Here is a 57,671-nt window from a genome sequence, read left to right on the forward strand (position 1 = left end):
AGCGGCAAAGCCAAGGGCTGTGTGGTGTATCGCACCGATGGCGGCAAGTCCGGCAAGCCGGGCCTGGCCGGGCAGCCGGGGGAAGCGGGTACGGCAGGTGCTGTGACTATCCAGCGGTTGTAACCTGTGCACGGCACGCAATATCCGCTGAGGCGCTAAGCGCAGATTGCGCAACACATTCACTCCAAACAGGCCGGCCGGTCGGCCGCCTCGAGGGCGCTGTGCTTTTGATCTGCCTGCCCTCCCGGGAGGGCGAGTGGAGGTTCTGTGGAGTGGGTCGACCGGCATGGATGCCGGGAGAGTCGCGATGGGCCAGGATGGCCCGTGGCGGCGTGCCCACGGAACAGGACCGGAGCGAGTGAACCTGAGCGCAGCGAAGGCCGTACGATGGGGCGCAAGCGCTTTGGTTACTTTGCCGCTTTTGCAAAGTGACTCGCTGTAAGAGCGAAACCAATATTTCAGTTAGACGCAAATGCCGGATATGTAACCGGTGGATCAGTTGATTTGCGGCACAGCTACGTATAAATAAACGACGTGCCTGTCGCCAATCAGGCGCGTGCTGCTTCAGTGCGTTACCAGCGTGTCCAGCAACTTGTCGACATAACCCTTGGCCAGCTTTGCAGCGATGGGCCGAGACTATTCCCCGATTTTAAGCGGCGCAAGCGAACGGGATTTTCTAGGAAGTTTCACGGAAACGAAAGCGAAACGTCGTACGAAACGCCTGATATTAAAGGCCAAATGCCTTGCTGTCGTCGTCGCAAACACTGCAAACACGAACCCTCTGATACCCCGTAATTAAATGGTTGTACGACTGCTGCGCAGCCGGACGCCGCCTCGTTCCTTCGGCAGCTACACCCATCCGGCTTTTAAAAAGTCGGCCGAGCCGCCGCAATTGCCACCAACACCAGCCCCACAATCAGATTGCACCCCACCAGCCGGCGAATTTTCCCCATTACCGCTGCCCCGTCAGCCCAAGCCTGGGCTTCGACGGCCTTGCGCAACTCAGGCAACTGCAGCGATTGAATGCGGATAAACAACGCCACCATCACGATGTACAAGCCCATCATGATCTGCACATAGCGCGGCGCCGTTTCAAAACCGTTGAAGCGCATTTGCAGAAGACCTACACCGCTTATCGGCAAAATCACCACTGCGATCCACACCCATACAAAAAAACGTTGGAACACTTCTACCCACAGCTTTAACCGTACCGGGCCTTCAAGGGCCGTGACAGCCGCCGGGCGCAGGATCATCCAGGCGAAAAACATGCCGCCCACCCAGATCAGGGCGGCCAGTACATGCAGGCTGTAGGCGAGGGCAAAGGCGGTCATTGGGGTACTCCGTTCGGCGCGGGATGAATTAGCGGGGTATGATAGCGGTCATTCGAACCACTGAAAATTTATCCAGCGTTTCTTGCGCCCGAAGAACCATGATTAGTACCGAACTCAAAACTCAGATCCAGGGCGCTTACTCGCGTTTTCTCGAATTCAAGAGCCTCAAGCCGCGTTACGGTCAGCGTCTGATGATCGCTGAAGTGGCCAAGGTGCTGGGCGATATCGACACCGACGAAGAAAACCACCGCAGTGGCGACCCGGCTGTGGTCGCCGTAGAAGCGGGCACCGGTACCGGCAAAACCGTGGCTTACTGCCTGGCTGCCATTCCTGTGGCCAAGGCCGCGGGCAAGCGCCTGGTGGTTGCCACGGCAACGGTCGCCCTGCAGGAGCAGATCGTCTACAAGGACCTCCCGGACCTGATGCGCAACAGCGGGCTGAACTTCAGCTTTGCCCTGGCCAAGGGCCGTGGCCGCTATATGTGCCTGTCCAAGCTCGACATGCTGCTGCAAGAGGGCCACGCGCAAACCGCGACGGCGCAGCTGTTCGAGGAAGAAGGCTTCAAGATCGAAGTCGATGAGGCCAGCCAGAAGCTGTTCACCAGCATGATCGAAAAGCTGGCCGGCAATAAGTGGGACGGCGACCGCGACAGCTGGCCCCAGGCCCTTGAAGACCAGGACTGGGCGCGCCTGACCACCGATCACAGCCAGTGCACCAATCGTCATTGCCCCAACTTCGGCCAGTGCGCTTTCTACAAGGCCCGGGAAGGCATGAGCAAGGTGGACGTGATCGTCACCAACCACGACATGGTGCTCGCCGACCTCGCGTTGGGGGGTGGCGCGGTATTGCCTGATCCCCGTGACACGGTCTATGTGTTTGACGAAGGCCATCACCTGCCGGACAAGGCCATTGGCCATTTTGCCCACTACACCCGTTTGCGCTCCACCGCCGACTGGCTGGAGCAAACCGCCAAGAACCTTACCAAACTGTTGGCCCAACACCCGTTGCCCGGCGACCTGGGGCGTTTGCTGGAGCAAGTGCCGGAGCTGGCCAAAGAAATCAAGGCCCAGCAACAGTTCATGTTCACTGCCTGCGAGCAGATCGCCGACTTTAAAGTCGGCGAAGAGCCCGAGGGTCGCGAGCGTCCGCGCCATCGCTTTATTGGCGGCCTGATTCCCGATCACATGCGTGAAATGGGCATCGAGTTGAAAAAAGGATTCTCGCGTCTGACCGACCTGTTCACTCGTCTGACCGAGATTCTCAAGGACGGTATGGATGGCGAGGTCAATATCGGCATCACCAGCAACCAGGCCGAGGAATGGTACCCGCTGTTTGGCAGCCTGCTGTCCCGGGCCCAGGGCAACTGGGAGCTGTGGACCGCCTTTACTGTCGAAGACCCTGAAGACAACCCGCCCATGGCGCGCTGGCTGACCCTGGCGGAAAGCGGTTCGCTGTTTGATATCGAGGTCAACGCCAGCCCCATCCTGGCCGCCGAGATGCTGCGTCGCAACCTGTGGAACGTGGCCTATGGGGTACTCGTGACCTCCGCCACCCTGACAGCACTGGGCACCTTCGACCGTTTCCGCATGCGTGCCGGTCTGCCCAAAACAGCCGTGACAGCGGTGGTGCCCAGCCCTTTCCATCATGCTGATGCCGGTGTGTTGCGAGTGCCTGACCTCAAGGCCGACCCCCGTGACGCTACGGCTCATACGGCGGCGATCATTCGTGACTTGCCCGCGCTGGTCGAAGGCTCGCGGGGCACGCTGGTGCTGTTTTCGTCGCGCAAGCAGATGCAGGACGTATTCGACGGCCTGGAGCGCGACTGGCGCAAGCAAGTGTTTATTCAGGGTAACCTGTCCAAACAGGAAACCCTCAACAAGCACAAGGCGCGGGTCGATGGCGGGGACTCCAGTGTGTTGTTTGGCCTGGCCAGTTTTGCCGAAGGCGTGGATTTGCCTGGTGCCTACTGCGAGCACGTGGTGATCGCCAAAATACCGTTTTCGGTACCCGATGATCCGGTCGAAGCGGCCCTGGCCGAGTGGATCGAGGCCCGGGGTGGCAACCCCTTCATGGAGATATCCGTGCCTGATGCCTCGCTCAAGCTGGTTCAGGCTTGCGGGCGTTTGCTGCGTACCGAACAGGATCGCGGCACCATCACCTTGCTGGACCGGCGCCTGGTCACCCAGCGCTATGGCAAGGCGATTCTGAATGCACTGCCGCCGTTCAGGCGCGAAATTTCTTAAGCGCGGGTCGGCGTTATCGTCGACTTTGCTGTCTATGCTTTGACTTTCACCACCTCACAGGCCGATTTTCGGCCGTTTGGGAGAACCAGATCCATATGATTCGCCGTTCGCTGTCTGCTGTTTTTGCGTTGCTGGTCACGACTCCGCTGTTGGCGGCGCCTGCTGGCCAACAAACCCTGTTCAATTTCGTTCGCCCTGCCGATGTGGTGCAAGTGGCGACTACGGATGCGATCTTGCCGCAATACAATGCGGAGCAAACAGCCGAAGGCGAAGTGCTGCGCCGCGTCACCTTCAACCCGGCCGTCGCGCCCAGCCTGCGTTTGACTCCGCAAACCGGGGTATGGGACTGGTCGCAGTCGGGGATGATGACCCTGCGCATCCAGAACGCCATGAACTGGGCACTTACGCTGGACGTGACCGTGCAAAGCAGCAACGGCAAAACCCTGACCAGCCGTGTCGACCTGCCTGCCGGCCCGGCGCAAACCCTGTTGTTGCCGCTAAAAGCCAATTCTCCCCACAGCCAGGGCATGCGCGCCGGCCCACCGATGCCGATGACGCTGGATGGCCAGCGCATTCTGCTGGCCAGCAGCCAGGGCGAAATCGATCTGAGCCAGGTGGTGTCGGTAAGTCTGTCGATTGCGCAACCGAGTGTCGCGCAGAGCATCCTGCTGGAGCGCTTCGGCGTGCAGGACGGCACAGGCGTAATCAAGGCCGTGTACGGCGCGATCGTCGACGGCTACGGCCAGTCGACCCGCGCCAAATGGCCGGAGCGTGTTGCCAATGACGAACAGCTCAAGGCCGCCGCCGCAAAAGAACAGCAGCAACTCAAAGGTTGGCTGGCCGGGCGTGCCGACCAGGACAAGTACGGTGGCTGGCTGAAGGGCGCGGGGTTTGAGGCGACCGGGTTTTTCCGCACAGAAAAGCGCAATGGCCGCTGGAACCTGATCACCCCTGAAGGTCACCCGTTTTACTCGCTGGGCCTCAATGCCGTAACGGCCAACGACAGCCAGACCTATGTTGCCGGCCGTGAGTGGATGTTTACCGATTTGCCCCATGATGGCACTCCTCTGGCCAGTTTTTACGGCAATGCGAACAACAACAGCGGCAACGCCTCGATCCAGGGGAGGGGCTTTGACGCCGGGCGCTGGTACAACTTTTATGCCGCCAACCTGCAGCGCATCTACGGTGAACCCTGCGTAACGGCTAAAACTGAACCGGATAGCGCACCGGTGAGCCCTTGTGCACCTCCAGCCTTTGATGCCAAGCGTTGGCAGGCCCGCACCCTGGATCGCCTGCAAGCCTGGGGCTTCAACACCATCGGCAACTGGAGCGACCCCGAACTGGGCCTCAACGATCGCGTGCCCTACACCCTGCCGCTGTCGATTGTGGGGGACTACACCAGCATCAGTACCGGCACCGACTGGTGGGGCGGCATGCCCGACCCGTTTGACCCGCGCTTTGCCATGGCCACCGAGCGCGCCGTGGCCATTGCCGCTCGCGATCATCGCGATGATCCTTGGTTGATCGGTTACTTTGCCGACAACGAACTGGCCTGGGCCGGTCCGGGTAATGACCCGAAATCCCGTTATGCATTGGCCCTGGGCACTTTGCGCATGACCACGGATGTACCCGCCAAGCGGGCCTTCCTCAAGCAGCTGCGTGACAAATACCGCAACCAGCAGGGTCTTTCCAAGGCCTGGGGTATTGAAATTCCGGCCTGGGAGCTGATGGAAGATCCGGGTTTTGAAGGGCCTTTGCCCAACACCGAGCACCCGCAAATCGAGGCGGATTATCAGTATTTCCAGAAAGTCTTTGCTGACACCTACTTCAAGACCATTTCCGACTCGCTCAAATGGCATGCTCCAAACCACTTGCTGCTCGGCGGACGGTTTGCCGTCAGTACGCCTGAGGCCGTGGCGTCCTGTGCAAAATACTGCGATGTACTGAGCTTCAACTTCTACACCCTGCAACCGCAAGACGGCTATGACTTCGGCAAACTGCGCGAACTGGACAAGCCAGTAATGATCACCGAGTTCAACTTCGGCTCCCGTGACCGTGGCCCGTTCTGGGGCGGCGTCACTGAAGTGGCCAACGAAGAAGCCCGTGGCCCGGCTTACAGCAAGTTCCTCAAACAGGCGGTGGCAGAACCGTCGATTGTTGGCGTGCACTGGTTCCAGTACCTGGACCAGCCGGTCACAGGCCGGTTGCTCGACGGCGAAAACGGCCACTTTGGCATGATCGGTATCACCGATTTGCCGTTTACCGGTTTTGTCGACAGCGTGCGCAAGGCCAACCTGCAGGCCCTTGGCCAGTTGGGCCAGGAGGCCGCCAAGGCCCAGGCCGAAGCCGAAAAAGCCGTCAAGGCGCCTGTGCATGCAACCGATGATGGCAGCGGCGGACGCTCTGGCGCGGGGCATGCAGGTGGGCACTCGGGCAAGGGGCACTGATTTTTCCTGCCCGATGGGCGGCGATGTATTTCGTCGCCCAGTAGGGGTTTCTTCCTTTTCAATTCCCACTTTAAAACTAAGGTCTTGCATTCCAACTGAATGGAGACTTCGAAATGGAAGCGAAAGGGAAGTGTGCAAGTGGGTTCGAAGCCGTTCAGGAAGCCTTTGAGGCGATCTTCGATGATCCTCAGGAGCGAGGAGCCGGTGTTTGTGTGCAGGTGGGCGGCGAAACCGTTGTCGACTTATGGGCGGGTGTGGCGGATCTGGAGGGCGACCAGCCCTGGAACCACGACACATTGGTCAACACCTATTGTTGTATCAAACCCTTCACCGCCATCGCGGCACTGATGCTGGTGGAAGAGGGCAAGCTCGAGCTGGATCAGACGGTTGCCCACTATTGGCCGGAGTTTTCCCAGGGCGGCAAGGAGCGCATCACCTTGCGCCAGGTGTTGTGCCATACCTCAGGTATCCCGGCGCTGCGTTTGCCCAGCCGCACGCCCATTATGTACGACTGGGATGCAATGGCCGAAGTCGTCGCGGCAGAACCCTTGTGGTGGGAACCGGGAACCAGTGTCGGTTATGGCGCCACCACCTATGGCTGGATCCTTGGCGAGCTGGTTCGACGGGCCGATGGTCGCGACCCCTGTACCTTTATCCACGAGCGAATCTGCGAGCCCAACGACCTTGAAGTCCATATGGGCGTTGATGCCGAGCACTTTCACCGCATTGCCTTTTTCGAGCGCGCTGAAGGGCGAACGGGTGATAACTACGCCCAGGACTTGCGTGCCGTGATGGTCAGTGAGCCTGAGCATGTCGCGACCCTTGCATTTACCAATCCCGCCATGGGATCACGGCAAACGGCTGACCCGCGCTGGTGGGCCTATCGCCATCCCGGCGTAAATGCCCACGGTACCGCCCATGGCCTGGCCGGGTTTTACAGTGCGCTGCTGGGCGGGCGCCTGGTGGGGCCTGAGCTGCTCGCAGAGTTCACTCGCGAGCACAGTAACGATATGGACCGCACGCTGCTGCGGCCCATGCGTTATGGCCTGGGTTGCATGATGGAGCAGCCGGCGGACCCGGGAGCCTCCCATCGGATGGGGCCAAAGGCATTCGGGCATGTGGGGCTGGGCGGGCAAATCTCCTTTGCCGACCCTGAGCGGGAGGTGAGCTTCGGCTTTGTCACCACCACCATGGGCAGCCATGTGCTGATGGACCCGCGGGTGCAGAAGCTTGCGCCTTTGGTCTACGCCGCGCTGTAGACACACCCTAAGTAGCAGCTGCCGAAGGAACGAGGCTGCGTTCGGCGGCAAAGCCGTCGCTAAATCAGACCCTGCGGTATGTCAGTTATACCCGCAAGTCAGGTTTTACGACGGCTGCGCAGCCGGACGCAGCCTCGCTCCGCGAGTCAGCTGCTACGAGATTTTTGCCATGGGTGTTTTGCCTTTTTTCACAAAAAACACACGCCCTTGCTGATACTTTGCCCGCCGACTCAACAGCGCACAAAAATTGTGTGCTCAGAGCGCTTTGCTCTGTTTCAAAATCTTACTGGTGCTGGAACAATGCACGCCTTGTAGAGCCATGCTTGATCCAGGAGGTCCGGGTGCAGATTCAGGGTTTTCACGACCTTAACTTCGAAGCAGTACGCGAGGCGTTTGCCGATCTTTTCAATGATCCGCAAGAGCGCGGCGCGGCGTTGTGCATCCAGATCGGTGGCGAAACCGTTCTCGACCTGTGGGCCGGTACCGCTGACAAGGACGGCGAGCAGCCGTGGCACACAGACACCATTGCCAATCTGTTTTCGTGCACTAAACCTTTTACCGCTGTCACGGCGTTGCAACTGGTCGAAGAGGGCAAGCTGGAGCTGGATGTGCCAGTGGCCCGCTATTGGCCCGAGTTCGCTGCTGCCGGCAAAGAGTCCATCACGTTGCGTCAGCTCCTGAGCCATCGCGCGGGTTTGCCGGCCTTGCGCGAATTGATGCCGGCCGAGGCGCTGTATGAATGGCAAACCATGGTCGATGCACTGGCCGCCGAAACCCCCTGGTGGACGCCGGGCGAAGGGCACGGCTATGCCGCGATCACCTATGGCTGGCTGGTGGGCGAGCTGATTCGCCGCGCCGATGGCCGCAGTGCGGGCCAGTCAATCATGGCGCGGACGGCCAGGCCGCTGGGGCTGGACTTCCATGTCGGGCTGGGTGACGAAGAGTTTTACCGGGTGGCTCATGTTGCCCGCAGCAAGGGCAATATGGGGGATGCGGCCGCGCAGCGCCTGTTGAAGGCCATGATGAATGAGCCTTCATCCATGAGTACGCGGGCATTCACCAATCCACCGTCTATTATGACAAGTACCAACAAACCCGAATGGCGCCGGATGGAGCAGCCAGCGGCCAATGGGCATGGTAATGCCCGTAGCCTGGCCGGTTTTTATAGCGGTTTGCTGGACGGCAGCCTGCTTGAAGCCGAAATGCTGGAGCAACTGACCCGCGAGCACAGCGTCGGCGAGGATAAAACCTTGCGCACGCAAACCCGTTTTGGGCTGGGGTGCATGCTGGATCAGCCAACCGTGCCCAACGCGACGTTTGGCCTTGGGCCAAAAGCTTTCGGTCATCCCGGGGCTGGGGGGTCGACCGGCTTTGCCGACCCGGATCGTGAGGTGGCCTTTGGATTTGTGACCAATACCCTTGGGCCCAATATATTGATGGATCCCAGGGCGCAAAAACTGGTTAGAGTACTGGCTGAGTGCCTGTAAGCAGGATTTGTAGGCCACAGGTCGGAACTCGGTAGCTTTTCTGTTTTCAATACGTTTTTTATAGTGGGCTTAGTGCCTCTTTAATTCTTAATTCATTGTGTGGATATTCAATGTCATCTAATAAGACCCTCGCTCTGGCTCTTTGCCTGGCTATTACCGGTTGCGCACAAACTCCACAGAATGACGCCGAAGGTGGCCACAAATGGTGGCAGTTGGGCTCGTCCGACCAGGCGTCGACTCCTGCGAATAAAACTGCCACTGTTGCGGCCAAGCCAACAGACAGCAAAACAACGCCACCGGTAACCAAAACTGCCACCGCCCCAGCGGTCGCAGCCAAAGACAGCGGTTCCAGCTGGTGGCCTTTTGGCTCTGACTCGGCGAAAAAAGACACCCCGGTTGAAAAGGACAAAAAAGTAGCCGTCACCGCCGCGCCTGCCTCTGCAGCAGCCTCTTCGAAAAACTGGTGGTGGCCGTTTGATAGCGATGCCAAAGACGCCAAAACTTCGCCGGTTGGCGTGATCCCGATGCCGGATCCGAAAATTACCCAGGCCTGGCTGGACGAATATGAGCCTCGTCTGCGTACTGCAATCAAGGACACCAACCTGCAACTGGAGCGTCGCGAGAATCTGCTGATTATCGTGGCTTCAGCTGACAGTTCGTTCAAGGCCACCCGCCCGGACTTGCTGATGCCGTCCATGCTTGGCCCGTTTACCCGAGTGGCCAAAGTGGTCGAAGGCGACCCAAAAACCGCCGTGCTGGTGCTGGGGCATGCCGACTCTTCGGGTGCAATGGCGGCCAATACCCGTCTGAGCCTGGACCGTGCCAAATCGGTGGCAGCGATCTTCCGTATGAGCGGTTTACAAGGTAACCGCCTGACCTTGCGTGGCATGGGTTCGGTGATGCCTCGCGCAGCCAACGACAGCAACGAAGGTCGTGCCCTGAACCGTCGGGTTGAAATCCTGATGACCCCGCAAGCCACCATGGTTGCCCTGGTCAGCAAATACAGCCAGCCAGCCCTCACCCCGGCCGAGCTGGTTGCGGTGCAGCCAGCTGTTGCTCCTTCTGTGGCCAAAAAGAATGCAGCACCGGCCAAGAAAGGCGTCATAGCCAAAAAGGCTGCACCGGCCAAAAAAGCGGCCAAGCCAGCGCCAGCAAAAAAGCCGGTTGTCGCTAAAGCCAAAGCTGTTGCGGACAAGAAAGTTGCCGCCAACGATCAGGCCAAGAACTGACTGATTCAAGGAAGGATGGGGGCATGACTCAAGCACTGGCGGATATGCGACGAGACTACACCCGTGACGGGCTGGCCGAGGCTCAGGCCCCGGCCGAGCCTTTCGCGCTGTTTCATCAGTGGTTCGGCGATGCGGTGAAAACCGAGCAGCCACCGGTCGAGGCCAATGCCATGACCCTGGCCACAGTGGACGCCCGCGGGCGGCCGCATTGTCGGGTGTTGTTGCTCAAGGGGCTGGATGAACAGGGTTTTACCTTTTTCACCAACTACACCAGTGCCAAGGGCCAGCAGTTGGCCGAGCGCCCGTTCGCGGCCATGACCTTTTTCTGGCCAACCCTCGAGCGTCAGGTACGCATCGAGGGTCAGGTGGTCAAGGTCACTGCGCAAGAGTCCGATGCCTACTATCAGGTTCGCCCCCTGGGCAGCCGGATCGGGGCCTGGGCCTCGCCGCAAAGCCAGGTGATTGCTGATCGCGATGAACTGGTCGAGCTGCTCAAAGCCACCGAGGCGCGCTTCAGTGACAGCCAGCCCCATTGCCCCGAGCACTGGGGCGGTTATCGCTTGCTGCCCGAGCGCATCGAGTTCTGGCAGGGGCGCCCGAGTCGCCTGCACGATCGCCTCAACTATCGGCGTGAGGGGGCAGACTGGGTGCGTGAGCGCCTGGCACCCTGAAGGCACTCTCTACAGCAAGGCGCGCAATGCAAACCGGCTATTTCGCGCTACTCTTTGCGAAGTCTTGTGTGGGCAAACAGCGCTATTGTTACTGTACAGACGCTGAATAAAGCCCTTTTATCCGCCCTGTGCCGTGACAGGTTACCGGCTGCGGAGTTTAATGAATCCCTGTTATTTTGGAGTTGATCCCATGCGTAAGTCCGTTCTGTTGGTTGCAGCATTCTCTACCATGACTGTTTTGTTGGGCGGCTGCACATCGAGCTTGACCGGCGACACCTACTCGCGCGACGAAGCCCGACGTGTACAGACCGTTCGTATGGGCACCATCGTTGCCCTGCGTCCTGTGCAAATTGAAGGCACCAAGACCCCGATCGGCGCTGCGACTGGCGCTATCGTGGGTGGTGTAGGCGGCAGCGCCATCGGTGGCGGTCGTGGCAGCATCGTCACCGCAGTGATCGGCGCCGTGGCCGGTGGTTTGCTGGGCTCGGCAGCCGAGTCGGGCCTGACCAAGACCCAGGGTGTGGAAATCACCGTGCGTGAAGACGACGGCAGCACCCGTGCTTACGTTCAGCAGGTTGAGCCTAACCAGGTATTCCGTACCGGTGAGCGCGTGCGCATCATGACCGTTGACGGTACCAGCCGCGTTACCCAGTAAAACAGGCGACAGCGTAAAAACAAAACCCCGGCCAGTGCGAACTGGCCGGGGTTTTTTATGGCTGTAAAGCAGCTCAGGACGAGTGCTTGAATGCCTGCTCGGCCCCAGACAGCGTTATGGCGATATGGTCCAGCAAGCGTTCTGCCGTGTACTTGGGCATACAGCTGAAGGCCATCACCACCGCCAGCCCCAGTGTCAGGGCAGGTCGAGGGACGTGACTGACGTTGTACTGCCTGAGGCTGAACACAAATACGCAGGCGGCGACAGAGCCTATCAGCGCTCCGGCGATGGCTTCCGGCAAAGGGTGGATGGTGAGGGCGACGTAATTGATGGCGAACCACCAGGTCGCCAGCAACCCGACCCCGAGTGCAGGCCAGCGCAAGCGCTGATCAAGCTGTTGGCACAGCAGGTTGAGCAACACGGTGAAGACCAGGCAAGCATTCATGGCGTGGCCGCTGAATACGGCAATGCCCAGGTCATGCAGGCCAACGCCCCAGCCCTTGAACAGGATCTTGCTGACGCCCACCACCAGGTAGGCAGTTACCAGCACGCCCAACCACAGCAAAGCGATTTTTCTGGATGCGCCCAGCCATAACCAGGCAGCAATCACCAGCGCTGCCGGGAACATCACGGTGATGCCGGCGTATTGCACAATCTGCATTTTATCGACCACGTTTCTCTCTTTTGGTTGTTCACTCAGGCGGGCTGTGTCTCTGTGAGAGCCCGCCTCAGTGAGCAACATCAGGGTTACGCCACCGGCTGTTTACGGCTAAAGAACAGCGTAACACCATAGCCGATCAGTGCTGCGAGGATCGAGCCGGTAAGGATGCCCATACGGTCCATGCCTACATAATCGCTACCTGCAACGAACGCCAGCGAGCCCACAAACAGACTCATGGTAAAGCCGATGCCGCACAGGATGGCCACGCCAAACACCTGGCCCCAGTTGGCGCCTGCCGGCAGCGCGGCCATGCCGGTCTTGATGGCGATCCAGGTCAGGCCGAACACGCCAAGGGTTTTGCCAATCAGCAAGCCTGCGGCAATGCCCATAGGCACATGGCTGACAAAACTGTGCAGGCTGACACCCGCCAGTGATACACCCGCATTGGCGAAGGCAAACAACGGCAGAATCGCGTAAGCCACCCAGGGATGCAGGGCATGCTCGATGCTCATCAGCGGTGAAGTTTCTGAGTTTTTGGTGCGCAGCGGAATACAGAATGCCAGCGTTACACCTGCCAATGTGGCATGCACACCGCTTTTGAGTACGCACACCCAGAGGATCAGGCCGACGATCATATAAGGTGCGACCTTGATCACTTCCATGCGGTTCATGGCAATCAGCGCGATCAGGCATGCCGCCGCCAGCAGCAGGGACACACCCGACAACTCGCTGGAGTAGAACACCGCAATCACGATGATTGCCCCCAGGTCATCGATGATCGCCAGGGTCATCAGGAACAGCTTCAGCGACACCGGTACACGCTTGCCGAGCAGGGCCAGCACGCCGAGGGCGAAGGCGATGTCGGTGGCCATGGGGATGGCCCAGCCGCCGAGAGCGTCCGGGTAATCCTTGTTGATGAACCAGTAGATCAGCGCCGGTACCACCATGCCGCCGATTGCCGCCGCGCCGGGCAGCACCACCTGTGAGGGTTTGGACAGCTGGCCTTCAAGCAGTTCGCGTTTGACCTCAAGGCCGATCAGCAGAAAAAACAAGGCCATCAGGCCATCGTTGATCCACAGCAGCGACGGTTTGGCAATTTGCAGGGCGCCGATTTGCACCGCTACCGGCACGTCCAGGAAGGCCGTGTAGTAATGGGAAAGCGGTGAGTTATTGACGATCAGAGCCAGAGCGGCCGCGGCAATCAACAGCAGACCGCTGGCAGCTTCCAACTGAAAGAACCGAGTGAAAGTGCTACGCAGAGGCAAGGTCGCTCTCCATCAATTAGGTAATAAGGTGCGACACCCTAACCTGTGGGGTTAGTGGTTAAAACAAAAACTATATTCTTTTTTGTTATAAGCAACGGCGTGCTCACACACCGCTCAAGAGCCTAGCAGTTGTGTGTCAAATTGAGTCTGATTTGTGCCTGTGAAGGCTGTAGGAAATAGACCAGCTTTGCTGGTTTTTCAGCAAGGATCCCGCCTGAAGAAGGAGAAGGCGGTGGCTGTGTGGGAGCGGGCTTGCTCGCGATGCAGGCGCTACGGTCTGCCTGGCAAACCGTGGTGAATGCATCGCGAGCAAGCCCGCTCCTACATGTCAGGGCTGCAGCCCCTACCGAGTCAAAACCTAGGCTTCGATACCCAGAATGTCGCGCGCTACAGCTTCGGCAATACGGATACCGTCGACACCTGCCGACAGAATCCCGCCAGCGTAGCCAGCGCCTTCGCCTGCCGGGAACAAGCCCTTGACGTTAAGGCTCTGCATCGACGCATCACGGGTCATGCGCAGCGGCGACGAGGTGCGGGTTTCGATGCCTGTGAGAATGGCGTCATGCATCGAGAAGCCCTTGATCTGCTTCTCGAACGCCGGCAGTGCTTCACGGATGGCTTCAATGGCGAAGTCCGGCAGGGCCAGGGCCAAGTCACCCAAAGACACACCCGGCTTATAGGATGGCTCGACGCTGCCCAGGGCCGTGGACGGTTTGCCCGCAATAAAGTCACCCACCAGTTGCGCCGGGGCTTCGTAGTTGCTGCCGCCCAGCACATAGGCGTGGGATTCGAGGCGTTCTTGCAGCTCGATGCCGGCCAACGGACCACCCGGGTAGTCTTCAGGCGTAATGCCGACCACGATGCCCGAGTTGGCATTGCGTTCGTTACGCGAATACTGGCTCATGCCGTTGGTCACAACACGGCCCGGTTCGCTGGTTGCCGCAACCACGGTGCCACCCGGGCACATGCAGAAGCTGTACACCGAGCGACCGTTTTTGGCGTGGTGCACCAGTTTGTAATCGGCAGCGCCCAGCTTCGGGTGGCCGGCATACTTGCCCAGGCGCGCACTGTCGATCAGCGACTGCGGGTGCTCGATACGGAAACCTACCGAGAACGGCTTGGCTTCCATATACACGCCACGATCGTGGAGCATGCGGAAGGTGTCCCGGGCGCTATGGCCCAGCGCCATGATCACGTGGCGAGCATTCAGTTGCTCGCCATCTGCCAGGATCACACCGGTCAGTTGACCGTTGTCGATCAGCACATCAGTCACGCGTTGTTGAAAACGAACTTCGCCGCCCAGCGCGATGATCTGCTGGCGCATATTTTCGACCACACCGGTCAGGCGGAACGTACCGATATGCGGCTTGCTGACATAGAGGATCTCGTCCGGCGCGCCGGCCTTGACGAACTCGTGCAGCACCTTGCGGCCGTGGTGTTTCGGGTCCTTGATCTGGCTGTAGAGCTTGCCGTCCGAGAACGTACCGGCACCGCCTTCGCCAAACTGCACATTGGACTCGGGGTTGAGTACGTTTTTACGCCACAGGCCCCAGGTGTCCTTGGTGCGCTGGCGCACTTCGGTACCACGTTCAAGAATGATCGGCTTGAAACCCATTTGTGCCAGCAGCAGCCCGGCGAAAATACCGCAGGGGCCGAAGCCGACCACAATCGGACGCTCGGTCAAATCCTGGGGTGCCTGGCCGACGACCTTGTAACTGACGTCCGGCGCTGGATTGACGTTACGATCGTCGGCGAACTTGAGCAGCAGCGGCGCTTCATCGCGCACACTCACATCGATGGTGTAGATGAAGCACAGTTCGGACGATTTTTTACGCGCATCGTAGCTGCGCTTGAACAAGGTGAAATCGACCAGGTCATCACTTTCGATGCCCAGGCGCTGCAGGATGGCAGGGCGCAGGTCTTCTTCGGGATGGTCGATCGGCAGCTTGAGTTCGGTGATTCGTAACATTGACAGTGTCCAGTATCGGGGGCCAGGTAAACCCTGGCAGAACCGCTAATTGTAAGCTGCTTCGGGGCAATATGCGGCAACAGTTATCGGTTAGTCGTTACGGGCGCCACCAAAATAGCCGCAGCCGCGCTGGACTTGACCGTTGATCCGTAGCTCGGCGCTCAGATGTTGCACGCTGCCATTGGCACTGTCGGTGCAGCGTTGTGGGGCCACCCACAGCTCGATGCGCTGATTGTTGGCCTCGGTGGACAGGGAGAAGCGGCCATCGCCGACCTGTTCTTCAACGTAGGGCAGCGCCAGGTCGGGCTGGCCTTCGCGCTTGAGCACCATGCCCTTGCCCCCGGCTTGCACTTCCCAGGCCGGGCCATTGCCGTTGGCGTGCACGGTCACCTGCTTGAAGTTGGGATCCTGGCAGGCGCTGTTGCTGCGCTCCAGGCGGTAGAGTTGCTGCAGCTCGACTTCACCGTCTGTACCGGCTGTTGTGCTGGCGCTAAAACGGCCGCGGATATCGGCGAACAACTTGCCCGGTTTATTGGGCATGTAGGTCGCGTCCTGCACCAGCGTGGTGTCGGCGCTGTCACGAACTACATAGCGCTGTTGGCCGACGCAGGGTTGAAACACCAATTGACCATTGGCCGATACCAGCTCGCCCTGCAGGCGGGTTTGACCTGCGGTGGTGTCGGCAGGTGTGCTGCTGAACATCTGGCAACCGGCAAACACGGGCAGCAAGGCGAACAAAGCTAAGGAACGGGCAAAACGCATCATGGGCACTCCTGAAGGGTGTCGCCACGTTACTCAGCCTAGCGATGCATCACAAGTGATTCAACCTACGGTGAATGTCTGCCCGGTTTGCAAGCCTTCCACGCTTTTGGCGTAAGCCAGGGCCACATCGGCGCCCGATACAGGCTTGAAGCCGCGAAAGTACGGGGCGTATTTGTCCATCGCTTCTTCCAGGACCGTAGGGCTCACCGAGTTGACCCGCAGGCCCCGTGGCAACTCAATGGCGGCTGCTTTTACAAAACCGTCAAGTGCCGCGTTGACCAGCGCCGCCGAACTGCCGGTACGGATCGGCTCGCGGTTGATAACGCCGCTGGTGAAGGTGAACGAGGCCCCATCGTTGGCAAACTCGCGGCCAATCAGCAGCAGATTGACCTGGCCCATCAACTTGTCCTGCAAACCGAGGGCGAAGTCGCTTTCGCTCATGTCAGCCAGTGCGGCGAACGTGACGTTACCGGCGGCACAGATCAGCGCATCGAAGCGCCCGGTTTGCGCGAAGAGTTGGCGGATTGATTCACTGTCGCTGATATCGACCTGATAATCCCCGCTTTTTCGACCAATTTCTACGATCTCATGGCGCGGTGACAACTCGCGGCGAATGGCTGAACCGATGGTGCCGTGAGCGCCGATCAAGAGGATTTTCATGTTGTGTGCCTTTGTGGATGACGTGAGTGCTCAGTCTAGTGGTGCTTTTTAAGTGGGATAAACGCACTAATAGGCAACCTTTGGTTTTCATATGGAAACAATCCATGAGTGAAATGGATGATCTGGCTGCGTTCGCGGTCTTGATCGACGCTGGCAGTTTTACCTTGGCCGCCCAGCAACTGGGCTGCAGCAAGGGGCAGCTGTCCAAGCGTATCAGCCAGCTTGAGGCGCAGTTTTCGGTGGTGTTGCTGCATCGCACCACCCGGCGCTTGAGCCTTACGGCGGCTGGCGCGGCGCTACTGCCACAAGCCCAGGCGCTGGTGGTGCAAGTGGAGCGGGCACGTCAGGCACTTGCCCGGCTAAAGGATGATGTTGCAGGCCCGGTACGCATGACCGTGCCCGTATCCCTGGGCGAGACCTTCTTTGATTCGCTGTTGCTGGAGTTTTCCCGCGAATACCCGCAGGTGCAGATCGAGCTGGAGCTCAACAACAGCTATCGCGATATGGTGCGGGAAGGGTTTGATCTGGCGATACGCTCGCAGGTTGCCAGCCATGAACGGCTGGTGGCCAAGCAGGTGCTTAATTGGCACGAGATCACCTGCGCCAGCCCTGCCTATCTTGAGCAATACGGCGAGCCGGTTACGCCGCAAGAACTGGTCGAGCACCGCTGTCTGCTTAACAGCCACTACAGCGGTCGCGAGGAGTGGCACTACCACCGCCAGCATGAACTGCAACGAGTGCGGGTCTCGGGGTCGTTTGCCAGCAATCACTACAGTCTGCTGAAAAAAGCGGCCGTGATCGGTGCCGGCATCGCCCGCTTGCCCTCGTACATGCTTGGCTGCGAGTTGGCTGATGGGCGCCTGCGCGGCTTGTTGCGTGACTATCAAACGCGCAGCAACCCCATGTATCTGGTTCACCCTTATCAAGGCGGTTTGCCCAGGCGCACTCAGGTATTGGCGGATTTCCTGGTGGGCTGGTTCCAGAGTAATGGTGAGGCCATTGACCTGCTTTAACGAAAACGCTGTGCAATCAGATGATCAATCGACAGCGCACCCGGGCCCTTGGCCATCAAGTACAACAAGACCGCGATCCAGGTGCCGTGAGTCGGGTAGGCATCAGGGTATACGAACAGCTGGATGGTCATGCTCATGGCCAGCAGTGCCAGCGCCGAGAACCGGGTGGCCAAGCCCAGCAGGATCAGCACCGGGAAAACATGCTCGCTGAAGGCGGCAGCGTGAGCAGCCACCTCGGGGGAGAGTAGCGGGACTTTGTATTCCGTACTGAACAAGTACAGCGCAGAGTCAGACAGATGCGGCATACCGAGTTGAAAGGTGCCTTCAACCAGATCGATTGCCAAACCTTCAACCTTGGTCTGGCCTGATTTCCAGAACACCGCCGCAATGGAAAAGCGTGCGACAAAGGCGATCAGTGTGTCGGGTATGCAGTGCAACAGCCCGATTGCGCCTCCGATCCAGCGCTGTAGCAGGCCGGGGCTTATTGTTTGAGTATTCATGGCGAGGCCTCGAGGGCGGGTTGTAAGCCGGTGATGGTGTTATTGCTAATCAACAGTGCCAGGGCCTGGCCCAGGTTAAAGTCTGGGTCGGCTTCCAGGGCATGGGCCGCGGCCAACCCCAGGGCATTCCCCGCTTTGAGCAAGTGCACAAATACTGCGCACCCTGAGCTGACCGTGAATACCTCCACGCGCAATTCATTGCGTATTACCAGGACGCTTTGTGGTTGGCGCGTGTCCAGTCCCTGTATCTGTCCCTGGCGTTGGTGCGCCGCCCACAAGGACGCGATGGCGTAGGGTGAATGCAGCGATGCGACACCGGGGTGCAGTTGCAGGTGTAAATGGGGCAGCCCCTCGGGGCTGTTGAGCGCCTGAGCCAGCAGCCCGGGGTTTACGGCGCACACGTCTGCGGCGTGAAAGGCCTGCACACACAAACGCTCAAGGCGAGCCACGTCCGCCAGGTAGGGCACGCTTCTGGCGGGTGCAAAGGCATTGATAAAACCGGCGAACTGGCTGCCATAGGCGCTCATGACCGGGCTGTCGGGTGGGTGTTTTTGAATAAATATCTGCGCCATGGCCTGAAAAAAGGCCTCGCCCACCAATTGCGCAACAACGGGATAGCTGGTGGCCAGCGCGTTGATCAGTCCGCTTTGCACATTGTTGCGATATACCGCGAAACGGCGGTCAATGTCGCCGTTGTAGCAGGCAATGCCTGTGGGGGCGGGCGTGTGTGGATTGAGCAATGCTGCACTGAATGTATCTTGTAGTTTCATGGCTGCACCTGTGCGCTGAACAGGTAGCGGTCAGCCAAGCGGGCTTCCTGAAGCAGTTCGGTGAGAGGGGGCAGATGATTGTCGCGTTCGATCAGGGTGGCCATCGGGCCAATTCGGTCCAGTACTTGCTGGTACAGCGCCCATACCGCTTGATCGACAGGTGCGCCGTGGTTATCGATCAGCAAGCGCTGACCCAGGCTGTCTGCTTCTTCAGCAAAACCCGCCAGATGAACCTCACCTACGGCCTGAAGGGGCAAGGCATCGAGATAGACAACAGGATCGCGGGCGTGGTTGATGCATGACACATACACATTGTTTACATCCAGCAAAAGGCCACAGCCGGTACGGCTTATGACTTCCTGAATAAAACCGGCTTCGTCGAATTGGGCCTCGTCGAACTCGATATAGGTAGCGGGGTTTTCCAGCAGTATCTGGCGCTTCAACACATCCTGTGCCTGGTCCATATGCGCGCATACCCGGTGCAGCGTGGCGGTGTCATAGCGCAAAGGCAGCAGATCATTGAGGAATAATGGTCCGTGGGAGGACCATGCCAGATGTTCGGAAAACATCTGCGGCTGGTAACGCTCGAGCAATAGGCTCAGGCGGCGCAAGTGTTCGGTATTGAGCGGGCTTTCGCCGCCAATCGACAGGCCAACGCCATGAATTGACAGCGGGTAATGTTCGCGGATCAAGCCCAGGTAATGGTGGAAAGGGCCGCCAGCTACCATGAAGTTCTCGGCATGCACTTCAAAGAACCCGATGTCTGGGCGGCTCGCAAGTACATCCACAAAGTGCTCGGCCTTGAGCCCAAGCCCCGCACGAGGCGGGAGCCGGGGCGCACGAGGCGCGATAAGCGAAGCAAGCGGGCTGTGCATTATCAACACTCGGCGGCGCGGATCAGGACTTGCCTTTGTAGGCAGCCAGTTGGCCAAAGCCGGTTGGTGAGGTGTTGCTGGCGGTTTTTTCGCAGGTCCCTTTTGGGACGAGTTTCCAGGCATTGGCCTGATGATCGGTTTTGGCGGAGCCAGCACAGGTAGTGCCAGCGCCGGCGGCGCAATCGTTATGCCCTTTCATGGCAACCCCGAAGCACTTCTCCATGTCGTCGGCAGCCTGAGCGGGCAGGGCGGCAATACTCAGAGCCGACCCCAGAGCAAGAGCCAGGGCTGCGGCAGACAAGGTGCGGGTGGTTTGGTTTTTCATGGTGACTCTCCAGAAATTCCGGTAGCGATTGCTGCCGGGTTACCCAACTAGAGAGGCAAGGGGGGGCGTTGTTACAACTGATCTGAATTATTTTTATGTAGCCGATCGCAGCCTTTGCTCCTCGTCAGCGGCTACAGGAAAAACGTAAACCTGTGGAAACGAGCCTGCTCGCGAACGACCTTCGCGAGCAGGCTCGCTCCCACAATAGGGCTAGATATACAACAGAGTTTCGACAGCTTATGCGTCGTTTAACAAGAAACGGCCCCGAAGGGCCGTTGTGTGTCGCAGGCAGGTTTAGCCGCCCAGGTAGGCGTCACGCACTTTCGGATCGTTGAGCAATTGCTCGCCAGTGCCTTGCATCACCACCCGGCCGTTTTCCAGCACATAGGCACGGTCAGCAATTTTCAGTGCCTGGTTGGCGTTCTGCTCCACCAGAAACACCGTTACACCCTCATTGCGCAGCTGTTCGATGATATCGAAAATCTGCTGAATGATGATCGGTGCCAACCCCAGTGATGGCTCATCAAGCAACAACAGCTTGGGTTTGCTCATCAACGCACGGCCAATGGCAAGCATTTGCTGTTCGCCACCGGACATGGTGCCACCGCGTTGGGTAAAGCGTTCCTTCAAGCGCGGGAACAGGTGCAGAACCTTGTCCATTTGCTCCTCGTATTCCCGTTTTTCGGTAAAGAACCCGCCCATGGCCAGGTTTTCTTCCACGGTCAAACGAGCAAATACCCGACGCCCTTCAGGTACAACGGCGATGCTTTTGCGCATGATCTGGGCCGAGCTCAACCCCACCAGTTCTTCACCCAGGTAGCGAATGCTGCCGCTATGAGCCTGAGGCGAGCCGCACAGGGTCATCATCAGGGTCGACTTGCCGGCACCGTTGGCGCCGATCAGGGTCACAATCTCACCCTGGCGCACCTCTACATTGACGCTGTGCAGGGCCTGGATCTTGCCGTAAAAGGTCGAAACGTTTTCGAATTGCAGCATTTTACGCTTCCCCCAAATAGGCTTTGATCACTTCAGGGTTGTCGCGGATCTGTTCCGGCGTCCCGTCAGCCAAAGGCGTGCCTTGGTTGATCACCACGATATGGTCGGAAATGCTCATGACCAGTTTCATGTCGTGCTCGATCAACAGCACGGTGGCGTTGTGCTCATTGCGCAATACGCTGATCAGCGCCTTGAGGTCTTCGGTTTCCTTGGGGTTCAGGCCTGCAGCCGGTTCGTCGAGCATCAGGATGCGCGGGCGCGTCATCATGCAACGGGCGATTTCCAGGCGTCGCTGCTGCCCGTAGGCCAGGGTGCCCGCCGGGCGGTTGGCGAACTCGGTCAGGTTGACCTTGTCGAGCCAGTACGCGGCGTAGTCCATGGCATCACGTTCGCTTTTGCGAAATGACGGGGTCTTGAACAGGCCCGACAGGAAGTTGGTGTTGAGGTGGCGATGCTGGGCAATCAGCAGGTTCTCAACCGCGGTCATGTCCTTGAACAGGCGCACGTTCTGGAAAGTGCGGACCACGCCTTTGCGCGCGATCTCATGACCCGGCAGGCCTTCGATCGACTCGCCATCGAGGACGATGCTGCCCGCAGACGGTTTGTAAAAACCGGTCAGGCAGTTGAATACGGTGGTCTTGCCGGCACCGTTAGGGCCGATCATCGACACCACCTGTTTTTCCTTGACGGTCAAGGCTACGCCGTTTACCGCCAACAGGCCGCCAAAGCGCATGCTCAGGCCGCTGACTTTCAGTAACTCGCGGCTCATTTTCGCAGCTCCAGGTGAGGACGTTGCATAGGCAGCAGACCTTGTGGACGCCAGATCATCATCAGCACCATCAGGGCTCCGAACAGCAACATGCGGTATTCGCTGAATTCACGCATCATTTCGGGCAGCAGGATCATGACCACGGCGGCCAGGATGACACCCAGTTGCGAGCCCATGCCGCCCAGTACCACGATGGCCAGGATGATCGCCGACTCAAGGAAGGTGAACGACTCAGGCGTTACCAGGCCCTGACGTGCGGCAAAGAAACTGCCAGCAAAACCCGCAAACGTAGCGCCCAGGGTGAAGGCCGACAGCTTGATCACGGTCGGATTCAGGCCCAGTGCACGGCAGGCGATTTCGTCTTCACGCAGTGCTTCCCAAGCGCGGCCGATCGGCATGCGCAGCAGGCGGTTAATGACGAACAACACCAGCAGTACCAGCACCAGCGCGATCAGGTAGAGGAAAATTACCTTGTTGATCGAGTTGTAGGCGATGCCGAAGTACTCGTGAAAGGTTTGCATGCCCTCGGCGGCGGTTCTGTCGAAGCTCAGGCCGAACAACGTTGGTTTCGGGATGTTGCTGATACCGTTTGGCCCGCCGGTGATGTCCGTCAGGTTACGCAGGAACAGGCGGATGATTTCACCGAAGCCCAGCGTCACGATGGCCAGATAGTCTCCGCGCAAGCGCAACACCGGGAAACCCAGCAGGAAGCCAAAGGTAGCCGCCATCAATCCGGCCAAAGGCAGGCAGATCCAGAAGCTCAGCCCGAAGTAATGCGCGAGCAGGGCATAGGTATAGGCGCCTACGGCATAAAAGCCGACATAACCGAGGTCAAGCAGGCCAGCCAGGCCTACCACGATGTTCAGGCCCAGGCCGAGCATCACATAGATCAGGATCAGTGTGGCGATATCCACTGCACCACGAGAACCGTAGAACGGCCAGATCAATGCCACAACGACCAGACCGAGAATGATCCAGCGTTGAGTGCTGGGCAGGGTCAGGAAGTTGGTGGCCTTGGTGGGCACTTTCGGCAGGCTGGGGGAGTTTCTCCAGGCTGTGGTCAGTTGCTGGTTGAACAACACGCGCACAAACATCAGCAAGGAGCAGATCGCGATCACGCTCAGGGTAAAGGTGCTGGTGTTGTGAACTTCGATGTTGATCCCGACGATAGTCAGTTTCAGGCCGAGTACCGGGTAGGCGACGGCCCAGACCAACAGGGCGCTGAAGAGCGCCGACTTAAGATTCCTAGTCATACTTTTTCAATCTCCGGACGCCCCAGAATGCCGGTCGGACGGAACAGCAGCACCAGTACCAGCAAGCCAAAAGCCACAACGTCTTTGTACTGGTCGCCGAAAATATCGGCACCGAAGGCTTCAGCCACACCCAGCACCAGGCCACCGAGCATCGCGCCAGGAATGCTGCCAATGCCACCCAGTACCGCTGCGGTAAAGGCTTTGAGACCTACCAGGAAACCCGCGTTGGGGTTGATCACGCCGTATTGCACGCTGATCAGCACCGCAGCAACAGCGGCCAGGGCAGCACCGATCACGAAGGTCAGCGCAATAACGTTGTTGGTGTTGATACCCAACAGGTTGGCCATCTTCATGTCTTCGGCGCAGGCGCGGCAGGCACGGCCCATGCGGGAGCGTGAGATAAACAGGGTCAGGCCAAGCATGGCGAGGAAGGTGACAACGAAAACCACGATCTGCATGTAGGAGACGATAACTTCGCTGGCACCTCCAGGGCCAAAGGTGAAGCCGCCGGGGATCAGGTTGGGGATCGATTTGTCTTTGGAGTCTTGTGCCAGTAGCACGGTGTTTTGCAGGAAGATCGACATGCCGATGGCCGAAATCAGCGGGATCAGGCGGTTACTGCCACGCAATGGACGGTAGGCAACCCGTTCAATGCTGTAGCCGTAGGCGCTGGTGACCACGATGCTGGCGATAAACGCGGCAGTCAGCAGTAGCGGTACGCTGTCCAGACCCATCATGGTCAGGCCGGCGATGGCGATAAACGCAATATAGGAACCAATCATGTACACCTCGCCATGGGCGAAGTTGATCATTCCAATAATGCCGTAAACCATCGTATAGCCGATGGCGATCAGGGCATAGGTGCTGCCAACGTTGAGGCCGTTAACCAGCATTTGGAAGAAGTGATAGATGTCAGGCATTACAAAGCTCCTAAAAACCTGAGACGCATTTCACTGGTGGAGTCATTTTCCGGCCCGGGCCGTATGGGTTTTCACCCACTTGGAGCACAGGTCTTCTGCCAGCGAACCGCTGGTGACGGTTTTAAAGATTTTCAGGTGGGCAGGCTTTCGGATCACGAAAGCGCGGCCCCATTTCCATGAACCGCGGGCCTGTAAAACAAAACCCACCGCTTGAGCAGTGGGCTTGGTTTTCAGGTCAGGAACCGACCCTTACTGAGGGCTTACTTCAGTTTTTGGCTTGCCGAAGTGCCATTCGTAGACCACGAACTTGAAGTCTTCCACGTCACCCTTGGCGTCAAACTTCAGGTTACCGGTAGGCGTTTTGAACGTACCTTTGTGGATGGCTTCAGCGACTTTGGCCGGGTCTTCGCTTTTCGCCTGCTCGATACCGCCGGCAATCACTTCAACTGCGGCGTAGGCCGGGAACACGAATGGGCCGGTTGGGTCCTGCTTCTTGGCAGCGAAAGCATCAACCAGTGCCTTGTTTTCCGGATCGGCGTCGAACGCTTTTGGCAGGGTGACCAGCAGGCCTTCGGAAGCACCCTGGGCGATTTGCGAGATGGACTCGTTGCCCACACCTTCAGGGCCCATGAACTTGGCGTTCAGGCCTTTTTCTTTGGCCTGGCGCAGGATCAGACCCAGCTCAGGGTGGTAGCCGCCGTAGTAGACGAAGTCGACGTTGGCTTGCTTGAGCTTGGCGATGACCGAGGAATAGTCTTTTTCACCGGCGTTGACGCCTTCAAAGACAGCAACCTTGATGCCTTTGTCTTCGAGGGTCTTTTTAACGGCGCTGGCGATGCCTTCACCGTATTGTTGTTTGTCGTGCAATACCGCAACGACCTTGGGCTTGACGTGATCCGCGATGTAGTTACCGGCGGCAGGGCCCTGGGCGCTGTCCAGACCGATGGTGCGGAAGATCATCTTGTAGCCACGAGCGGTGATTTCCGGGCCGGTGGCGGCCGGGGTAATCATGATGATGCCTTCGTCTTCGTAAATGTCCGAAGCAGGCTGGGTGGAGCTGGAGCACAGGTGACCGACTACGTACTTGATACCGTCATTGACCACTTTGTTGGCAACGGCAACCGCTTGTTTCGGGTCGCAGGCGTCATCGTAGTCGACCGCTTCTAGTTTTTTGCCATCAACGCCGCCCTTGGCGTTGATTTGTTCGATGGCCATTTTTGCGCCAGCAAACTGCATGTCGCCGTACTGAGTCAGAGGCCCGGTTTTAGGGCCGGCAATACCGATCTTGATGGTGTCTGCGGCAAATGAATGGCTGGCGAACCCGGCCAAAACCATAGCGGCAAACAGTTTAGTAATCTGCTTCGTAGCCATCTTTATTGGTGCTCCACTCTTCTGTTGTAATTTTTATAGTCCTGGAAGCCAAGGCAGCCGGACCGGGTCTTCTTGTAGCGAAATTCCCGGTCAATTCCCCTTGCAACTGTACCGGTACAGTGTAGAGCGCCGCTTCAGCGCTTGAATAGCGTGCTGGCGAGGGAAAAAACAGAGAATGTCGCTTAAACGTAAGAAAAAGACAAAATGGCGGCGGATTCATCGGTTGATAGTTATCTGAATGTTGCCATATCAACCGGTTTGACCTTGGCCCTCAGCTCTTGCCACGTTTTATTACCTGTAAAGCCGGGTTTTTCTACCGGGTATGCGGCGTTATCATGACGCCGATTTTTTTCCCCGGTGAAACCCATGAATCAAGAACCTAGCACCCTCTATGCCAAGCTGCTTGGCGAGACCTCAACAATTGAATGGAAAGCGTTGCAACCCTTCTTCGCCAAAGGGGATTTGCTGTGGGTCGAACCCGCTCTGGACTTGATCGAGGCGGCGCAGGCCGTGACTCAGGATGATGCAGAGAAAGTCGCGGCCTGGATGGCATCCGGGCTGCTTGGCAGGATGACTGAGGCGCAGGCGCTAGACGTTCTTGAGCGCGACCCTCAGCTATGGGCAGTGGTGGTTTCACCTTGGGTGATGGTCCAGGAAAGGGCGCAAAATTAAACCTGCGCACCAAGCCGGCGCATTTATTTGCACCGCTGTGAAGAGCCCGGAGTGTGTAGCTCAGTAACCCGTCTTCACGTAGTGGCAATATGCCGTAGAGAAACGCCACAGTCGCCACTGTGGCGTTTTTTTGTGCCTGGGATCTGGCTGTACCGCTATTGGTTGGTAAGTACGAAGGTGGCGTGATCGGGAGCGGGCACAGGGCGCTTGTCGAGTTGTTGAAGAATCTCTGGCAGCGCCTCAAAGGGCACAGGCCGGCTGAGCAGATAGCCCTGGATAAAGTCGCAGCCGAACTGGTTGAGAAATTCGAACTGTTGGATGGTTTCAACCCCCTCGGTGACTACTTGCAGGTGCAGGGTATGGGCCATGAGGATAATGGCCTGAACGATCTCCATGTCCTGGCTGGAGGCCGGGATGTCTTGAATAAAAGTGCGATCAATTTTCAGGGTGTTAAGCGGCAGACGCTTTAGGTAGGCCAGGGACGAATACCCGGTACCGAAATCGTCAATGGACAGGGATACACCCAGCGCACGGATCTGTCGTAACAGTTGCGAGGTGCTGCTCAGGTTGCACATCAGGGCGTTTTCTGTGACTTCCAGCTCCAGCCGGTGTGCAGTAACGCCTGATGTGCGCAGGGCGTTTTCGATTTCGTCGGCCAACTCAACCCGTACCAGATTCAGCGCCGAACAGTTAACGGCTATGCCCAGGTGCTGCCAGCCCAGGCGGGAGAGGGCGGCGAGGTCATGACAGGCTTTGCGCAACACCCAATGGTCGAGCCTGGCGATCAGCCCGTTGGCCTCGGCGATGCTGATAAAACGATCAGGGCCGAGCAGCCCGTGTTCGGGATGCTGCCAGCGTATCAGCGCCTCCAGTTTGGCGACCCGGCCACTCTTGAGGTCGAAGATGGGCTGGTAATGCAGGGACAGCCCCTTGTCCTCGTTAAGCGCGTTGCGCAGTTCCTCTTCGATTTGCAGCTCCAGCGAGGCTCGGGTTTTCAGGCTCGGGCTGAAAAAATTGAGGTTGTTACGCCCGCTGCCCTTGGACTGGTAGAGCGCCAGGTCGGCATGCTTGAGCAGTTCGGCACTGGTGGTGCCATCATCCGGGTACACACTGATGCCAATGCTGGTGGTCATGACCATTTGGCGACCTGACAGCTCAATGGGCTCTTTGAGCTTGAGCATGATGCGCTGGGCCATGCCTTGGGCTTCATCGCGCTGGCTCAGGCTGAACAGGACGCAGAACTCGTCTCCGCCAAAGCGTGCAACAACGTCATCGTGGCTGCGGGTAGCGAGCTTGATGCGGGTGGCGATTGTCTTGAGCAATTCGTCCCCGGCATCGTGACCCAGGCTGTCGTTGATGCGTTTGAAGTGGTCAATGTCGAGAAACATTACCGCAAGCCTGGTGTTCCTGGTGGCGCAGTCGATGAGTTTTTCAGCAAACAGCTGATTGAAGCCGCGACGGTTGATCAGATTGGTCAGCGGGTCGTAGTGGGCCACTTGCTGCAAGGATGCGCGCGCCTGGTCGAGCTGGCTGAGCAGGGCATTGACGCGGCGCAGGTCGTGCTCCTTGAGTTGTAGTTTCTTGTCGACAATCGTGGCGCTGATGCAACTGCCAATCAGCAACAGGGTGATCACGGCCAGCACAAGGGCCGGCTGCCAGTTATTGCTGCCTGCATCCGAATTGCCAGCCAGTGTATTGCCAATGAGCAAGTGAGTGCTGAGCAGGCCGCCAGCAGCAAGCATGCACAGGGCATATTTGAATAACTGATGGAGCAGGCGGCTGTTTGGGCGCCAGGCTGTAGTGTTGTCGAGGGTTTGCACAATAATCAGGGCAATCAGCAATGAGCCAAGCGCGATAACAACGCCGTAGCGAGCTTCGAGCGGGGAGTCAAAGGCCAGGATGCAGATGCTGTGCATCGCCCAGATGCCGATGGTCAGGCAAGCGACAGCTATCCATCGCCAAATGGTTCTTGCCGCAGTTTTTTCGGCATTGGCTGCGCGGTCGAGCAGATTCAGCGTGGCCACGCAGGCAGTACAGGCAACGAGCCAGGCGAGAAACAGCAGATAGGGGTTATAGCCGCCGATCAACAGCAGTTGCCCGTTTTCTGCGGATTCGGCCAAAAGTTGCAACCCCGGACTTTCCATTGCACGCCTCGGCGATCCAGATGCGCTAGTCGTTGGGTGCTAGCTTGAGATCGAGTATAGAAGCTGGATTGGCTGTGACAGGGGTGATGGCAAAATGATGGTTATCATTTTGTTATTAGGGCGGGGGTTTATAGTTAGTTAAGTTAGATCGGGACTGTCAGAAATGTGGGAGCGGGCTTGCTCGCGATAGGATTAACGCGGTGATTCAGTTTCACCTCATTGATCCTATCGCGAGCAAGCCCGCTCCCACAGCTCATGGGTTTTAACCCGCTACCAGAACCCGAATGGCTTCAAGGCGCAGGGCGGCTTTCTCAAGCATGGCCAGGCTTTGTTCGCGCTGCTTGCGCAGGGCAATCAGTTCGCTCTCGCGCACGCTCGGGTTGACAGCCTGCAGGGCAGTCAGGCGGGCCAGTTCTTCTTCCGTGTCGGCTGCCAGACGGCGCTGGGCTTCGGCCACGCGTTCCGCATGACGTGGCGCGATTTTGGCTTCGCCTGCGTTGATTTTAGGCGTCAGTTGGTCGCGCTGGGCCTGAACGAACTTGTTGGCGCTGGCGCGGGGAACGCTTTCCAGCTGTTCGTTCAAGGTGTCGAAGGCCACGCGCGACGACAAGTCGTTGCCATTGGCATCGAGCAGGCAGCGCAGGGCGGCCGGCGGCAGGTAGCGGCCCAGTTGCAGGGAGCGCGGAGCAACCACTTCACTGACGTAAATCAGCTCGAGCAGGACGGTACCGGGCTTGAGGGCCTTGTTCTTGATCAGGGCGACGGCGGTGTTGCCCATCGAACCCGACAGCACCAGGTCCATGCCGCCTTGCACCATCGGGTGCTCCCAGGTGATGAACTGCATGTCTTCGCGCGACAGGGCCTGCTCGCGATCGTAGGTGATGGTCACGCCTTCGTCGTCACCCAGGGGGAAGCTGGCGTCGAGCATTTTTTCGCTGGGCTTGAGGATCAGCGCGTTTTCCGAGTGGTCTTCGCTGTCGATGCCAAAGGCGTTGAACAGGGTTTCCATGTAGATCGGCAGGGTGAACTGATCGTCTTGCTCAAGGATCGCCTCAACCAGTGCTTCACCTTCACCCGAACCACCGGAGTTAAGCTCCAGCAAACGGTCGCGGCCGGTGTGCAGCTCTTGCTCCAGACGCTCACGTTCAACCCGGGCTTCGTCGATCAGTGCTTGCCACTCTTGGTCGTCCGCAGCTTCCAGCAATGGCAGCAAACGAGGACCGAACTGGTGTTGCAGGGCGTTACCGGTCGGGCAGGTGTTGAGGAAAGCGTTCAGCGCTTCGTGGTACCACTGGAACAGGCGCTGTTGCGGGCTGGTCTCAAGGTACGGTACGTGCAGTTCGATCACGTGCTTCTGGCCGATCCGGTCCAGACGGCCGATCCGCTGCTCCAGCAAATCCGGGTGGGCCGGCAGGTCGAACAGCACCAGGTGGTGGGCAAACTGGAAGTTACGGCCTTCACTGCCGATTTCGGAACAGATCAACACCTGAGCGCCGAACTCTTCGTCAGCGAAGTAGGCCGCAGCGCGGTCACGCTCAAGAATGTTCATGCCTTCGTGGAAGACCGTTGCAGGAATACCGGAACGCACGCGCAGGGCGTCTTCCAGATCCATCGCGGTTTCGGCGTGGGCGCAGATCACCAGCACCTTGGTGCGCTTGAGCATTTTCAGGGTGTCGATCAGCCATTCGACCCGCGGGTCGAAGTTCCACCAACGCTCTTCATCGCTGGCGTCCGGCTGGGCCTGGAAGCTGACTTCAGGGTACAGCTCGGCATGTTCGCCCAACGGCAGCTCAAGGTATTCGGCCGGGCACGGCAGCGGGTAGGCATGCAGTTTGCGCTCCGGGAAGCCCTGGATCGCGGCGCGGGTATTACGGAACAGCACGCGGCCGGTGCCGTGGCGGTCAAGCAGTTCGCGCACCAGGCGGGCGCTGGCCTCGGCATCGCCAGCATTGACGGCGGCCAGCAGGGTATCGCCTTCGGCGCCGAGGAAACCGTGGATGGTTTTATGGGCTTCAGGGGACAGGCTGCCTTTATCCAGCAGTTCCTGTACGGCCTGAGCCACCGGGCGGTAGTTTTCGCTTTCGGCGCGGAAGGCGGCCAGGTCGTGGAAGCGGTTCGGGTCCAGCAGGCGCAAGCGCGCAAAGTGGCTGTCCTGGCCCAGTTGTTCCGGGGTTGCAGTGAGCAGCAGCACGCCCGGGATCACGCCGGCGAGTTGTTCAACCAGGCCGTACTCGGGGCTGACGTTGTCTTCGTGCCACACCAGGTGGTGAGCTTCGTCGACTACCAGCAGGTCCCAGTCGGCATCAAACAGCGCTGCCTGGGCCTTGGGATCGTCCACCAGCCATTCCAGGGCAACCAGGGCCAGCTGGCAGTCTTCGAACGGGTTGCTGGCGTCGCTTTCGATAAAGCGCTCTTCGTCGAACAACGCCACTTCAAGATTGAAGCGTCGACGCATCTCGACCAGCCATTGGTGCTGCAGGTTTTCCGGGACTACGATCAATACACGGTTGGCGCGGCCACTGAGCAGCTGGCGGTGGATCACCAGACCGGCTTCGATGGTTTTGCCCAGACCCACTTCGTCGGCCAGCAAAACCCGAGGGGCGATGCGGTCAGCGACTTCGCGGGCGATATGCAGTTGGTGCGCAATAGGTTGCGCACGTACGCCACCCAGGCCCCACAGCGGCGATTGCAGCTGGCGGCTGGTGTGTTCGAGGGTGTGGTAGCGCAGGGAGAACCAGGACAGCGGGTCGATTTGCCCGGCAAACAGACGGTCACTGGCCAGACGGAACTGGATAAAGTTCGACAATTGGGTCTCTGGCAGGGTGACGGCTTCGTTTCGCTCGTTGAGGCCGTGGTAGACCATCAGGCCGTCAACGTCCTCAACTTCGCGCACGGTCATCTTCCAGCCTTCGAAGTGGATGATGGTGTCACCCGGCGAGAACCGTACGCGCGTGAGCGGTGCGTTGCGCAGCGAATATTGGCGGGTTTCGCCAGTGGCCGGATAGAGCACGGTCAGCAAGCGACCGTCCTGTGCCAGAACGGTGCCCAAACCTAGCTCTGCTTCGCTGTCACTAATCCAGCGTTGCCCCGGTTGATACTGCTGCGCCATGCTGCCTGACTCCCGCTTTGAAAAAGCCGAGTATATTAACGGATCAAGGGCCTCAGTCCAAAGGACTCTCAAAAAAAGCTGTCCGGTTTGCCAGGGTGTCAGCCCGGTTATCGACCAATGGTTCACGATTGCCGGTTCGCGCAAATAGCCAGAAGACAGGAGAACAATCACCATGCTGCCGTCCATTTTGCCCCTTGGCGCAGTACCGGTTACCTCCGGGCAGGATCCGGTTCGCCCGCGCCCGGACATTCCGCCTGTGGTGCCGGCCCAGGCCAGCTCCAGCGAAAGTGCCATTGACCTCAAGCACAGCGATGCCGACCAGGCCACTTTATTGTTGCGTGAGGAGCAACGGCGTCAGCAGGAACAGCGCCGCCGCGAATCCCGGGAGCAGGGGAGTACGCTCCCGCAGGTGGTTGACGAGGTGCCGGTTGAACCCTTGGCCGATGGCATGCAGCGCCAGGGTGTGTGGGTTGATATCAAGGTCTAGGTGGTTTTTTCTGGTCAGGGCCGAATGTGCATCGCATTATTGGCGTACTGAAACATACTGACAGTGGTCTGATTTGCTTATGAGCCAAGACACCAAGCTGGTTGACCTGGGCGCCGAGCGCGCCAAACGGGTACATGACCTCAATGAAAAGCGCCTGAACGAGGTGCGCAAGGCGTTCGAACAGGCAATGCCGTTGGCAAAAACGGCGAAAAAGCCGAAGAAAAAACCGAAAAAGCGCTGAACTGCCGCGTTTTCGATGATCTGCGTCAACTAACCCCCTCAACTGCCGGCTGGCCGTGGGTCACTATTGATCCCGGTCAAGTTGTGCGCCTGCGTGTCTGGTTAATCTAGCTTCAACAGACACACAAACAGAGCGCAGGAGGCCGTCATGTTTCTCGATAATGTGGTTATCGCCGGAGTACTTACTGTCGGCCTCATGGTTTTGTTTTTCGCCGGTCTGGGCATTTTTATCTGGAAAGACTCGCAGAAGCGCAAATAGCGCCGGGTCTTTCCATGGCATGAGCACGCAAGGCATTTTGGGCGACTTCGGTCGCCTATTTTTTTGCCTGTAATAAATGGGACTTGCCCGAATGCGGTGGGAGCGGGCTTGCTCGCGATGCAGGCAACGCGGTCTGTCAGGCAAACTGAGTCGATGCCATCGCGGGCAAGCCCGCTCCCACAGGGTCTGCATAATGACCGGGCATAAAAAAAGGTACGACCCGTGCGGGTCGTACCTTTTTTGTGCGGCGCGCTATCAGGCGAGGACTTTGGAAGCCAGCCAGAACAGCGTTGCAGACAGTGCAATGGTAGCCGGCAAGGTCAGCACCCAGGCCATCAGGATGGTTTTGATCGTACCGCCCTGCAGGCCGCTTTTGTTGGCGACCATGGTACCTGCCACGCCCGACGACAGAATGTGCGTCGTCGATACCGGGAGGGAGAAGATATTGGCCATGCCGATGGCGAAAGCCGTGGTGATTTGAGCGGCCATGCCCTGAGCATAGGTCATGCCCTGCTTGCCGATCTTCTCGCCGATGGTTTTAACCACACGCTTCCAGCCCACCATGGTGCCCAGGCCCAGGGCCAGGGCTACAGCCAGGATCACCCAGAACGGTGCGTATTCGGTGGTGGCGGTCAGGTCTTTGCGCAGTTTCTCGAGGTCCGCTTTTTCGCGGGAATCAAGCACTGGCAATTTGCTGACTTTCTTCGCGGTGTCATCCAGGCAAAGCAGGTAGCGGCGGATCTCGATACGCTTTTCAGCCGGGATCGAGTGGTAGTCCGCTACACCTTTGAGCGAGCTCAACAGGGCTGCGATGGTCGGTTCGGTCTGCTGCGGATTGCAGCTGAACTGATCCGGCAGGTCGCCCTTGACGCTTTTGCCCAGGGCCAGGAACTCGGTCAGCGAAGCGTTGTTGCGCTCGTAGAACTGGCTCAGGTGCAAGGTGGCGTCGCGGGTGCGTTCGATCTGATAGGTGGTGCTGTTCAGATCCAGAACGAAAGCGCTTGGCACGATGCCGATCAATACCAGCATGATCAGGCCGATGCCTTTCTGGCCATCGTTGGAGCCGTGCACGAAACTGACTGCCATGGCCGAAATCACCAGCACCAGTCGGTTCCAGAACGGCGGGTGCTTCTTGTCATCCAGCTTGCGGCGCTGCTCAGGGGTCTTGTGCATCTTGGACCCCGGACGCCACCACTTCAGGCCGACCAGTACCAGGCCCGCTACCACGAAACCGGCGATTGGCGAGAACACCAGCGAGGCACCAATATCGATAGCCTTCTGCCAGTTAACCCCGTCACTCACCGGGATGCCGCTGATCAGGGCGTTGGCCAGGCCGACACCGAGGATCGAACCGATCAGGGTGTGTGAGCTTGAGGCAGGAATGCCGAAATACCAGGTGCCAAGGTTCCAGGTGATGGCCGCAGCGAGCAACGAGAACACCATGGCCAGGCCATGTCCGGTGTTTACGTTGACCAGCAGCTCAACCGGCAGCAGGTGGACGATGGCATAGGCCACGCCAACCCCGCCCAGCAACACGCCGAGGAAATTGAACACACCGGAAAAGAACACCGCCAGGTGAGGCGGCATGGCTTTGGTGTAGATGACAGTCGCTACCGCGTTTGCGGTGTCATGAAAGCCGTTGATGAACTCAAACGCGAGAACAAAGGCTAGGGCGAAGAAGAGGCTGATAAGAACCCAGGCGTCCAATCCGCTTAATAGATCGATCATGAAGGTTTTCTGACACGGTCATAAAGGGGGGCGGATTATGCCAGAAAACCCCGCTAATCAATGCACTAGCTGCCCGTTGGTAACATCTATAAATGAAAAAACCTGTAAGAATCCATCGCGACCAGGCGTAGGCAATTCCCTTCAAGCCACTGATACCAAAGGCTATAGGGCTTTTCCAGGGGCATACGCACGCTGTGGCGCAGGTCTGATTTGGATAGATGAAATTTCTTAAATCAGAGGGGCCGACGCTGCTGGTTCAGGTTCTGATATAGCAAACAGCCATACCCGCTCATGCAAATGGCGAGCACGCAAGAGGCAGCAGGGGCTGTTCTGGTACGTTTTCAGGTGCGGGTCAGGGCTCTTCGGCCTTGAGCTCTTTTTCGATCTTCTGGATTTCTTGAGTGAACGCCTGGTCGAGCAGGCTGGCCCGTTTGCGCCAGGGTTTGCGTCCGGGCTCGGGTTTGGCCGCGTAGGTGGTCACTTCACCACCGTAAAGATCCTTGAATCGTTGTTCCTGTCGCTCAAGTTCTGCGCGCAGTTCGTCTTTTGTCACTGTCTTACCTAATTGAGTTGAGTTTGAACCTGGTGAATCACCGTGCAGGGAGGTTGATTCATATGACGAATGACAGGCAATAAGACAAAGGCCTATAAATAACGTCATGCTTACATACACCACGCTATGCACTCGGCCACGTCATTTACAGAAACATGAGCGTCGCCGTCTCAAGTGTTCACCCCCGGGTGAAACTACACACGATGCAATTGCCGGCAAGCTGCACGTAGCAATCGAACGCAACGCTCTGGTTGGATCCAATCGGCTGTACGGGCTTGACCTTGTACTCTCAATAACTTGCGCGTTCTCAATAGCTGAGAAGTGCCTCTACTATCGCTGAATAACTTCCTGCGCGTCAACTTCCTGTCGTGACATGTGTTATGAATATTTGTGAATTAGCCTGCGCTTTGCACGCGTGACTCTATTTGATTCGCTGCCGGGTAGTTGGCCATCAAGTTGTTTAAGGCCAGAGCTGAACTTGACCTGAATACATATTAATCAGACGTTTTCTATCATTGAGCGGACGCGCCTGATTGTAATAAAGCCCAGGTTAAAAAAATGTCATCCAACTAAAATGATTCAAGATCGTACAAAATCATGTGTACATTACCTCGCTGCAGCACTGATTGCGATTATCGACTAGCGGTTCGATAATCGCCCGGCATGCCATAACTATAAATAGCTGAAGCTGGGGGTTGGGAATGAATGATCGACTGCACAATGCCGTTGCCAGTATCGCGCCACCGATTGTGGCGTCGCCGGCCAAGCGTATTCAGGCGTTTACCGGTGATCCTGACTTCATGTCGTCGTTGGCCCGTGGCCTGGCGGTGGTGCAGGCGTTTCAGGAACGCAAGCGGCATCTGACCATCGCGCAGATCAGCCACCGCACGGAAATTCCCCGGGCGGCGGTGCGCCGTTGTTTGTACACCCTGATCAAGCTGGGCTATGCGACCACTGACGGGCGTACCTACTCCCTGTTGCCCAAAGTGTTGACGCTGGGCCATGCCTATCTGTCGTCCACGCCGCTGGCCGTGTCGGCTCAGCCTTATCTGGACCGCATGAGCGAGCAATTGCACGAGGCGTGCAACATGGCGACGCTCGAAGGCGATGACATCCTCTACATCGCCCGTTCGGCTACTACGCAGCGGCTGATTTCGGTTGATCTGTCGGTTGGCGGCCGCCTGCCCGCCTACTGCACTTCGATGGGGCGCATTCTGTTGGCGGCGCTGGACGACGTGACCCTGCACGAATACCTGGCCCACGGTGAGTTCCAGGCCAAGACCAGCCGTACCCTGCACACCCGCGAAGCACTGCTGGAGTGTTTGCAACTGGTGCGTGAGCAGGGCTGGTGTGTGGTCGATCAGGAACTGGAGCAAGGCCTGCGTTCGATTGCCGTGCCGGTCTACGACGCTTCCGGGCAAGTGCTTGCCGCCCTGAATGTCAGCACCCACGCAGGAAGGGTCACACGCACGGAGCTGGAGCAGCGCTTTTTGCCGATCATGCTCAACGCCAGCCGCGAGCTGAGCACCCAGTTGTTTAGTTGATGGGTGAAAACTAAGCGTTCGATAAACGCACAGTTAAGCGTTTATCGAATTGCATGGCGGCAGTGGGCTGATTAATGTCGGCTCAGCACTGCCTTGCCGGGCAGGCTAAATAATAATGAGAAGAGGCCAAACGCCATGACACTCCCCCTTACGCTGCCACTGCGCAGTCGCCCGCTGCCCTTCTGATCCCCCGATAACTATTAATGTGAGCCGCTGGCCCCTGGCCGGTTTTCGTTCGCCCTGGTTTTTGACCGGTATAAAAATAATGAATTCACCCCAGTCTTCTGTCGGCAACTGCCTCGATGTGCAGTCCTTTATCAACGCCCAACCCCTGTCGCGCTACCAGTGGCGCGTGGTGATCCTGTGTTTTCTGATTGTCTTCCTGGATGGCCTGGACACAGCGGCCATGGGCTTTATTGCGCCTGCCCTGTCCCAGGACTGGGGGATTGACCGCGCCAGCCTTGGTCCCGTGATGAGCGCCGCGCTGATCGGTATGGTGTTTGGTGCCCTGGGCTCTGGACCCTTGGCGGACCGCTTTGGCCGCAAGGTGGTGCTGGTGTCGGCGGTGCTGGTGTTTGGTGGCTTCAGTCTGGCCTCGGCCTACGCCAGCAACGTTGACCAACTGCTGGTACTGCGCTTTTTAACCGGGCTTGGCCTGGGGGCCGGCATGCCTAATGCCACTACCTTGCTTTCGGAATACACCCCCGAACGCCACAAGTCTTTGCTGGTAACCAGCATGTTTTGCGGCTTTAACCTTGGCATGGCGGGCGGCGGGTTTGTCTCTGCCAAGTTGATCCCGATGTATGGCTGGCACAGCCTGTTGTTGATTGGCGGCGTGCTGCCGCTGATTCTTGCCGTGGTATTGCTGTTCTGGTTACCGGAGTCGGCGCGCTACCTGGTGGTGCGCAACCGCAGTGTTGAGCGTATTCGCAAGACCCTTGCCCCGATCGACCCTGCCCAGGTGGCCCAGGCGTCAAGCTTCAGCGTGCCGGAGCAGAATACCGTCAAGGCGCGCAACGTCTTTGCAGTGATCTTTTCCGGTACTTACAGCACCGGCACCCTGTTGCTGTGGCTCACCTACTTTATGGGGCTGGTGATCGTTTATCTGTTGACCAGTTGGCTGCCGACGCTGATGCGTGACAGCGGCGCAAGCATGGAACAGGCGGCATTTATTGGCGCTCTGTTCCAGTTCGGCGGAGTGTTGAGTGCAGTGGGGGTGGGTTGGGCGATGGACCGGTTCAACCCGCACAAAGTGATCGGCATTTTCTACCTGCTGGCCGGGGTGTTTGCCTACGCGGTTGGTCAGAGCCTGGGCAATATCACCGTGCTGGCAACTCTGGTGCTGGTGGCCGGTATGTGCGTCAACGGTGCGCAATCGGCGATGCCGTCGCTGGCCGCACGTTTTTATCCGACCCAGGGGCGGGCCACCGGTGTGTCATGGATGCTCGGCATCGGCCGCTTCGGCGCCATTCTGGGGGCGTGGATGGGCGCGACCCTGCTGGGTCTGGGCTGGAACTTCGAGCAGGTGCTGACCGCGCTGGTGATTCCGGCTGCCCTGGCAACCACGGCAGTGCTTATCAAAGGCATGGTCAGCCACGCTGATGCAACCTGATAGGCAGCCAACTAACTATGTGTTCGATTAGCGAACACATAGTCGATTATCGGATTGTTTGGGCCAAAGCCGCGGCTTAATCTGCTGAGCATCCGGTGTCGCCCTGGCGCACCTTCTTCAACCGCAGTGGCCTACAAAAAACGGGAGCTACCCCAGATGGCAGACATCATTTCGTTACACGACGCGGTGAAACAATTTGTGAGCGATGGTGACACCGTTGCCCTTGAAGGTTTCACCCACCTGATCCCGACTGCAGTGGGTCATGAAATCATCCGTCAGGGCAAGAAAGACCTGACTCTGGTGCGGATGACGCCTGATCTGGTGTACGACCAGTTGATCGGTGCCGGTTGTGCACGAAAGTTGATCTTTTCCTGGGGTGGCAACCCTGGCGTTGGTTCCCTGCACCGTTTGCGCGATGCCGTCGAGAAACAGTGGCCACAGCCGCTGGAAATCGAAGAGCACAGCCACGCCGACCTGGCCAATGCCTACGTTGCGGGTGCCTCGGGCCTGCCATTTGCGGTGCTGCGTGCATACGCAGGGTCTGATTTACCCAAGGTCAACCCGCTGATCAAGACCGTCACTTGCCCGTTTACTGGCGAAGTACTGGCCGCAGTACCGGCGGTGCGCCCGGATGTCACGGTGATTCACGCGCAAAAGGCCGACCGCAAGGGCAACGTGCTGCTGTGGGGCATCCTGGGGGTGCAGAAAGAAGCGGCCCTGGCGGCCAAGCGCTGCATCGTCACCGTTGAAGAAATCGTCGACGACCTGCAAGCGCCAATGAATGCCTGCGTCCTGCCAACCTGGGCCTTGAGCGCAGTGTGTCATGTGCCGGGTGGGGCGCACCCTTCCTACGCTCATGGTTATACCGAGCGCGATAACCGTTTCTATCAAGCGTGGGACCCGATTGCCCGCGACCGTGAGACCTTTACTGCCTGGATCAATGAATACATCCACGGCACTGCGAATTTCAGTGAGTTCCAGGCCAAGCTGGCCCGCGCTTCGGAGGCTAAATAATGACCTACACCACCAATGAAATGATGACCGTTGCGGCGGCCCGCCGTTTGAAAAACGGTTCGGTGTGTTTTGTCGGCATTGGCTTGCCTTCCAAGGCGGCTAACCTGGCGCGTCTGACCTCGTCTCCGGATGTGGTGCTGATCTACGAGTCCGGCCCGATTGGGGCCAAGCCTGATGTGTTGCCGCTGTCGATTGGTGACGGTGAACTGGCCGAAACGGCTGACACCGTAGTCTCCACCAGTGAAATCTTCCGTTACTGGCTGCAGGGCGGTCGGGTCGATGTCGGCTTTTTGGGCGCAGCCCAGGTCGACCGTTTCGGCAATATCAACACCACAGTGGTCGGTGACTACCACCAGCCAAAAGTGCGCCTGCCAGGTGCCGGTGGCGCGCCGGAAATCGCCGGTTCGGCGAAAAGCGTGCTGATCATCCTCAAGCAGTCGGCCCGCTCTTTTGTCGACAAACTGGACTTCATCACCTCGGTGGGCCACGGTGAAGGCGGCGACTCGCGCAAGCGTCTGGGCCTTCCGGGTGCCGGGCCGGTGGGCATCATTACCGATCTGTGCACCATGGAACCTGAAGAACAGACCAACGAATTTGTAGTCACTGCCCTGCATCCGGGCGTGACCCGCGAGCAAGTCATTGCTGCCACCGGCTGGGCCATTCGCTTTGCCGATAATGTGGCGCAAACAGCGGCCCCGACCGACGTCGAACTCAGCGCCTTGCGTGACCTGGAAGCGCGCACCGCACTGGCCCACGGTCAGGCTCCGGGAGAAGCATGATGCGCGAAGTCTTTATCTGTGACGCGATTCGTACCCCTATCGGCCGTTTTGGCGGTGGCCTGGCAGGCATGCGCGCCGATGATCTGGCGGCAGCGCCGATCAAGGCGCTGATCGAACGCAACCCGAATGTGAACTGGAACGAAGTCGACGAAGTTTTTTTCGGCTGCGCCAACCAGGCCGGTGAAGACAACCGCAACGTGGCGCGCATGGCCGCGTTGCTGGCCGGGCTGTCGGACAGCATTCCAGGCGTGACCCTCAACCGCCTGTGTGCCTCGGGTATGGATGCCATCGGCACGGCGTTCCGCGCCATTGCCAGCGGCGAGATGGAGCTGGCGATTGCCGGGGGCGTCGAGTCCATGTCGCGGGCGCCGTTTGTGATGGGCAAGGCCGATGCCGCGTTCTCGCGCAACATGAAACTGGAGGACACCACCATTGGCTGGCGCTTTATCAACCCGCTGATGAAAGCCCAATACGGTGTCGACCCGATGCCACAGACGGCGGACAACGTGGCCGACGAGTACAAGATTTCCCGTGCCGATCAGGACGCTTTCGCCCTGCGCAGCCAGCAACGGACTGCTGCTGCCCAGGCCGCAGGCTACTTTGCCGAAGAAATCGTGCCGGTGCGTATTGCCCATAAAAAAGGTGAGACGGTGGTTGAGCACGACGAGCATCCGCGTGCCGATACCAGCCTGGAAACCCTGGGCAAACTCAAGCCGGTCAACGGCCCGGACAAGACCGTCACTGCGGGCAATGCCTCGGGGGTCAACGATGGCGCCGCGGCGATGATCCTGGCATCGGCCGAGGCGGTCAAACGCCATGGCCTGACCGCTCGCGGTCGGGTTCTGGGCATGGCCAGCGCCGGTGTTGCGCCCCGTGTAATGGGCATTGGCCCGGTGCCGGCGGTGCGTAAACTGGTGGAGCGCCTGGGGTTGGCGGTGAGTGATTTTGACGTGATCGAACTCAACGAAGCCTTCGCCAGCCAGGGCCTGGCCGTTTTACGCGAGCTGGGCCTGGCTGACGATGCGCCGCAGGTAAACCCCAATGGCGGGGCAATTGCCCTGGGTCACCCCCTGGGCATGAGCGGTGCTCGCATCGTCATGACCGCCTTGCATCAGCTGGAAAAAACCGGTGGCAAGAAAGGCCTGGCGACCATGTGCGTGGGCGTTGGGCAGGGTCTGGCATTGGCTATTGAACGGGTCTGATAGCGCTCAATACTGCCTCTGTGGGAGCGAGCCCGCTCGCTCCCACGGCCTCAGTCGTTCGGCTTATTGCGGTGATGGCGCGAGATGTTGCAATGTGTGTCTGATTGCAACTAAAACCTGATGAGTAAATAAAGATGACAACAGCAACTCACTACACAGGAGAGGAGCGCAAAAAAAGGATTTTTGCGATTGTCGGTGCATCCTCCGGCAACCTGGTCGAATGGTTCGACTTTTACGTTTACGCCTTCTGTGCGATCTACTTCGCTCCCGCTTTCTTCCCCTCCGAAGACCCTACGGTGCAGTTGCTGAACACGGCCGGTGTGTTTGCGGCGGGTTTTTTGATGCGCCCCATAGGTGGCTGGCTGTTTGGCCGGGTGGCTGACAAGCACGGGCGAAAGAATTCCATGATGATCTCGGTGCTGATGATGTGCGCCGGCTCACTGGTGATTGCCTTTTTGCCGACCTACGCCTCGATCGGCGCCTGGGCCCCAGCCTTGTTGCTGATGGCGCGGCTGTTTCAGGGCCTGTCGGTAGGGGGTGAATACGGCACCACTGCGACCTATATGAGTGAAGTGGCACTCAAGGGCCAGCGCGGCTTCTTTGCTTCCTTCCAGTATGTAACGCTGATCGGCGGGCAACTGCTGGCGGTGCTGGTGGTGGTGATTCTTCAGCAGTTTCTGCCAGAAGACGAACTGCGGGCCTGGGGCTGGCGCATCCCCTTTGTGATCGGTGCCATTGCGGCGCTGATTTCGTTGTTGCTGCGTCGCACCCTGAAAGAAACCACCAGCGCCGAAACCCGCCAGGACAAAGATGCAGGCAGTGTGAGGGCGTTGTTCTGCGACCACAAAGCGGCGTTTATTACCGTGCTGGGTTACACCGCAGGCGGCTCGCTGATTTTCTACACCTTTACCACCTACATGCAGAAATACCTAGTGAACACCGCCGGTATGCACGCCAAGACCGCCAGTTACATCATGACCGGGGCGCTGTTCCTTTATATGTGCATGCAGCCGTTGTTCGGCATGCTGGCGGACAAGATCGGCCGGCGTAACAACATGCTCTGGTTTGGCGCGCTGGGTACGCTGTGTACGGTGCCGATCCTGTTGACCCTGAAAACCATCAGCAGTCCGTTCCTGGCCTTTGTCCTGATTACCCTGGCGCTGGCGATTGTCAGCTTCTACACCTCGATCAGCGGCCTGGTCAAAGCCGAGATGTTCCCGCCCCAGGTGCGGGCGCTGGGTGTGGGCCTGGCCTATGCCGTGGCCAACGCGATCTTTGGTGGTTCGGCTGAGTACGTGGCACTGGGGCTTAAATCGATGGGCATGGAAAACAGCTTCTACTGGTATGTGACGGTGATGATGGCCATCGCGTTCCTGTTCAGCTTCCGTCTGCCCAAACAGCCCAAGTACCTGCACCACGATTTGTGATGTTGCCGCGCGCGCCAGTGGCGCGTGCCTTCCAAGGAAGTTTTATGAGTGATCAGCTGTTCGATGCGTACTTTACGGCCGAGGCCATGGGGCAAGTGTTTTGCGATCATGGCCGGGTACAGGCCATGCTCGACGTCGAAGCGGCGCTGGCCCGGGCACAAGCCCGGGTCGGGGTGATTCCTCACTCTGCGGTTGCTCCGATTTCAGCGGCGTGTCGCGCAGAACTCTACGATTTCGAAGCGCTGGGCCTGGCGATCGCCAGTGCCGGCAACTCCGCGATCCCGCTGGTCAAGGCGCTGGGCAAACAGATTGCCAGCAGCGCACCTGAAGCCGAGCGTTATGTGCATTTGGGCGCCACCAGCCAGGATGTGATGGACAGCGGTCTGGTCCTGCAATTGCGCGCCGCTCTGGATTTGATCGAGCGTGACATGACGCAGCTGGCGGATGTGCTCGCCGCGCAGGCCCAGCGCTATGCCACGACGCCTTTGGCCGGGCGCACCTGGCTGCAGCAGGCTACTCCGGTGACCTTGGGCATGAAAATCGCCAGCTGGCTGGGGGCCGTGACCCGTAGCCGCCAGCGTCTGCACGAGCTCAAACCGCGTTTACTGTGCCTGCAGTTTGGCGGTGCTTCCGGCACCCTGGCCGCCCTTGGCGATCAGGCCATGCCGGTGGCACAGGCGTTGGCTGATGAACTGGGCCTGAGTCTGCCTGAGCAACCCTGGCATACCCAGCGTGATCGTCTGGTGGAATTTGCCGCAGTTCTGGGCCTGATCGCCGGTGGCCTGGGAAAAATCGGTCGGGATATCAGCCTGCTGATGCAGACCGAGGCCGCGGAAGTATTCGAGCCGTCGGCGCCGGGCAAGGGCGGCTCGTCGACCATGCCGCACAAGCGCAACCCGGTTGGGTCTGCGGTATTGATCGGTGCCGCAACGCGGGTGCCGGGCCTGCTGAGCATTTTGTTCAGCGCCATGCCTCAGGAGCACGAGCGCAGCCTGGGCTTATGGCATGCCGAATGGGAAACCCTCCCCGAGATTTGTTGCGTGGTGTCCGGCGCGCTGGTACAGGCGTTGAATATTGCCCGTGGGCTGGAAGTGGACAGTGAGCGCATGGCGCGCAACCTCGATCTGACCCACGGGCTGGTGCTGGCTGAAGCAGTAAGCATTGTGCTGGCGCAGCGGGTAGGGCGCGAAACCGCGCATCATCTGCTGGAGCAGTGTTGCAAGCGGGCGGTGGCCGAAAAGCGCCATTTACGTGGGGTGCTGGGCGAAGAGCCGCAAATCACCGCGCACCTCAGCGCGCAGGAACTGGATCGCCTGCTCGATCCGGCCCATTACCTTGGTCAGGCGACGACGTGGGTCGAGCGTGCGCGGGCTGAACATTTTGCGTTGGTCCTCTAAAGGAGAAACTCGTGGGACGTGTACAACTCGCTGAAGGTGAACTCAACTACCGCCTGGACGGCCCGCAAGGTGCACCGGTGCTGGTGCTGTCCAATTCCCTGGGCACTGATCTGGGGATGTGGGACACGCAGATTGCGGCGTTCGCCGAGCACTTCCAGGTATTGCGCTACGACACCCGGGGTCATGGCCACTCGTTGATGACCGAAGGACCGTATAGCATTGAACAACTGGGCGGAGATGTTTTGGCGCTGCTGGATGCGCTGCATATCGAGCGCGCGCATTTTTGCGGGTTGTCGATGGGTGGACTGATTGGCCAGTGGCTGGGGATCCATGCCGGTTCGCGGCTGCACAAGCTGGTGGTGTGCAACACGGCTGCCAAAATTGGCGAGCCTGCGGTCTGGAATCCGCGCATCGAGATGGTTTTGCGTGAGGGGGCGGCGGCAATGGCAGGGTTGCGTGATGCCTCCATTGCCCGCTGGTTTACCGCGGACTTCGCCCAGGCCAATCCCGGGCAGGCCAAGCGCATCACCGATATGCTGGCGGCCACTTCGCCCCAGGGCTATGCCGCCAATTGTGCTGCTGTGCGTGATGCAGATTTTCGCGATCAGTTGGGCGCAATCGAAGTGCCCATGCTGGTGATCGCGGGCACTGAAGATGCCGTCACGCCGCCTGCGGGCAGCCACTTTATTCAGGAACATGTGCGTGGCGCGCAGTACGCCGAGTTTTACGCCGCGCACCTGTCCAACGTGCAGGCGGGCGATGCTTTCAGCCAGCGCGTGCTGCAATTTTTGCAGGCAAGCTAAGGAGTTTTTTGTGGACGAGAAACAACGTTACGACGAGGGCATGCAAGTACGCCGTGCGGTGCTGGGTGATGCCCATGTGGATCGTAGCCTCAATGCCCTGACCGAGTTCAACAGTGAGTTCCAGGAAATGATCACCCGCCATGCCTGGGGTGATATCTGGACCCGTCCGGGGTTGGCGCGCCATACCCGTAGCCTGATTACCATCGCGATGCTGATCGGCATGAACCGCAATGAAGAGCTGAAACTGCATCTGCGCGCTGCGGCCAACAATGGCGTGACCCGGGCCGAGATCAAGGAAGTGATCATGCAGAGTGCTATCTATTGCGGGATTCCGGCGGCCAATGCGACGTTTCATCTGGCTGAATCGGTGTGGGATGAATTGGGGGTTGAGTCGCGGGAGTAACAGCGGCTACAGATCAATCTGCATCCCTAGCCTGAAACAACAAACCCGCCATAAGGCGGGTTTGTTGTTTAACCGATACGCATCAAGCCTTGGGTGGCTGATCCGAAACAGGGCGGTTTTGCCCGGTCTGTTCGTACCAGCCGCCACCCAGCGCCTTGTACAGCGTGACTTCACTGGTCAGCTGCGAAAGACGGTCGGTGATCAACGATTGCTGCGCGCTGAACAACGAGCGCTGGGCATCGAGGAAGGTCAGGTTGCTGTCGATGCCAATCCGATAACGACGCTCGGCCAAACGGTAGTAATCCTGGTTGGCGTTGACGAAGTCGGTTTGCGCCTGCAACTGCTGGTTGTAGGTTTGACGCGCTGCCAGACCGTCAGAAACTTCCTGGAAGGCGGTCTGGATTGTTTTCTCGTACTGGGAAACGGTGATCTCTTTCTGGATTTTTGCGTAGTCCAGGCTGGCGCGCAAAGCCCCTGCGTTAAAGATCGGCAAGTTGATTTGCGGTGAGAACAGCCAGGTGCCCGAGCCGCCCTTGAACAGCCCCGACAGGTCAGGGCTCAAGGTCCCGGCATTGGCCGTGAGGCTGATGCTCGGGAAAAACGCTGCCCGCGCCGCGCCGATGTTGGCGTTGGCGGCCAGCAACTTGTGCTCGGCTTCAAGGATGTCCGGACGACGTTGCAGCAAGTCCGATGGCAGGCCAGCCGGTACTTCGCTCAACAGGTCGGCTGCCAGCGGTTGGGCTGCCGGCAGGTTGTCCGGGATGGTGCTGCCCAGCAACAGCGCGAGGCTGTTCTGATCTTGCGCCACCTGACGGGTGTAGCGGGCCAGCTGCACCTTGGCGTTTTCCACCGAGGTACGCGACTGGCTGACTTCAAGGGCCGAGGCCACACCGACTTCATTGCTGCGCAAAGTGAGCTTGTAGCTCTCATCGAACGCCTTGAGGGTGTCTTCAGTGAGCTTGAGCAGCTCTTTGTCAGCCTGCCAGGTCAGGTAGGCATTGGCGACGCTGGCTACCAGACTGATCTGGGTGCTGCGTCGGGCTTCTTCGGTTGCAAAGTAGTTCTGCAACGCCTGATCGCTCAGGCTGCGAACCCGGCCGAACAGGTCCAGCTCGTATGCACTGACCCCAAGGGTCGCCGAATAAGAGCTGGTGATGCTCGACTCGCCGGTTTGCGACATGTTGGCCGGAGTACGTTGACGGCTACCGCTGCCAGAGGCCGAAACCGCCGGGAACAGATCGGCGCGCTGGATGCGGTACTGCGCGGCATAGGCGTCGATGTTCAACGCCGCGACCCGCAGGTCGCGGTTGTTGACCAGAGCCGTCTGGATCAGCTGCTGCAGCGCCGGGTCATGGAAAAACTGACGCCAGCCCTGTTCCGCAGCGGCCTTGCTGGCCGCCTCGGTTGGCGAGTAGGCCGGGCCTTGCGGGTATTGCGCCGCTACCGGCGCTTCAGGGCGCTGGTAGTCGGGGATCAGCGAGCAGCCGCCGAGCGTAAACGCTGCAACAGCTACTGCGAGAAGCGACTTGCTCATTGGCCAGCCTCTTGGTTTGGAGTTTTAGTCAGATCCACTTTCTTTTCCGTGTCTTTATTCTTGCCGCCGCCAATGGACGATACGGCCACAAAGAACAGCGGTACCCAGAACACGGCCAGTACGGTGGCGGTGATCATGCCACCGATAACACCGGTACCAATAGCGTGCTGGCTGCCCGAGCCTGCGCCCGTGGAGATGGCCAGTGGAACCACACCCAGTACGAAGGCCAGGGAGGTCATGATGATCGGACGCAGACGCATGCGGCACGCCTCGATCGCGGCATCCACCAGGCTTCGTCCCTGCTCATGCAGTTCCTTGGCAAACTCGACGATCAGAATGGCGTTTTTCGAGGCCAGACCGATGGTCGTAAGCAAGCCCACCTGGAAGTACACGTCGTTGGACAACCCGCGCAGGCTGGTGGCCATAAGCGCACCAATGATCCCCAGGGGTACGACCAGCATCACCGCAATCGGGATCGACCAGCTTTCGTACAGTGCTGCAAGGCACAGGAATACCATCAGCAAGGAAATAGCGTACAGGGCAGGCGCTTGCGAACCTGACAGACGTTCCTCGTAAGACAGCCCCGTCCAGGAAATACCTACACCCGCTGGCAACTTCTTGGCCAGGGCTTCGACCTCAGCCATGGCTTGACCGCTGGTATAGCCCGGAGCCGGAGCGCCGAGAATTTCCATCGCTTCTACGCCGTTGTAACGCGACAGCTTGGGTGGGCCGTAGATCCACTCGCCCTTGGCGAAGGCCGAGAACGGCACCATGGTTCCCTGATCGTTACGCACGTACCATTTCTTCAGGTCTTCGGGGTTCATCCGCGAGTCAGCTTCGCCTTGCAGGAATACCTTTTTGACTCGACCGTGGTCGATGAAGTCGTTGACATAACTGGCACCCAGACCAATGGACAGGGTGTTGTTGATGTCCGAAATGCTCAGGCCCAGGGCGCGAGCGGCCTCATCGTCGATCAGCAGCTTGTATTGCGGTTCATCGTTCAGACCGTTCGGACGTACGCCCGCCAGGATCTTGCTCTGAGCCGCCATCCCCAGGAACTGATTGCGTGCAGCCATCAGTTTCTCGTGGCCAATGCCGGAGCGGTCTTGCAGGTATACGTCGAAACCGGTGGCGTTACCCAGTTCCATTACAGCAGGCGGGGCAAAGGCGAACACCATTGCATCGCGGTAGCTGGAGAACACTTTCTGTGCCCGTGCAGCCAGTGCAAATACACTGTTGTCCGAATCGCGCTCGCCCCACGGCTTGAGCATGATGAACGCCAGGCCGGAGCTCTGGCCACGGCCGGCGAAGTTGAAGCCGTTTACGGTAAACACCGAAGACACAGCGTCCGACTCATCGGCCAGCAGGTATTCGCGCATCCGGTCGATCACTTGCTGAGTACGCTCTGCAGTGGTGCCTGCCGGTGTTTGAACCTGTGCAAACAGTACGCCCTGGTCTTCTTCCGGGAGGAAGGAGGTAGGGATACGGGTAAACAGGAACACCATACCAACCACAATCAGCACATAAGCCAGCAGGTACGGAGCCTTGTGCCGCAGAATGCTGCCGACACCTTTTTCATAGCGTTTCACGCCATTGTCGAAGGTCCGGTTGAACCAGCCGAAGAAACCGCGCTTGTTCTCGCCGTGATCACCCTTCTGGATTGGCTTGAGCATGGTGGCGCACAGCGCCGGGGTGAAGATCAGGGCAACCAGTACCGACAGGCCCATCGCCGAAACGATAGTGATCGAGAACTGGCGATAGATCACACCCGTGGAGCCGCTGAAGAAGGCCATCGGCAGCAATACCGCCGACAACACCAGCGCAATACCTACCAGGGCACCCTGGATCTGCTCCATGGATTTCTTGGTGGCTTCCTTGGGCGGCAGTCCTTCTTCGGACATGACCCGCTCAACGTTTTCAACCACCACGATCGCATCGTCCACCAGCAAGCCGATGGCCAGTACCATACCGAACATGGTCAGGGTGTTGATGCTGAAGCCTGCAGCGGCCAGGATCCCGAAGGTACCCAGCAGTACAACCGGTACTGTCATCGTGGTGATGATGGTGGCGCGGAAGTTTTGCAGGAACAGGAACATCACCAGGAACACCAGTACAACCGCTTCGACCAGGGTGTGCACCACACCTTCGATCGATGCCGAAACCACAGGCGTGGTGTCGTACGGGTAAACGACTTTCATACCTTCCGGGAAGAAGGGTTCCAGGCCGTTGATGGTTTCACGCAATGCCTTTGCCGTGTCCAGAGCGTTGGAGCCCGGGGCCAGCTTGATCGCGATACCCGATGCCGGTTTGCCGTTGAATTGTGCGCTGACGCTGTAGTTCTCACCACCCAGGGCAACATCTGCGACATCGCTCAGGCGTACCTGGGAGCCGTCGGTGTTGACCTTGAGCAGGATCTTTTTGAACTCTTCAGCCGTTTGCAGACGGGTTTTGCCGATGATGGTCGCGTTCAGCTCCTGACCCTTGACGGCAGGCAGGCCGCCCAGTTGCCCGGAGGACACCTGAACGTTCTGTGCGCTGATGGCCGATTTAACGTCCACCGGAGTCAGGTTGTATTTGTTCAGCTTGACCGGGTCGAGCCAGATACGCATGGCGTACTGGGCGCCGAACACCTGGAAGTCGCCCACACCTTCGGTACGGGAGATCGGGTCCTGCATGTTGGAAACGATGTAGTTGGACAGGTCGTCCTTGTTCATGCTGCCGTTTTCAGACACCACACCAATAACCATCAGGAAGTTTTTCACTGCCTTGGTTACACGGATACCTTGCTGCTGTACCTCTTGCGGTAGCAGGGGGGTCGCCAGGTTGAGCTTGTTCTGTACCTGGACCTGTGCGGTGTCAGGGTCAGTGCCTTGCTCGAATGTGGCGGTGATGCTCATGCTGCCGTCGGAGTTACTTTCCGATGACACATAGCGCAGGTGGTCGATACCGTTGAGCTGTTGCTCGATCACCTGAACCACGGTGTCCTGCACGGTTTGCGCCGAAGCGCCCGGGTAGGTCACGGAGATCGAAATGGCCGGTGGTGCAATGCTCGGGTACTGGTTGATCGGCAACTTCAGGATCGATAGAGCCCCGACCAGCATGATCACCAGGGCTATAACCCAGGCGAAAATCGGACGGTCGATAAAAAATTTCGACATGGTTTATTCCCCTTTACTGCCTGCAGCTTTTTCTGTTGCCGGGGCAGATGCCGGGGTTTCGCCTTGTGGCTTGTCCATGATCTTGACTTCAATGCCAGGCTTGATGAATTGCAGGCCATCAGTAATCAGACGGTCGCCAGGGTTCAGGCCTTTCTCAACCAGCCAGTTGCTGCCAACGGTGCGCGAAGCTTGCAGTACACGCAGCTCAACCTTGTTGTCCGGTCCAACGATCATCGCAGTCGGTTGGCCCTTGAGGTTGTGGGTCACGCCGATTTGTGGAGCGAGGATCGCATTGCTGTCGATGCCTGCTTCCAGCTGCGCGTGGACAAACATGCCCGGCAACAGGGTTTCGTCAGGGTTCGGGAACACTGCGCGCAGGGTGACGGAACCGGTGGTTTCATCAACCGAGACTTCGGCGAACTCAAGGCGACCTTCCTGGCCGTACTCGCTGCCGTCAGGCAGGGTCAGCTTGACCTTGGCGGCGTTTTCACCGGCCTTCTTCAAACGGCCACTGGCCAGGTCGCGGCGCAGTTCGAGCATTTCTACCGAGGACTGGGTCACGTCAACATAGATCGGGTCCAGTTGGGTGATCACGGCCAATGCATTGGCCTGGCCACTGGTGACCAGTGCACCTTCGGTGTACAGCGAGCGACCGATGCGGCCGGTCAGCGGCGCCAGCACCTTGGTGTAGCGCAGGTTAACCTGGGCGGTGTTCAGCGCGGCTTCTGCTTCCAGGCGGGCGGCTTCGGCGTTGTCGTATTCCTGACGGCTTACGGCTTGCTCGGCGACCAGTTGCTTGTAGCGCTGAGCCAGTGATTTTGCCGATTGCAGGGTGGCGCGGGCGCTGAGTACGGCGCTTTCATAGATCGCCGGATCGATTTGATAGAGCTGCTGGCCGATCTTGACGTCACTGCCTTCTTTAAAGAAGCGCTTGAGGATGATGCCGTTTACCTGCGGGCGTACTTCTGCCGAACGATATGACGCGGTGCGGCCAGGCAGATCGGTGGTCAAGGTAAATGGCTGGGTTTTCAGCGTGACAACGCCGACCTGAGGGATTTGCGGGGCAGGTGCTGCCTCTTCCTTTTTGCATCCGCTGAGCAGCGAAGCAAGGGCGATGGCAGCAACCAGAGCGGTAACAGCTGGCTTGAATTGCATGAAGATCCTCGGGTCAGGCACGCGAAAGCGCACAAGAATAGTGGAAGGGTAAAGAAAGCTGTTCCGGGTGGATAAATAGCTTGCTAAGTAATATACTTACATTCGTGTCTGTTTGTAAATAGTGGGACGCTGTCTCGCCAAGCCTTACAGCGCCATTTTTCATGCGTGTAGTAGACCGGGATAAGGCATAACAAGCGCCACCCGATGTTGGTCCGGGCAAGTGACCGTAGAGGCCCGGATCCTTCTGATTGAGGTTTTTATTGCCATGGTGCGTCGTACCAAAGAAGAAGCTCTTGAGACCCGGAGCAAAATCCTCGAAGCGGCCGAACAGGCCTTCTATGAGCGCGGGGTTGCCCGCACGACGCTGGCTGATATCGCCACACTGGCGGGTGTCACCCGTGGTGCCATTTACTGGCACTTCAGCAACAAGGCCGAGTTGGTTCAAGCCATGCTCGACAGCTTGAATGAGCCTCTGGATGAAATGGCCAGGGCAAGCGAAAGCGAGAACGAAGTCGACCCGCTTGGCTGCATGCGCCAATTGCTGATTCACTTGTTTCGCCAGGTTGCCATTGACCCAAAAACCCGGCGTATCAATGAAATTTTGTTCCATAAGTGCGAATTCACTGACGAAATGTGTGATTTACGGGCTCAACGCCAGATGGCGATGCTCGATTGCAACAGCAGGATCGAGCTGGCCCTGAGCAATGCCATTCATCGTCAACAGCTCCCTGAAAATCTGGATGTTCGCCGTGCTGCCATCTGCCTGCATGCCTATATCGACGGAATACTCGGACAATGGCTGCTGGTTCCCGACAGCTTTGACCTGTACACACACGCGCAATCCTGGGTCGATACGGGGCTGGACATGCTGCGCACAAGCCCAGCTTTAAGAAACTCCGGCAATATCCGAGAGGGAGTCTAGTAGGCTCAAGCAATAAGGCGAGTGAAGATTTTGCCCTTTGGGCCATTTGATGGCAGATGGCATTTATATACGTCTGGCCCGCGGGTTTAAAGTTAGCGAGCTAAGTATTTTGTAGCTAAATTGTTATCGTTTAGTTAAACGTCCCACAGCCAGATGTAATTAATCCTAAGCGATTGCGGATTAAGGATTACTGAACGGCGGCATTGTTCTCGGTTATTTTTTCCAATCAACCCTTCCTGCCTTGGCTTCCCCTACACTTGAGCAACGCTTTGGCCTCAGGCCAGAGCTGCCAGCAACGGGGGAGCGGGCAACTGCCAGGCTGTTTTCCTCTCCCGACTGAAGCAAACAGACTGCGACGGTGTGGTGTGTCGTGGACAATTCGAGGAATAACAAGTGAACAAGATTTACTCGAGTGCTGAATCCGCTTTGCAAGGCCTGGTCGAAGACGGCATGACCCTGGCTGTAGGCGGTTTTGGCTTGTGCGGTATCCCCGAAGCGCTGATCGCGGCTTTGCGCGATACCGGCAAGCGCGAGCTGACGGTGATCAGCAATAACGCCGGGGTTGACGGATTTGGTCTGGGGCAACTGCTGGAAACGCGCCAGATTCGCAAAATGATTTCTTCCTATGTTGGCGAGAACAAAGAGTTCGAACGCCAGTACCTGGCGGGCGAGCTGGAGCTTGAGTTCACCCCGCAAGGCACCCTTGCGGAAAAGCTGCGGGCGGGCGGGGCGGGTATCCCGGCGTTCTTTACCAAGACTGGCTACGGCACGCTGGTAGCTGAAGGCAAGGAAACCCGGGAGTTCGATGGCGAGTGGTATGTCATGGAGCGTTCACTGCGCGCCGATGTAGCCCTGGTCAAGGCCTGGAAGGCCGATACCTCTGGCAACCTGCTATTCAATAAAACCGCACGCAACTTCAACCCTTTGGCGGCCATGGCGGCCAAGGTGTGTGTGGTGGAAGTGGAAGAGATTGTCGAGGTTGGCGAGATCGAGCCCGATCAGGTGCATTTGCCCGGGATTTACGTACAACGGCTGGTGCTCAACGCTGCGCCGGAAAAACGTATTGAACATCGCACTGTGCGGAGCGCCTGACCATGGCCTGGACTCGTGAAGAAATGGCGCATCGTGCCGCCCAAGAACTGCAGGACGGTTTCTACGTCAACCTGGGTATCGGTTTGCCCACCCTGGTGGCGAACTACATTCCTGAAGGTATGGATGTGTGGTTGCAAAGCGAAAATGGCCTGCTGGGCATTGGTCCGTTTCCGACTGACGATGAAGTCGATGCCGACCTGATCAACGCCGGCAAGCAAACCATCACGACTTTGCCGGGAAGCAGCTTCTTCAACAGTGCCGATTCGTTCGCGATGATTCGTGGCGGTCATATCAACTTGTCGATTCTGGGGGCGATGCAGGTGTCCGAGAAGGGCGACCTGGCCAACTGGATGATCCCCGGCAAGATGGTCAAGGGCATGGGAGGGGCGATGGATCTGGTAGCCGGGGTCAAGCGCGTTGTCGTGCTGATGGAGCACACGGCCAAGGGCGGCACCCATAAACTGCTTAAACAGTGTGATCTGCCGCTGACGGGCGTGGCAGTGGTCGACCGGATTATCACCGACCTGGCCGTGCTGGATGTGACCGGGCAAGGACTCAAGCTGGTGGAACTGGCGCCGGGAGTCACCCGCGAGCAGCTTCAAGAGGCCACGGGCTGCGCAATCAACGGTTAGGAGCCAAGCCTCTGGTAGCAAGTGCCGTAGAAACGAGGCTGCTGCTACGCAGACGGCTGCCTTCCAGTTTTAAAGTGTTTTCGCCGGGTCAAATACGCAAAAAGCCCCAAAAGGGGCTTTTTGCTTAAACGTGAATCAGCGTTCCAGGTCGACGATCTTGCCTGGTTTGCCATCCCACTCGGCCGCGTCCGGCAGAGGGTCTTTGCGTTCAGTGATATTTGGCCAGATTTCAGCCAGCTCGACGTTCAACTGAACGAAATTCTCCATGCCGGCAGGCACTTCATCTTCAGAGAAGATCGCCTGTGCAGGGCATTCAGGCTCACAAAGCGCGCAGTCAATGCACTCATCCGGGTGAATCACCAGGAAGTTCGGGCCTTCGTAAAAGCAGTCCACCGGACAGACTTCTACGCAGTCGGTGTACTTGCACTTGATGCAGTTGTCGGTGACGACGAAGGTCATTTCTAATTCTCTCCTCAGGCGGCGGCAGCGAAGCCCTTCCAGAACGGGTTCGCCGGGTTCGGGAGTGATATCTAAAGACCAGGCTAAAAGGTCAGTAGCATCCCGAACCGCGCGCGATTCTAGCAGCTTTTAAAGGCGTGTCTTTAATGTGTAGAGCAAATCGAGCGCTTTACGTGGCGTCATGTTGTCCAGATCGGCCCTGGAAAGGTCATCCAGCACCGGGTGCGGCAGGCTGGCAAACAGGTCGCTTTGTTGTGGCGCAGGCTTTTTGCCAGGCTTCGCAAGTGGCACTTCATGGGGCAGGCTGGTGGTCTCCAGGCGGCTCAAATGCTCGCGGGCACGGCTGATGACTTCACTCGGTACCCCCGCCAGTTGCGCCACGGCCAGGCCATAACTCTGGCTGGCCGGGCCCGGAAGAACATGGTGCAGGAACACGATACGTTCATTGTGCTCGGTTGCGCTCAAATGCACGTTGGCGACCAGCGGTTCACTTTCGGGCAGTACCGTCAGTTCGAAGTAGTGCGTGGCAAACAAGGTGTAGGCGCGCAACTGGGCCAGACGTTCTGCTGCAGCCCAGGCCAGGGACAGGCCGTCAAAGGTACTGGTGCCACGACCCACTTCGTCCATCAGCACCAAGCTGCGTTCGGTGGCGTTGTGCAAAATATTGGCGGTTTCGCTCATCTCGACCATAAAGGTCGAACGGCCACCTGCCAGGTCATCACTGGAACCGATCCGGGTAAAAATTCGGTCAACCAGCGACAGCTCGCAACTGGCTGCTGGCACAAAACTGCCGATATGGGCCAGCAATACGATCAATGCAGTCTGGCGCATATAAGTCGACTTACCGCCCATGTTAGGACCGGTAATCACCAGCATGCGGGTGTTGTCATCCAGCCCCAGGTCGTTGGCCACAAACGGCGTAGTCAGCACTTGCTCGACCACTGGGTGGCGACCCTGGCTGATGCGCATGCACGGCTCTTCAACAAAGCGCGGGCAGTTCAGGTCCAGGTTCAGCGCACGCTCGGCCAGGTTGCTCAGCACATCCAGCTCGGCCAGGGCGGCGGCGGTGTCCTGCAGCGGTGCGAGGTGGCCGATCATCTCTTCGAGCAATGCCTCATAGAGCATTTTCTCACGAGCCAGGGCACGGCTCTTGGCCGACAGGGCCTTGTCTTCGAAGGCTTTCAGCTCCGGGGTGATAAAGCGTTCGGCGCCTTTGAGCGTCTGGCGGCGGATGTAATCGGCCGGAGCCTGTTCGGCCTGTTTGCTTGGCAGCTCGATAAAGTAGCCGTGGACCCGGTTGTAACCGACCTTGAGGTTGGACAGGCCGGTGCGGGCTTTTTCCCGGGCTTCCAGGTCAATCAGGAACTGGCCGGCGTTTTCGCTCAGTGCCTGCAACTCGTCCAGCTCGGCGTCATAGCCGGTTTTAAGCACGCCGCCATCGCGGATCACCGCGGGTGGGTTGTCATTGATGGCTTTTTCCAGCAGTGCGCCCAGTTCGGGGTAGGTGCTGGTGATCGTGGCCAGTTGCTGCAAGTGCGGCGCTTCGAGGCCGAGCATGGCGTCTTGCAGTTCCGGCAGCGCGTTCAAGGCATCACGCAGGCGGGCCAGGTCGCGGGGGCGCGCGTTGCGCAGGCCGATACGGGCCAGGATCCGCTCCAGGTCACCGATTTCCTTGAGCTGTGGCTGCAGCTTTTCAAAGCGATAGCCATCGAGCAGGCAGGTAATTGAAGACTGGCGCGCCAGCAGCACGCTCAAATCGCGCAACGGACGGTTCAACCAGCGGGTCAGCAAGCGGCTGCCCATCGAGGTCTGGCAACGGTCGACCACTGATTGCAGGGTATTGTCGCGACCGCCGGCCAGGTTGGTGTCCAGCTCCAGGTTGCGGCGGCTGGCGCCATCGAGCACCACGGTGTCGTCCAGGCGCTCATGGCGCAGGCTGCGCAAGTGGGGCAGGGCCGTGCGCTGGGTTTCCTTGGCATAGCTGAGCAGGCAGCCTGCAGCGCCGATGGCCAGGGTCAGGTTTTCGCAGCCAAAGCCTTTTAGATCCTGGGTTGAGAACTGCTGGCACAGGCTTTTCAGGGCCGAGTCACGCTCAAAGTCCCACGGCGCACGGCGACGAACGCCACGACGTTTTTCCGCTGGCAGGCCTTGTGGCCAGTCATCCGGGATCATCAGCTCAACCGGGTTGATGCGCTCAAGCTCTGCCAGCAGGTTTTCCCAGCCCTTGATCTCCAGCACCGAGAAGTTGCCACTGGTGATATCCAGCACGGCGAGGCCAAACAGACGCTCATCGCCCAGCACCGCGGCAATCAGGTTGTCGCGGCGCTCATCCATCAGCGCCTCGTCACTGACGGTGCCCGGGGTGATGATGCGTACGACCTGACGCTCGACCGGTCCTTTGCTGGTGGCCGGGTCGCCGACCTGCTCGCAGATCACTACCGACTCCCCCAGCTTGACCAGCTTGGCCAGGTAACCTTCGGCCGCATGGTAAGGGATCCCGCACATCGGAATCGCCTGCCCGGCAGACTGGCCACGTGCCGTGAGGGTGATGTCCAGCAATTTGGCGGCTTTCTTCGCGTCTTCGTAGAAGATTTCGTAGAAATCGCCCATGCGATAAAACATCAGCTGGTCAGGGTGCTGGTTCTTCAGGCGCCAGTACTGCTGCATCATCGGGGTATGGCTGGACAGGTCGGAAGTATTTTTACTCATCAGGACTTAGGCGGATTCGTTCAGAAGTGGGGGAAAGGCAGGCCGTGGCCTGAGGTTTTCGCAATGGGCGCAAGGTTAACATGTCAGCCCCTTGCATCTACAGGTGCGCACCGGGCGCGCTGACTGGCTGCTATAAATAGAAGAAATAGCATTTGCCATCAATAAACACCGCCAGCACTATTGCCGCCATGTCAAAACGAACTGTTTCAACCGTCCTTAAAGAGCTGCTGGCCCGGCACGGTATCAGCGCGATGGCGCTTCACCGCAGTACGGGAGTACCGCAACCTACGTTGTCGCGAATATTGAGCGGCAAAATTGCCGATCCTTCCGACAGGCATATCTCCAAAATCGCCGAGTATTTCCACATCAGCACCGATCGCTTGCGCGGCCGGGAGGATGTGCGGGTGCCTGAAATCGAGCTACGTCACCCAGAGTTGCGTGATATTTGCCTGTGGGATGACGACACCCCGGTGGCGGACGATGAAGTGTCCATTCCATTTTTGCGTCAGGTTGAACTGGCCGCCGGCTCAGGGCGCTTTGCCATTGAGGAGAGCGAACGCGCCAGGTTGCGTTTCGGCAAGCGCAGCCTGCGCCATAACGGCGTGGAGTTCGATCAGGCCAAGTGCGTGACCGTACGCGGCGACAGCATGCTGCCAGTCCTGCGCGATGGCGCAACGGTGGGAGTCAATGCGGGCAAACGTACCCTTGACGAAGTGGTTGATGGCGACCTGTATGCGGTCAATCACAATGGCCAGTTGCGGGTGAAACAGGTGTATCGCCTGGCGGGCGGTATTCGTTTGCGCAGTTTCAATCGCGACGAGTTCCCGGATGAGGACTACGCCTACAACGATCTCGAGGATGAACAACTGGTCATTCTTGGTCATGTGTTCTGGTGGGGCATGTACGCCCGCTAACCATAAGTCTTGGAACACCCTGTGGGAGCGAGCCTGCTCGCGAATCAGCTTTCGCGAGCAGTATTTTCACCCAACCAACAGACAATTCTCACCGTATTTGCAGGTCTTGGCCGACTTGTTGAAATTGTCCGAATAAATATATGCACTGGTGCATTGACTGTATATCCATACATGCATGGTCTTTATTCCATTGCGGCCAACGATGGATCTCAGGCAGGGGTATGACGTTTCAGCCAGACCGGAAATTGGCGCTTATCAATAAGGACACAGGAGTGATCACATGATGAATGAA

50 protein-coding genes and 1 pseudogene (1 of these 51 running past the window's edge) are annotated in these 57,671 nt (G+C 58.6%); 27 read left to right on the forward strand and 24 right to left on the reverse strand.

Annotated elements, in window-relative coordinates:
* A pseudogene (locus GHO03_RS09605) lies at nt 1-123 on the forward strand (collagen-like protein); the annotation flags it as partial.
* 743 nt (nt 124-866) lie between these two features.
* Here GHO03_RS09605 and GHO03_RS09610 read toward each other — a convergent pair.
* Nucleotides 867-1,331 carry a CopD family protein gene (locus GHO03_RS09610; protein WP_095019454.1) on the reverse strand — a complete coding sequence of 155 codons (465 nt, stop codon included), beginning with the start codon at nt 1,329-1,331 and terminating at the stop codon, nt 867-869.
* Between the two features lie 98 nt (nt 1,332-1,429).
* Here GHO03_RS09610 and dinG point away from each other — a divergent pair, with 98 nt between their 5' ends.
* The 7 genes from dinG (at nt 1,430) to GHO03_RS09645 (ending at nt 11,322) form a co-directional block, all read left to right on the forward strand.
* Complete coding sequence (dinG, locus tag GHO03_RS09615; RefSeq protein WP_153399705.1) at nt 1,430-3,574, forward strand: ATP-dependent DNA helicase DinG; 2,145 nt, start codon at nt 1,430-1,432, stop codon at nt 3,572-3,574.
* Between the two features lie 95 nt (nt 3,575-3,669).
* Complete coding sequence (locus GHO03_RS09620; RefSeq protein ID WP_153399707.1) at nt 3,670-6,021, forward strand: beta-galactosidase; 2,352 nt, start codon at nt 3,670-3,672, stop codon at nt 6,019-6,021.
* A 113-nt stretch (nt 6,022-6,134) separates the two neighbouring features.
* Complete coding sequence (locus tag GHO03_RS09625) at nt 6,135-7,280, forward strand: serine hydrolase domain-containing protein (RefSeq protein WP_133144838.1); 1,146 nt, start codon at nt 6,135-6,137, stop codon at nt 7,278-7,280.
* Nucleotides 7,281-7,621: 341 nt separating this feature from the next.
* Nucleotides 7,622-8,767, forward strand: a complete 1,146-nt coding sequence (locus GHO03_RS09630; RefSeq protein WP_095002978.1) for a serine hydrolase domain-containing protein — start codon at nt 7,622-7,624, stop codon at nt 8,765-8,767.
* Nucleotides 8,768-8,877: 110 nt separating this feature from the next.
* Nucleotides 8,878-9,996: an OmpA family protein gene (locus tag GHO03_RS09635; RefSeq protein WP_133144839.1), complete on the forward strand. Its 1,119-nt coding sequence runs from the start codon at nt 8,878-8,880 to the stop codon at nt 9,994-9,996.
* Nucleotides 9,997-10,019: 23 nt separating this feature from the next.
* A complete protein-coding gene (pdxH, locus tag GHO03_RS09640) occupies nt 10,020-10,667 on the forward strand; it encodes a pyridoxamine 5'-phosphate oxidase (RefSeq protein WP_095002980.1) in 648 nt (215 codons plus the stop codon).
* 190 nt (nt 10,668-10,857) lie between these two features.
* Nucleotides 10,858-11,322: a glycine zipper 2TM domain-containing protein gene (locus GHO03_RS09645; RefSeq protein WP_095002981.1), complete on the forward strand. Its 465-nt coding sequence runs from the start codon at nt 10,858-10,860 to the stop codon at nt 11,320-11,322.
* 73 nt (nt 11,323-11,395) lie between these two features.
* Here the strand turns inward: GHO03_RS09645 and GHO03_RS09650 are convergent, their stop codons facing one another.
* From GHO03_RS09650 to GHO03_RS09670, 5 genes are all read right to left on the reverse strand, one after another.
* Nucleotides 11,396-11,995: a hypothetical protein gene (locus GHO03_RS09650; RefSeq protein WP_095002982.1), complete on the reverse strand. Its 600-nt coding sequence runs from the start codon at nt 11,993-11,995 to the stop codon at nt 11,396-11,398.
* Between the two features lie 74 nt (nt 11,996-12,069).
* A complete protein-coding gene (gene nhaA, locus GHO03_RS09655) occupies nt 12,070-13,248 on the reverse strand; it encodes a Na+/H+ antiporter NhaA (protein WP_153399709.1) in 1,179 nt (392 codons plus the stop codon).
* Nucleotides 13,249-13,606: 358 nt separating this feature from the next.
* Nucleotides 13,607-15,217, reverse strand: a complete 1,611-nt coding sequence (locus GHO03_RS09660; RefSeq protein WP_095020410.1) for an NAD(P)/FAD-dependent oxidoreductase — start codon at nt 15,215-15,217, stop codon at nt 13,607-13,609.
* Between the two features lie 90 nt (nt 15,218-15,307).
* Nucleotides 15,308-15,979 carry a COG3650 family protein gene (locus tag GHO03_RS09665; protein WP_169916891.1) on the reverse strand — a complete coding sequence of 224 codons (672 nt, stop codon included), beginning with the start codon at nt 15,977-15,979 and terminating at the stop codon, nt 15,308-15,310.
* Nucleotides 15,980-16,039: 60 nt separating this feature from the next.
* Nucleotides 16,040-16,639, reverse strand: a complete 600-nt coding sequence (locus GHO03_RS09670) for a short chain dehydrogenase (protein WP_095002986.1) — start codon at nt 16,637-16,639, stop codon at nt 16,040-16,042.
* 104 nt (nt 16,640-16,743) lie between these two features.
* Between GHO03_RS09670 and GHO03_RS09675 the strand changes: the two genes are divergently transcribed.
* A complete protein-coding gene (locus GHO03_RS09675) occupies nt 16,744-17,652 on the forward strand; it encodes a LysR family transcriptional regulator (RefSeq protein WP_095002987.1) in 909 nt (302 codons plus the stop codon).
* Here the strand turns inward: GHO03_RS09675 and GHO03_RS09680 are convergent.
* The 9 genes from GHO03_RS09680 to GHO03_RS09720 form a co-directional block, all read right to left on the reverse strand.
* Entirely contained in the window at nt 17,649-18,152 is a 504-nt protein-coding gene (locus tag GHO03_RS09680) for a DoxX family protein (RefSeq protein ID WP_095002988.1), read from the reverse strand. The genes GHO03_RS09675 and GHO03_RS09680 overlap by 4 nt on opposite strands.
* Entirely contained in the window at nt 18,149-18,922 is a 774-nt protein-coding gene (locus GHO03_RS09685; protein WP_095002989.1) for a DUF2063 domain-containing protein, read from the reverse strand. The genes GHO03_RS09680 and GHO03_RS09685 overlap by 4 nt, the downstream gene beginning before the upstream one ends.
* Nucleotides 18,919-19,797: a DUF692 domain-containing protein gene (locus GHO03_RS09690; protein ID WP_095002990.1), complete on the reverse strand. Its 879-nt coding sequence runs from the start codon at nt 19,795-19,797 to the stop codon at nt 18,919-18,921. The genes GHO03_RS09685 and GHO03_RS09690 overlap by 4 nt, the downstream gene beginning before the upstream one ends.
* A 22-nt stretch (nt 19,798-19,819) precedes the next feature.
* Entirely contained in the window at nt 19,820-20,122 is a 303-nt protein-coding gene (locus GHO03_RS09695; protein WP_095002991.1) for a DUF2282 domain-containing protein, read from the reverse strand.
* Between the two features lie 294 nt (nt 20,123-20,416).
* Nucleotides 20,417-21,118: an ABC transporter ATP-binding protein gene (locus GHO03_RS09700; protein ID WP_095002992.1), complete on the reverse strand. Its 702-nt coding sequence runs from the start codon at nt 21,116-21,118 to the stop codon at nt 20,417-20,419.
* Between the two features lies 1 nt (nt 21,119).
* Complete coding sequence (gene livG, locus GHO03_RS09705; protein ID WP_095002993.1) at nt 21,120-21,887, reverse strand: high-affinity branched-chain amino acid ABC transporter ATP-binding protein LivG; 768 nt, start codon at nt 21,885-21,887, stop codon at nt 21,120-21,122.
* Complete coding sequence (locus GHO03_RS09710) at nt 21,884-23,140, reverse strand: high-affinity branched-chain amino acid ABC transporter permease LivM (protein ID WP_095002994.1); 1,257 nt, start codon at nt 23,138-23,140, stop codon at nt 21,884-21,886. The genes livG and GHO03_RS09710 overlap by 4 nt, the downstream gene beginning before the upstream one ends.
* Nucleotides 23,137-24,060: a high-affinity branched-chain amino acid ABC transporter permease LivH gene (gene livH / locus GHO03_RS09715; RefSeq protein WP_016779736.1), complete on the reverse strand. Its 924-nt coding sequence runs from the start codon at nt 24,058-24,060 to the stop codon at nt 23,137-23,139. The genes GHO03_RS09710 and livH overlap by 4 nt, the downstream gene beginning before the upstream one ends.
* A gap of 249 nt (nt 24,061-24,309) precedes the next feature.
* A complete protein-coding gene (locus GHO03_RS09720) occupies nt 24,310-25,437 on the reverse strand; it encodes a branched-chain amino acid ABC transporter substrate-binding protein (RefSeq protein WP_095002995.1) in 1,128 nt (375 codons plus the stop codon).
* Nucleotides 25,438-25,797: 360 nt separating this feature from the next.
* On the opposite strand from GHO03_RS09720, the gene GHO03_RS09725 reads away from it, so the two are divergent.
* On the forward strand, nt 25,798-26,103 hold the full coding sequence (locus GHO03_RS09725) for a DUF2288 domain-containing protein (protein ID WP_095002996.1): 306 nt from the start codon (nt 25,798-25,800) through the stop codon (nt 26,101-26,103).
* Nucleotides 26,104-26,258: 155 nt separating this feature from the next.
* On the opposite strand, the gene GHO03_RS09730 is transcribed toward GHO03_RS09725, so the two are convergent.
* Both GHO03_RS09730 and rapA read right to left on the reverse strand, forming a co-directional pair.
* On the reverse strand, nt 26,259-28,247 hold the full coding sequence (locus GHO03_RS09730; protein ID WP_153399711.1) for a bifunctional diguanylate cyclase/phosphodiesterase: 1,989 nt from the start codon (nt 28,245-28,247) through the stop codon (nt 26,259-26,261).
* A 262-nt stretch (nt 28,248-28,509) separates the two neighbouring features.
* Nucleotides 28,510-31,356 (reverse strand): RNA polymerase-associated protein RapA, encoded by a 2,847-nt coding sequence (gene rapA / locus GHO03_RS09735; RefSeq protein ID WP_095002998.1) that lies wholly within the window; start codon nt 31,354-31,356, stop codon nt 28,510-28,512.
* 172 nt (nt 31,357-31,528) lie between these two features.
* Between rapA and GHO03_RS09740 the strand changes: the two genes are divergently transcribed.
* The 3 genes from GHO03_RS09740 to ccoM all read left to right on the forward strand — a co-directional run bounded on the left by GHO03_RS09740 (nt 31,529) and on the right by ccoM (nt 32,342).
* Nucleotides 31,529-31,843: an aspartate-semialdehyde dehydrogenase gene (locus GHO03_RS09740; RefSeq protein WP_095002999.1), complete on the forward strand. Its 315-nt coding sequence runs from the start codon at nt 31,529-31,531 to the stop codon at nt 31,841-31,843.
* Nucleotides 31,844-31,922: 79 nt separating this feature from the next.
* Complete coding sequence (locus GHO03_RS25125) at nt 31,923-32,084, forward strand: hypothetical protein (protein ID WP_095003000.1); 162 nt, start codon at nt 31,923-31,925, stop codon at nt 32,082-32,084.
* 147 nt (nt 32,085-32,231) lie between these two features.
* Nucleotides 32,232-32,342 (forward strand): cytochrome c oxidase subunit CcoM, encoded by a 111-nt coding sequence (gene ccoM / locus GHO03_RS25750; protein WP_016779744.1) that lies wholly within the window; start codon nt 32,232-32,234, stop codon nt 32,340-32,342.
* Nucleotides 32,343-32,597: 255 nt separating this feature from the next.
* Here the strand turns inward: ccoM and GHO03_RS09745 are convergent, their stop codons facing one another.
* Together GHO03_RS09745 and GHO03_RS09750 are read right to left on the reverse strand one after the other, a co-directional pair.
* On the reverse strand, nt 32,598-34,070 hold the full coding sequence (locus GHO03_RS09745) for an inorganic phosphate transporter (protein ID WP_095003001.1): 1,473 nt from the start codon (nt 34,068-34,070) through the stop codon (nt 32,598-32,600).
* A gap of 352 nt (nt 34,071-34,422) precedes the next feature.
* Nucleotides 34,423-34,623 (reverse strand): hypothetical protein, encoded by a 201-nt coding sequence (locus GHO03_RS09750; RefSeq protein ID WP_095003002.1) that lies wholly within the window; start codon nt 34,621-34,623, stop codon nt 34,423-34,425.
* 701 nt (nt 34,624-35,324) lie between these two features.
* Between GHO03_RS09750 and pcaR the strand changes: the two genes are divergently transcribed.
* From pcaR to pcaC, 9 genes are all read left to right on the forward strand, one after another.
* Nucleotides 35,325-36,167, forward strand: coding sequence for a pca regulon transcriptional regulator PcaR (gene pcaR, locus GHO03_RS09755; RefSeq protein ID WP_095003003.1), 843 nt, complete (start codon nt 35,325-35,327; stop codon nt 36,165-36,167).
* Between the two features lie 265 nt (nt 36,168-36,432).
* The gene (locus GHO03_RS09760; protein ID WP_095003004.1) at nt 36,433-37,779 is read left to right on the forward strand and encodes an MFS transporter; all 1,347 of its coding nucleotides are present in this window, start codon (nt 36,433-36,435) and stop codon (nt 37,777-37,779) included.
* Between the two features lie 156 nt (nt 37,780-37,935).
* Nucleotides 37,936-38,793, forward strand: coding sequence for a CoA transferase subunit A (locus GHO03_RS09765; protein ID WP_153399713.1), 858 nt, complete (start codon nt 37,936-37,938; stop codon nt 38,791-38,793).
* Complete coding sequence (locus GHO03_RS09770) at nt 38,790-39,572, forward strand: CoA-transferase subunit beta (protein ID WP_169916892.1); 783 nt, start codon at nt 38,790-38,792, stop codon at nt 39,570-39,572. The genes GHO03_RS09765 and GHO03_RS09770 overlap by 4 nt, the downstream gene beginning before the upstream one ends.
* Nucleotides 39,569-40,774, forward strand: a complete 1,206-nt coding sequence (pcaF, locus tag GHO03_RS09775) for a 3-oxoadipyl-CoA thiolase (RefSeq protein ID WP_169916871.1) — start codon at nt 39,569-39,571, stop codon at nt 40,772-40,774. Before GHO03_RS09770 ends, pcaF begins: the two co-directional genes overlap by 4 nt.
* Nucleotides 40,775-40,908: 134 nt before the next feature.
* Complete coding sequence (locus tag GHO03_RS09780) at nt 40,909-42,201, forward strand: MFS family transporter (protein WP_153399715.1); 1,293 nt, start codon at nt 40,909-40,911, stop codon at nt 42,199-42,201.
* A 44-nt stretch (nt 42,202-42,245) separates the two neighbouring features.
* On the forward strand, nt 42,246-43,598 hold the full coding sequence (locus GHO03_RS09785) for a 3-carboxy-cis,cis-muconate cycloisomerase (protein ID WP_153380591.1): 1,353 nt from the start codon (nt 42,246-42,248) through the stop codon (nt 43,596-43,598).
* A gap of 11 nt (nt 43,599-43,609) precedes the next feature.
* On the forward strand, nt 43,610-44,401 hold the full coding sequence (gene pcaD, locus GHO03_RS09790) for a 3-oxoadipate enol-lactonase (RefSeq protein WP_133144845.1): 792 nt from the start codon (nt 43,610-43,612) through the stop codon (nt 44,399-44,401).
* A 10-nt stretch (nt 44,402-44,411) separates the two neighbouring features.
* Nucleotides 44,412-44,804: a 4-carboxymuconolactone decarboxylase gene (gene pcaC, locus GHO03_RS09795; protein ID WP_095003009.1), complete on the forward strand. Its 393-nt coding sequence runs from the start codon at nt 44,412-44,414 to the stop codon at nt 44,802-44,804.
* Between the two features lie 82 nt (nt 44,805-44,886).
* On the opposite strand, the gene GHO03_RS09800 is transcribed toward pcaC, so the two are convergent.
* From GHO03_RS09800 to GHO03_RS09810, 3 genes are read right to left on the reverse strand one after another with little or no spacing between them, the layout of a single operon-like run.
* Nucleotides 44,887-46,338, reverse strand: coding sequence for an AdeC/AdeK/OprM family multidrug efflux complex outer membrane factor (locus GHO03_RS09800; RefSeq protein WP_016779756.1), 1,452 nt, complete (start codon nt 46,336-46,338; stop codon nt 44,887-44,889).
* Complete coding sequence (locus tag GHO03_RS09805) at nt 46,335-49,496, reverse strand: efflux RND transporter permease subunit (RefSeq protein WP_095003010.1); 3,162 nt, start codon at nt 49,494-49,496, stop codon at nt 46,335-46,337. Before GHO03_RS09805 ends, GHO03_RS09800 begins: the two co-directional genes overlap by 4 nt.
* Before the next feature lie 3 nt (nt 49,497-49,499).
* Nucleotides 49,500-50,651 (reverse strand): efflux RND transporter periplasmic adaptor subunit, encoded by a 1,152-nt coding sequence (locus tag GHO03_RS09810; RefSeq protein WP_095003011.1) that lies wholly within the window; start codon nt 50,649-50,651, stop codon nt 49,500-49,502.
* A gap of 265 nt (nt 50,652-50,916) precedes the next feature.
* Here GHO03_RS09810 and GHO03_RS09815 point away from each other — a divergent pair, with 265 nt between their 5' ends.
* From GHO03_RS09815 to GHO03_RS09825, 3 genes are all read left to right on the forward strand, one after another.
* Nucleotides 50,917-51,573: a TetR family transcriptional regulator gene (locus GHO03_RS09815; RefSeq protein WP_095003031.1), complete on the forward strand. Its 657-nt coding sequence runs from the start codon at nt 50,917-50,919 to the stop codon at nt 51,571-51,573.
* Nucleotides 51,574-51,966: 393 nt separating this feature from the next.
* Entirely contained in the window at nt 51,967-52,665 is a 699-nt protein-coding gene (locus tag GHO03_RS09820) for a CoA transferase subunit A (protein ID WP_095020417.1), read from the forward strand.
* A gap of 2 nt (nt 52,666-52,667) precedes the next feature.
* Nucleotides 52,668-53,297, forward strand: coding sequence for a CoA transferase subunit B (locus tag GHO03_RS09825; RefSeq protein WP_095019809.1), 630 nt, complete (start codon nt 52,668-52,670; stop codon nt 53,295-53,297).
* Nucleotides 53,298-53,432: 135 nt separating this feature from the next.
* On the opposite strand, the gene fdxA is transcribed toward GHO03_RS09825, so the two are convergent.
* The gene (gene fdxA / locus GHO03_RS09830) at nt 53,433-53,756 is read right to left on the reverse strand and encodes a ferredoxin FdxA (RefSeq protein ID WP_153399717.1); all 324 of its coding nucleotides are present in this window, start codon (nt 53,754-53,756) and stop codon (nt 53,433-53,435) included.
* A gap of 129 nt (nt 53,757-53,885) precedes the next feature.
* The gene (gene mutS / locus GHO03_RS09835) at nt 53,886-56,465 is read right to left on the reverse strand and encodes a DNA mismatch repair protein MutS (protein WP_095003014.1); all 2,580 of its coding nucleotides are present in this window, start codon (nt 56,463-56,465) and stop codon (nt 53,886-53,888) included.
* A gap of 188 nt (nt 56,466-56,653) precedes the next feature.
* Between mutS and GHO03_RS09840 the strand changes: the two genes are divergently transcribed.
* Nucleotides 56,654-57,379, forward strand: a complete 726-nt coding sequence (locus tag GHO03_RS09840; protein WP_095019810.1) for an XRE family transcriptional regulator — start codon at nt 56,654-56,656, stop codon at nt 57,377-57,379.
* Between the two features lie 280 nt (nt 57,380-57,659).
* Nucleotides 57,660-57,671, forward strand: partial view of a phage holin family protein gene (locus GHO03_RS09845; RefSeq protein ID WP_095003016.1) — the 5' portion only. It continues 333 nt past the right edge of the window; the window shows 12 of its 345 coding nt (coding positions 1-12); it begins with the start codon at nt 57,660-57,662; its stop codon lies beyond the right edge, outside the window.

Source organism: Pseudomonas sp. FSL R10-1339, from assembly GCF_009600545.1.
In the GTDB taxonomy this organism is placed as follows: Bacteria; Pseudomonadota; Gammaproteobacteria; order Pseudomonadales; family Pseudomonadaceae; genus Aquipseudomonas; species Aquipseudomonas bubulae.

Bases quoted from the DNA above. Each gene is read 5' to 3' on its own strand.
- GHO03_RS09620 (WP_153399707.1), top strand. From the start codon at position 3,670: ATGATTCGCCGTTCGCTGTCTGCTGTTTTTGCGTTGCTGGTCACGACT.
- GHO03_RS09805 (WP_095003010.1), bottom strand. From the start codon at position 49,496: ATGTCGAAATTTTTTATCGACCGTCCGATTTTCGCCTGGGTTATAGCC.
- GHO03_RS09765 (WP_153399713.1), top strand. From the start codon at position 37,936: ATGGCAGACATCATTTCGTTACACGACGCGGTGAAACAATTTGTGAGC.
- GHO03_RS09760 (WP_095003004.1), top strand. From the start codon at position 36,433: ATGAATTCACCCCAGTCTTCTGTCGGCAACTGCCTCGATGTGCAGTCC.
- GHO03_RS09785 (WP_153380591.1), top strand. From the start codon at position 42,246: ATGAGTGATCAGCTGTTCGATGCGTACTTTACGGCCGAGGCCATGGGG.
- GHO03_RS09825 (WP_095019809.1), top strand. From the start codon at position 52,668: ATGGCCTGGACTCGTGAAGAAATGGCGCATCGTGCCGCCCAAGAACTG.
- GHO03_RS09665 (WP_169916891.1), bottom strand. From the start codon at position 15,979: ATGCGTTTTGCCCGTTCCTTAGCTTTGTTCGCCTTGCTGCCCGTGTTT.
- GHO03_RS09645 (WP_095002981.1), top strand. From the start codon at position 10,858: ATGCGTAAGTCCGTTCTGTTGGTTGCAGCATTCTCTACCATGACTGTT.
- GHO03_RS09780 (WP_153399715.1), top strand. From the start codon at position 40,909: ATGACAACAGCAACTCACTACACAGGAGAGGAGCGCAAAAAAAGGATT.
- dinG (WP_153399705.1), top strand. From the start codon at position 1,430: ATGATTAGTACCGAACTCAAAACTCAGATCCAGGGCGCTTACTCGCGT.
- GHO03_RS09740 (WP_095002999.1), top strand. From the start codon at position 31,529: ATGCTGCCGTCCATTTTGCCCCTTGGCGCAGTACCGGTTACCTCCGGG.
- pcaR (WP_095003003.1), top strand. From the start codon at position 35,325: ATGAATGATCGACTGCACAATGCCGTTGCCAGTATCGCGCCACCGATT.
- GHO03_RS09610 (WP_095019454.1), bottom strand. From the start codon at position 1,331: ATGACCGCCTTTGCCCTCGCCTACAGCCTGCATGTACTGGCCGCCCTG.
- livH (WP_016779736.1), bottom strand. From the start codon at position 24,060: ATGCCTGACATCTATCACTTCTTCCAAATGCTGGTTAACGGCCTCAAC.
- GHO03_RS09675 (WP_095002987.1), top strand. From the start codon at position 16,744: ATGAGTGAAATGGATGATCTGGCTGCGTTCGCGGTCTTGATCGACGCT.
- mutS (WP_095003014.1), bottom strand. From the start codon at position 56,465: ATGAGTAAAAATACTTCCGACCTGTCCAGCCATACCCCGATGATGCAG.
- GHO03_RS25125 (WP_095003000.1), top strand. From the start codon at position 31,923: ATGAGCCAAGACACCAAGCTGGTTGACCTGGGCGCCGAGCGCGCCAAA.
- GHO03_RS09695 (WP_095002991.1), bottom strand. From the start codon at position 20,122: ATGAAAAACCAAACCACCCGCACCTTGTCTGCCGCAGCCCTGGCTCTT.
- GHO03_RS09800 (WP_016779756.1), bottom strand. From the start codon at position 46,338: ATGAGCAAGTCGCTTCTCGCAGTAGCTGTTGCAGCGTTTACGCTCGGC.
- GHO03_RS09685 (WP_095002989.1), bottom strand. From the start codon at position 18,922: ATGAAACTACAAGATACATTCAGTGCAGCATTGCTCAATCCACACACG.
- GHO03_RS09700 (WP_095002992.1), bottom strand. From the start codon at position 21,118: ATGCTGCAATTCGAAAACGTTTCGACCTTTTACGGCAAGATCCAGGCC.
- pdxH (WP_095002980.1), top strand. From the start codon at position 10,020: ATGACTCAAGCACTGGCGGATATGCGACGAGACTACACCCGTGACGGG.
- GHO03_RS09690 (WP_095002990.1), bottom strand. From the start codon at position 19,797: ATGCACAGCCCGCTTGCTTCGCTTATCGCGCCTCGTGCGCCCCGGCTC.
- GHO03_RS09710 (WP_095002994.1), bottom strand. From the start codon at position 23,140: ATGACTAGGAATCTTAAGTCGGCGCTCTTCAGCGCCCTGTTGGTCTGG.
- GHO03_RS09635 (WP_133144839.1), top strand. From the start codon at position 8,878: ATGTCATCTAATAAGACCCTCGCTCTGGCTCTTTGCCTGGCTATTACC.
- fdxA (WP_153399717.1), bottom strand. From the start codon at position 53,756: ATGACCTTCGTCGTCACCGACAACTGCATCAAGTGCAAGTACACCGAC.
- GHO03_RS09660 (WP_095020410.1), bottom strand. From the start codon at position 15,217: ATGTTACGAATCACCGAACTCAAGCTGCCGATCGACCATCCCGAAGAA.
- GHO03_RS09815 (WP_095003031.1), top strand. From the start codon at position 50,917: ATGGTGCGTCGTACCAAAGAAGAAGCTCTTGAGACCCGGAGCAAAATC.
- pcaF (WP_169916871.1), top strand. From the start codon at position 39,569: ATGATGCGCGAAGTCTTTATCTGTGACGCGATTCGTACCCCTATCGGC.
- GHO03_RS09670 (WP_095002986.1), bottom strand. From the start codon at position 16,639: ATGAAAATCCTCTTGATCGGCGCTCACGGCACCATCGGTTCAGCCATT.
- GHO03_RS09725 (WP_095002996.1), top strand. From the start codon at position 25,798: ATGAATCAAGAACCTAGCACCCTCTATGCCAAGCTGCTTGGCGAGACC.
- GHO03_RS09745 (WP_095003001.1), bottom strand. From the start codon at position 34,070: ATGATCGATCTATTAAGCGGATTGGACGCCTGGGTTCTTATCAGCCTC.
- GHO03_RS09730 (WP_153399711.1), bottom strand. From the start codon at position 28,247: ATGGAAAGTCCGGGGTTGCAACTTTTGGCCGAATCCGCAGAAAACGGG.
- GHO03_RS09840 (WP_095019810.1), top strand. From the start codon at position 56,654: ATGTCAAAACGAACTGTTTCAACCGTCCTTAAAGAGCTGCTGGCCCGG.
- GHO03_RS09810 (WP_095003011.1), bottom strand. From the start codon at position 50,651: ATGCAATTCAAGCCAGCTGTTACCGCTCTGGTTGCTGCCATCGCCCTT.
- rapA (WP_095002998.1), bottom strand. From the start codon at position 31,356: ATGGCGCAGCAGTATCAACCGGGGCAACGCTGGATTAGTGACAGCGAA.
- ccoM (WP_016779744.1), top strand. From the start codon at position 32,232: ATGTTTCTCGATAATGTGGTTATCGCCGGAGTACTTACTGTCGGCCTC.
- livG (WP_095002993.1), bottom strand. From the start codon at position 21,887: ATGAGCCGCGAGTTACTGAAAGTCAGCGGCCTGAGCATGCGCTTTGGC.
- GHO03_RS09680 (WP_095002988.1), bottom strand. From the start codon at position 18,152: ATGAATACTCAAACAATAAGCCCCGGCCTGCTACAGCGCTGGATCGGA.
- GHO03_RS09625 (WP_133144838.1), top strand. From the start codon at position 6,135: ATGGAAGCGAAAGGGAAGTGTGCAAGTGGGTTCGAAGCCGTTCAGGAA.